The sequence below is a fragment of the Brenneria populi genome, assembly GCF_036016195.1.
GTDB classification, from domain to species: domain Bacteria; phylum Pseudomonadota; class Gammaproteobacteria; order Enterobacterales; family Enterobacteriaceae; genus Brenneria; species Brenneria populi.
Genome location: NZ_JAYWTM010000013.1, coordinates 1 through 46,009, shown reverse-complemented (window position 1 = coordinate 46,009; position 46,009 = coordinate 1). Strand labels below are relative to the sequence as shown.

36 protein-coding genes and 5 tRNA genes are annotated in these 46,009 nt (G+C 57.1%); 11 read left to right on the top strand and 30 right to left on the bottom strand.

Annotation, left to right across the window (positions count from 1 at the left end; all coding sequences use genetic code 11):
• Together VSX58_RS14130 and VSX58_RS14125 are read left to right on the top strand one after the other, a co-directional pair.
• On the top strand, nt 1-584 hold a 584-nt coding region (locus VSX58_RS14130; protein WP_327618653.1), incomplete at its 5' end, for an RHO alpha subunit C-terminal catalytic domain-containing protein.
• An 82-nt stretch (nt 585-666) separates the two neighbouring features.
• Nucleotides 667-2,907, top strand: coding sequence for a TonB-dependent siderophore receptor (locus VSX58_RS14125; RefSeq protein WP_327618652.1), 2,241 nt, complete (start codon nt 667-669; stop codon nt 2,905-2,907).
• A gap of 262 nt (nt 2,908-3,169) precedes the next feature.
• Here VSX58_RS14125 and VSX58_RS14120 read toward each other — a convergent pair.
• From VSX58_RS14120 to trxA, 18 genes are all read right to left on the bottom strand, one after another.
• A tRNA-Pro gene (locus tag VSX58_RS14120) sits at nt 3,170-3,246 on the bottom strand.
• Nucleotides 3,247-3,290: 44 nt separating this feature from the next.
• Nucleotides 3,291-3,377, bottom strand: a tRNA-Leu gene (locus VSX58_RS14115).
• A gap of 22 nt (nt 3,378-3,399) precedes the next feature.
• Nucleotides 3,400-3,475 (bottom strand) — tRNA-His (locus VSX58_RS14110).
• Nucleotides 3,476-3,570: 95 nt separating this feature from the next.
• A tRNA-Arg gene (locus tag VSX58_RS14105) sits at nt 3,571-3,647 on the bottom strand.
• 139 nt (nt 3,648-3,786) lie between these two features.
• Nucleotides 3,787-5,178, bottom strand: a complete 1,392-nt coding sequence (gene thrP / locus VSX58_RS14100; protein ID WP_327618651.1) for a bifunctional threonine/serine APC transporter ThrP — start codon at nt 5,176-5,178, stop codon at nt 3,787-3,789.
• Nucleotides 5,179-5,426: 248 nt separating this feature from the next.
• Complete coding sequence (gene wecG / locus VSX58_RS14095; RefSeq protein ID WP_327618650.1) at nt 5,427-6,167, bottom strand: lipopolysaccharide N-acetylmannosaminouronosyltransferase; 741 nt, start codon at nt 6,165-6,167, stop codon at nt 5,427-5,429.
• A gap of 11 nt (nt 6,168-6,178) precedes the next feature.
• A complete protein-coding gene (wzyE, locus tag VSX58_RS14090) occupies nt 6,179-7,564 on the bottom strand; it encodes an ECA oligosaccharide polymerase (protein WP_327618649.1) in 1,386 nt (461 codons plus the stop codon).
• A complete protein-coding gene (locus tag VSX58_RS14085; RefSeq protein ID WP_327618648.1) occupies nt 7,561-8,646 on the bottom strand; it encodes a TDP-N-acetylfucosamine:lipid II N-acetylfucosaminyltransferase in 1,086 nt (361 codons plus the stop codon). Before VSX58_RS14085 ends, wzyE begins: the two co-directional genes overlap by 4 nt.
• Nucleotides 8,643-9,893, bottom strand: a complete 1,251-nt coding sequence (gene wzxE / locus VSX58_RS14080) for a lipid III flippase WzxE (protein WP_327618647.1) — start codon at nt 9,891-9,893, stop codon at nt 8,643-8,645. Before wzxE ends, VSX58_RS14085 begins: the two co-directional genes overlap by 4 nt.
• A 1-nt stretch (nt 9,894) precedes the next feature.
• Nucleotides 9,895-11,025, bottom strand: coding sequence for a dTDP-4-amino-4,6-dideoxygalactose transaminase (gene rffA, locus VSX58_RS14075; RefSeq protein WP_327618646.1), 1,131 nt, complete (start codon nt 11,023-11,025; stop codon nt 9,895-9,897).
• A 4-nt stretch (nt 11,026-11,029) separates the two neighbouring features.
• Nucleotides 11,030-11,773, bottom strand: a complete 744-nt coding sequence (gene rffC, locus VSX58_RS14070; RefSeq protein WP_327618645.1) for a dTDP-4-amino-4,6-dideoxy-D-galactose acyltransferase — start codon at nt 11,771-11,773, stop codon at nt 11,030-11,032.
• A 29-nt stretch (nt 11,774-11,802) separates the two neighbouring features.
• The gene (gene rffG, locus VSX58_RS14065; protein WP_327618644.1) at nt 11,803-12,876 is read right to left on the bottom strand and encodes a dTDP-glucose 4,6-dehydratase; all 1,074 of its coding nucleotides are present in this window, start codon (nt 12,874-12,876) and stop codon (nt 11,803-11,805) included.
• Nucleotides 12,867-14,129 carry a UDP-N-acetyl-D-mannosamine dehydrogenase gene (gene wecC / locus VSX58_RS14060; RefSeq protein WP_327618643.1) on the bottom strand — a complete coding sequence of 421 codons (1,263 nt, stop codon included), beginning with the start codon at nt 14,127-14,129 and terminating at the stop codon, nt 12,867-12,869. Before wecC ends, rffG begins: the two co-directional genes overlap by 10 nt.
• The gene (gene wecB / locus VSX58_RS14055) at nt 14,126-15,268 is read right to left on the bottom strand and encodes a non-hydrolyzing UDP-N-acetylglucosamine 2-epimerase (RefSeq protein ID WP_327618642.1); all 1,143 of its coding nucleotides are present in this window, start codon (nt 15,266-15,268) and stop codon (nt 14,126-14,128) included. Before wecB ends, wecC begins: the two co-directional genes overlap by 4 nt.
• 32 nt (nt 15,269-15,300) lie before the next feature.
• Complete coding sequence (wzzE, locus tag VSX58_RS14050) at nt 15,301-16,380, bottom strand: ECA polysaccharide chain length modulation protein (protein ID WP_327618641.1); 1,080 nt, start codon at nt 16,378-16,380, stop codon at nt 15,301-15,303.
• A 30-nt stretch (nt 16,381-16,410) separates the two neighbouring features.
• Nucleotides 16,411-17,496, bottom strand: a complete 1,086-nt coding sequence (gene wecA / locus VSX58_RS14045) for a UDP-N-acetylglucosamine--undecaprenyl-phosphate N-acetylglucosaminephosphotransferase (protein ID WP_327618640.1) — start codon at nt 17,494-17,496, stop codon at nt 16,411-16,413.
• 374 nt (nt 17,497-17,870) lie between these two features.
• Entirely contained in the window at nt 17,871-19,130 is a 1,260-nt protein-coding gene (rho, locus tag VSX58_RS14040) for a transcription termination factor Rho (RefSeq protein WP_319606232.1), read from the bottom strand.
• 407 nt (nt 19,131-19,537) lie between these two features.
• The gene (gene trxA / locus VSX58_RS14035; RefSeq protein WP_319606231.1) at nt 19,538-19,864 is read right to left on the bottom strand and encodes a thioredoxin TrxA; all 327 of its coding nucleotides are present in this window, start codon (nt 19,862-19,864) and stop codon (nt 19,538-19,540) included.
• A 236-nt stretch (nt 19,865-20,100) separates the two neighbouring features.
• On the opposite strand from trxA, the gene rhlB reads away from it, so the two are divergent.
• Nucleotides 20,101-21,390, top strand: coding sequence for an ATP-dependent RNA helicase RhlB (gene rhlB, locus VSX58_RS14030; protein ID WP_327618639.1), 1,290 nt, complete (start codon nt 20,101-20,103; stop codon nt 21,388-21,390).
• 6 nt (nt 21,391-21,396) lie between these two features.
• Entirely contained in the window at nt 21,397-22,893 is a 1,497-nt protein-coding gene (gene ppx, locus VSX58_RS14025; protein WP_327618638.1) for an exopolyphosphatase, read from the top strand.
• A 98-nt stretch (nt 22,894-22,991) separates the two neighbouring features.
• Here the strand turns inward: ppx and rep are convergent, their stop codons facing one another.
• A complete protein-coding gene (rep, locus tag VSX58_RS14020) occupies nt 22,992-25,016 on the bottom strand; it encodes a DNA helicase Rep (protein WP_327618637.1) in 2,025 nt (674 codons plus the stop codon).
• Between the two features lie 161 nt (nt 25,017-25,177).
• On the opposite strand from rep, the gene ppiC reads away from it, so the two are divergent.
• On the top strand, nt 25,178-25,459 hold the full coding sequence (gene ppiC, locus VSX58_RS14015; protein WP_327618636.1) for a peptidylprolyl isomerase PpiC: 282 nt from the start codon (nt 25,178-25,180) through the stop codon (nt 25,457-25,459).
• 51 nt (nt 25,460-25,510) lie between these two features.
• On the opposite strand, the gene putA is transcribed toward ppiC, so the two are convergent.
• The gene (gene putA, locus VSX58_RS14010; protein WP_327618635.1) at nt 25,511-29,479 is read right to left on the bottom strand and encodes a trifunctional transcriptional regulator/proline dehydrogenase/L-glutamate gamma-semialdehyde dehydrogenase; all 3,969 of its coding nucleotides are present in this window, start codon (nt 29,477-29,479) and stop codon (nt 25,511-25,513) included.
• Nucleotides 29,480-29,936: 457 nt separating this feature from the next.
• Here putA and putP point away from each other — a divergent pair, with 457 nt between their 5' ends.
• Nucleotides 29,937-31,421, top strand: a complete 1,485-nt coding sequence (gene putP / locus VSX58_RS14005; protein ID WP_327618634.1) for a sodium/proline symporter PutP — start codon at nt 29,937-29,939, stop codon at nt 31,419-31,421.
• Between the two features lie 129 nt (nt 31,422-31,550).
• On the opposite strand, the gene ilvC is transcribed toward putP, so the two are convergent.
• Complete coding sequence (gene ilvC, locus VSX58_RS14000; RefSeq protein WP_327618633.1) at nt 31,551-33,029, bottom strand: ketol-acid reductoisomerase; 1,479 nt, start codon at nt 33,027-33,029, stop codon at nt 31,551-31,553.
• A gap of 168 nt (nt 33,030-33,197) precedes the next feature.
• Here ilvC and ilvY point away from each other — a divergent pair, with 168 nt between their 5' ends.
• Nucleotides 33,198-34,088 (top strand): HTH-type transcriptional activator IlvY, encoded by an 891-nt coding sequence (ilvY, locus tag VSX58_RS13995; protein ID WP_327618632.1) that lies wholly within the window; start codon nt 33,198-33,200, stop codon nt 34,086-34,088.
• 70 nt (nt 34,089-34,158) lie between these two features.
• Nucleotides 34,159-34,617 (top strand): thermonuclease family protein, encoded by a 459-nt coding sequence (locus tag VSX58_RS13990; protein WP_327618631.1) that lies wholly within the window; start codon nt 34,159-34,161, stop codon nt 34,615-34,617.
• A 187-nt stretch (nt 34,618-34,804) separates the two neighbouring features.
• Here VSX58_RS13990 and VSX58_RS13985 read toward each other — a convergent pair whose 3' ends face one another.
• The 7 genes from VSX58_RS13985 to ilvL all read right to left on the bottom strand — a co-directional run bounded on the left by VSX58_RS13985 (nt 34,805) and on the right by ilvL (nt 42,243).
• Entirely contained in the window at nt 34,805-35,551 is a 747-nt protein-coding gene (locus VSX58_RS13985; RefSeq protein ID WP_327618630.1) for a DUF2461 domain-containing protein, read from the bottom strand.
• Between the two features lie 96 nt (nt 35,552-35,647).
• Nucleotides 35,648-37,192, bottom strand: a complete 1,545-nt coding sequence (gene ilvA / locus VSX58_RS13980; RefSeq protein ID WP_327618629.1) for a threonine ammonia-lyase, biosynthetic — start codon at nt 37,190-37,192, stop codon at nt 35,648-35,650.
• A gap of 2 nt (nt 37,193-37,194) precedes the next feature.
• Complete coding sequence (gene ilvD, locus VSX58_RS13975) at nt 37,195-39,045, bottom strand: dihydroxy-acid dehydratase (RefSeq protein ID WP_327618628.1); 1,851 nt, start codon at nt 39,043-39,045, stop codon at nt 37,195-37,197.
• A gap of 80 nt (nt 39,046-39,125) precedes the next feature.
• Complete coding sequence (gene ilvE / locus VSX58_RS13970; RefSeq protein ID WP_327615615.1) at nt 39,126-40,052, bottom strand: branched-chain-amino-acid transaminase; 927 nt, start codon at nt 40,050-40,052, stop codon at nt 39,126-39,128.
• Between the two features lie 25 nt (nt 40,053-40,077).
• The gene (gene ilvM, locus VSX58_RS13965; RefSeq protein WP_327618627.1) at nt 40,078-40,341 is read right to left on the bottom strand and encodes an acetolactate synthase 2 small subunit; all 264 of its coding nucleotides are present in this window, start codon (nt 40,339-40,341) and stop codon (nt 40,078-40,080) included.
• 17 nt (nt 40,342-40,358) lie between these two features.
• Nucleotides 40,359-42,005, bottom strand: coding sequence for an acetolactate synthase 2 catalytic subunit (gene ilvG / locus VSX58_RS13960; RefSeq protein WP_327618626.1), 1,647 nt, complete (start codon nt 42,003-42,005; stop codon nt 40,359-40,361).
• A gap of 139 nt (nt 42,006-42,144) precedes the next feature.
• Nucleotides 42,145-42,243, bottom strand: a complete 99-nt coding sequence (ilvL, locus tag VSX58_RS13955) for an ilv operon leader peptide (protein ID WP_071778504.1) — start codon at nt 42,241-42,243, stop codon at nt 42,145-42,147.
• A 494-nt stretch (nt 42,244-42,737) separates the two neighbouring features.
• On the opposite strand from ilvL, the gene VSX58_RS13950 reads away from it, so the two are divergent.
• On the top strand, nt 42,738-44,264 hold the full coding sequence (locus tag VSX58_RS13950) for a YifB family Mg chelatase-like AAA ATPase (RefSeq protein WP_327618625.1): 1,527 nt from the start codon (nt 42,738-42,740) through the stop codon (nt 44,262-44,264).
• A gap of 126 nt (nt 44,265-44,390) precedes the next feature.
• On the opposite strand, the gene VSX58_RS13945 is transcribed toward VSX58_RS13950, so the two are convergent.
• Nucleotides 44,391-44,729, bottom strand: a complete 339-nt coding sequence (locus tag VSX58_RS13945; RefSeq protein ID WP_319606215.1) for a DUF413 domain-containing protein — start codon at nt 44,727-44,729, stop codon at nt 44,391-44,393.
• A 119-nt stretch (nt 44,730-44,848) separates the two neighbouring features.
• Between VSX58_RS13945 and hdfR the strand changes: the two genes are divergently transcribed.
• Together hdfR and VSX58_RS13935 are read left to right on the top strand one after the other, a co-directional pair.
• Nucleotides 44,849-45,676 carry an HTH-type transcriptional regulator HdfR gene (gene hdfR / locus VSX58_RS13940; protein ID WP_327618624.1) on the top strand — a complete coding sequence of 276 codons (828 nt, stop codon included), beginning with the start codon at nt 44,849-44,851 and terminating at the stop codon, nt 45,674-45,676.
• Nucleotides 45,677-45,691: 15 nt separating this feature from the next.
• Nucleotides 45,692-45,886, top strand: a complete 195-nt coding sequence (locus VSX58_RS13935; protein ID WP_327618623.1) for a hypothetical protein — start codon at nt 45,692-45,694, stop codon at nt 45,884-45,886.
• A gap of 19 nt (nt 45,887-45,905) precedes the next feature.
• Here the strand turns inward: VSX58_RS13935 and VSX58_RS13930 are convergent.
• Nucleotides 45,906-45,981 (bottom strand) — tRNA-Trp (locus tag VSX58_RS13930).
• Nucleotides 45,982-46,009: the final 28 nt, after the last annotated feature.

Sequence of the window (46,009 nt, the reverse complement as noted above, 5' to 3'; positions counted from 1 at the left end):
AGACATTCATCGAGATCTACACCGATGACTATCATATCGCCTCTTTCCATCCAGGCTTGCGCCGATATGTCAATAGCAGAGGATTGACATGGGAATATGGAGACTGGTACAGCTTGCAGCGGATCGGAGTCGCTACCAACCTTGAGCGGGCTGGTACTGATGCTTATCGTGAATGGCACCAGGGGCTAATGCGCCATCATGAGGGAAATCGGCCAGACTTCGGTGCGATCTGGGCGGCTTACTACCCGACGCATATGATCGAGGTTTTCCCGCAGGCGCTAGTACTCTCCACCGTCTATCCGAAAGGCATCCACGAAACCCTCAACATGGTCGAATTCTACTACCCGCGGGAGCTCGTTGAGAATAACCGTGATCTGGTAGAGGCACATCGCGCGGCTTACATGGAAACAGCCATAGAAGATGATGAAATCGCCGAGCGCACCGATGCGGGGCGCCGCGCGTTGTACCAGAAGGGCATTGATGACAGAGGGCCGTACCAGATTCCATTGGAAGAAGGTATGCAGCACTTTCATGACTGGTATCGGAATATGATGGGTGCAGCCCTAAATGGATTTTCCCATTAATTCTGCCGCTGTTCGTCACCTTTGCCGTTCACCTTTGTTGCTAACATTCATAATTTGCCCACAGATAGGAATAAAAAGACAAATGACTATCATTAATATTAATAAAAATGCGCGTGCAGCGGCTGGAGAAGGCGGCAAGAATCGCCCGGACTCCACCAGCCGTTTACCCTCACCTCTGGCGCTTGGCATTACCGTTGCGACACTGTCATTGACAGCATCGGCCGTAGCGCAGACAGGCGCTGCCAACAAAAGCGGGGATTCTGCCAAGGAACAGGATGAGATCGTTGTCACTGCGTCACAAGACTCTCGTTCCGCCATCACTGAAAATACGGAATCTTATACGGTTGGTGAAAGCCGTACTGCAACCAAACTAGATTTGTCTCCGCGTGAAACGCCGCAAACCCTCAGCGTGGTATCCCATCAGCAGCTCGAAGACTTCAAACTCAATAACGTCAACGATGCCTTGCAGGCGGCGGGCGTCAATGTGCAAAGGGTTGAAACTGACCGTACTTATTTCACCGCTCGCGGGCTGGATATCAACAACTTCCAGGTGGATGGCATTGGCGTGCCGTTCTCTTCGGAGGAGCAGATGGGAGATATCGACACCTTCCTGTACGATCACATCGAAGTCCTCAAGGGGGCTAATGGATTAATATCCAATCCGGGCACCCCCTCGGCAACGATCAACTTCGTTCGCAAGCGGCCGACGCGCGATACTCAGGCTGCGGCGACCATCAGCTATGGTTCGTGGGCGACCCGGCGCGCTGAGGCTGATGTTTCCGGTTCACTCAACGACAGCGGCAGCCTGCGTGGCCGTTTTCTGGTCGCAGGGCAGAAAGGCAACAGCTACCTAGACCGCTACTCACAGGAGAAAACCGTATTCTCGGGAATGCTTGAGGCCGACCTGACCGATAGCAGCACGCTTCTCTTTGGTCATTCTGAACAGCGCAACCGTCCCAAAGGTATCATGTGGAGCGCACTGACGCTCAACTATGCCGACGGCTCGCCGATTTCCTATAAACGTTCCTATAACACTGCGCCGGACTGGTCCTACTGGAACACCGATGACAAGCAGAGTTTCGCCGAGTTGAAAACCGACTGGGGTAATGGATGGCGCTCACAGGTTACGGCGAATTACCGGGAAATGACTTCCGATGCCGAAATGATGATGATCGGGTTAAACGGTGAAGCGCCTGACCCGACCACAGGACTGGGTTTGAGCAGTTATGCTTCCAAGTTCGATCGTACCGAGCGGCAATTGCTGGGCGATGCCTCCATTAAAGGGCCATTGACGATGTTTGGCCGCGAGCATGAAGTGGTGCTGGGGGCTAACTGGGCGCGCACCAATGCGCATTGGACTTCCAGAGATGACGCTATCGGTCTAGCGACACCTGCGGTTGGTGAATTCGACGGCAGTTTCGAGCGTCCCGCATTCGCGGACGTAACAAGCTATGCGGACTACGCCATCTATCGACGCGGTATCTACACAGCGGGCCACTTCTCGCTCAGCGACCAACTCAAGCTGATCGCTGGCGCCAACTTGACTAACCTGCGCAGCGACGGCGAACGGACGGGCGATCCCCACTCCTACGACAAAACGAAAGCAACGCCTTATCTGGGCGCAATCTACGACTTGAACAGCAACTATTCGCTGTATGCCAGCTACACGGGCATATTCAATCCCCAGTACTTGCTTGACGAATCGCAGGCGTTGCTCGATCCGATCGAGGGCAACAACGTAGAGGGCGGCATCAAGGGAGAGTGGCTCGACGGGCATCTGAACGCCAGTGCCGCGCTGTTCCGCACCAAGCAGAAAAATACGGCCGAATACGCAGGCTGGGATAATGAAAAAGGTTTTAGCTATTACAAGCCGGTCGATACCATCGTTGAAGGGTACGATCTGACGCTGGCGGGGCAGCTGGCGCCGGGTTGGGAGATCAACGCCGGCTTGACTCATCTGTTCTCAATGCGCGATGGAGAAGGAAAACCCACTCGCACCTTCGCGCCGCAAGATACTTTTTATCTGGCAACTAGCTACCGTATTCCGCAATGGAATAGCCTTAAGGTTGGAACCAGTATTCAGTGGCAAAGCGATATCTATCGCGAGAATGGCACCGCGACCAATGGCAGCACCATCATTAGTCGCCAGGGTTCGTATCCTGTGCTCAATGCCATGGCCAGCTATGACATCAACTCGAACTTCAATGTTTCGCTTAATATCGACAATCTCCTTGATCGCAAATACCTGACTAGCTTGTATTGGAGACAGTCGTATTATGCGGCGGGACGTAATGCCACATTGTCGTTTACTTATCGGTACTGAGTTCGTCTCGTCCTTTATTGCCGGGCGCGGTGGCGGCGCCCGGCAGCATCGGCGACGCATCTGCCCAGGCAAATTATCCGGCGGGTTATAGGCATAGCGACACCTCGTTCAGGCTATGCTAAACGTATGCCTAAAAAGAGTGGCTTTTACTATATCAGGGTGGATTTAAGCAGAAAAAAGAAAACAGCGAATATAACAATTCACTGTTTTAACTATTTTTAGTAGCTCCGCCTGGACATCTTTGGACAAAGCTATTGAGAAATGGTCGGCGAGAGAGGATTCGAACCTCCGACCCACTGGTCCCAAACCAGTTGCGCTACCAAGCTGCGCTACTCGCCGAATATACCGCTATGACGGTAAGCATCGCTGATGCTCTGTTTGCGTGGTGCGAAGAGAGGGACTTGAACCCTCACGTCCGTTAAGACACTAACACCTGAAGCTAGCGCGTCTACCAATTCCGCCACCTTCGCATAACTCACAAACATTTTAATCTGGGGTGGCTAATGGGACTCGAACCCACGACAACTGGAATCACAATCCAGGGCTCTACCAACTGAGCTATAGCCACCATAGACCACGCTTACTACTTATTACTGCACATTGACGCGGTACAACCTTTTTTACGGGGTAAATGTACCACCGCAGCTCTTGCACACAACTTAATGGTGCGCCCGACAGGATTCGAACCTGAGACCTCTGCCTCCGGAGGGCAGCGCTCTATCCAGCTGAGCTACGGGCGCATAGCGCCGTTGCGGGAGGGGATACTACGGATTTAACCTGTGCCTGTCTAGTGCTTTTTTATCGAAATGATGCGTTTGCTTATGCTTTGCTCACTTCAAGTCAAATAACGCGCAAATCCGCTCGCCCCGCCCGTAAACGCTACGACTTAGCCCCGATCATCGCCTGTTTTCGGCCCAGTCCCAGGACGAAATAGCACAGGCTGACGAAGGCCAAAAATACCATACCGACAACCAGCGACATGCGCGTATCGATATTGATATACATCCCCACCAGCACACACAGCAAGAATGCCATCGTCAGGTAGTTTACCCAGGGGAAAAGCACCGATTTGAACGGATGCGCGCTCAGCGCGGCGCGGTGGTGTTCGCGGAAACGAATCTGGCTAATCAGCACCACAAACCACGGCACCATCCCCGGCAGCACGCTAGCGCTATAAACATAGACAAACACCTTCTCCGGATTAGGCAGGATATAGTTCAGCAGCGACCCCGCCATCAGGCAGAAAATCGAGATCGCGACGCCGCTCACCGGCACCCCGCTGGCCGTAACTTTCCCCAGCCATGCGGGCAGCTGGCGGTTATTCGCCAGTGAATAAAGCATACGCCCGCAGCTATACATTCCGCTGTTGCAGCCGGATAGCGCGGCGGTCAGAACGACGAAATTAATAATGCCCGCCGCGGCGGTGATGCCGATTTTCGCGAAGGTCAACACAAACGGGCTGCCGGAGGTGCCGATCTCATTCCACGGGAAAATCGTCACGATAACGAATATCGCCCCCACGTAGAAAATCAGGATGCGCCACAGAATATTATTGATGGCGCGTTTCAACGTCACCCGCGGATTTTTCGCCTCGCCCGCCGTGATCCCGACCAGTTCGACGCCCTGATAAGAGGCCACCACCAGGCACAGCGCAAACAGCAGCCCTTTCCATCCGCCGGCCAGGAAACCGCCGTGCTGCGTCAGATTAGCGAACCCCGTCGCCTGACCGTGGTTGCCGAAGCCGAAGAAAATCACCCCCAGCCCCACGACGATCATGGCGATGATGGTGGTAATCTTGATCATCGCGAACCAGAATTCGATTTCGCCATACAGCCGCACCGCGGCCAGGTTGGCGCTCGCCACTAAAACGACGGCGGCGATAGCCGGTATCCATTGCGGCAAATCGGGGAACCAGAACTGGACGTAGACGCCGATCGCCGTGATCTCCGAAATCCCCACCGCCATCCACATAAACCAGTAGCTCCAGGCGGTGAGATAGCCGAAAAACGGATTCAAATATTTATGGGCGTAAACCGCGAACGAGCCGGCCACCGGTTCCGTGTACAGCATTTCGCCCATCGAGCGCATAATAAAGAAAACGAATATCCCGGCGGTGATATAGGCCAGCAGCACAGACGGTCCGGCCCACTTCAGCGCGCTGGCGGCGCCCATAAATAGCCCGACGCCGATGGTTCCGCCCAGCGCAATCAGCTCGATGTGCCTTGCCTCTAAGCCCCGATGGAGTTTGTCCTGTTTTATCTCTTCTGCCATAAATCCTCTGTCCTTATTCCCTTTATCTTTCAAGCTGCATCCGCGCCGGCTTCATGACGCCCGCGGGGATCGCCGCCCGGATGCGGCTCGAACTCTATCGGGTAGATACGTTGTATTTGTCCCGGCTTTTGCCGGTTATTATTGTTGTAAGCCGCGCAGCATCTGGCGCGCTTACGTTATTTTCGCGCTCGTGACGATACAATAATGCGGGTTAAAATAACACCTCGGCATCCGACGGGTAAGCGCGGCTACAGACGCCCGCTGTAATGATAAACAATATATTTCAATAACTTAAGCTGGCGAGTAATTCGACTGGGCTGATCCAATAAACGGTAAAGCCACTCCAAACCGGCATTTTGCCATACCAGCGGCGCGCGCTTTACATGGCCGGTAAACACATCGTAGGTGCCGCCCACGCCCATGTAGAGCGCGTCCGGGTAGTATCGACGGCAGTCGCTCATCAATATCTCCTGCCGGGGAGATCCCATCGCGACGGTAACGATCCGCGCGCCGCTGGCGCGGATGCGCGCAAACAGCGCATCGCGCTGCGATGGCGCGAAATAACCGTCCTGACTGCCGACGATGTTAACCCGCCACCGGGTACGCAGTTTGGCCTCGGTTTGCGCAAGCACCTCCGACCTGCCGCCGACCAGAAAAACCGGCGTGCCCTTCTCGCCCGCGCGCTGCATGAGCGCTTCCCATAAATCGGCGCCGGCAATGCGATTCACCTGCGCCTGAGGATATTTACGCCGAATGGAGCGGACAATGCTGATGCCGTCCGCGTATTTGTATTCGGCCTGATCCAACAGGGCGCGCAGCGCCGCATCCCGCTCCGCCGTCAATACTTTTTCGGCATTGATGGCGACCAGCGTGCCCGCAGCGACCCGATCGCCGCAAAACAGATAATCGACAAACTGAGCCATATGCTGAAATCCGCAAATGGAGAAACCGCGGATCGAATAGGTGGGAACGGTTTTTTTTGCTTCCATGTTAAATCCTGTTACAGCACGCCGCGCGTGGGCGATGCGGGCGCGGGAGGGGCGGCGCGCGATAAACGCGGTCTGATCAAACCGGCGCTGTCCAGCAGCCAGTACAAAAGTTTGGCGACCAGCAGACACAGCCCAAAAATCAGGCAGAAAAACACCACGCGGGAGACGAAAGCGTCAACGCCTTCGCGCGCCAATACAATGATATTGAAGACCGCCCCGAAACAAAACGCCTGCAGAACGGCAGCCTTGTAGCGATTAGCGTCGCGTTTGCCCAGCTCATAAACCCAGTCGAACCACTTAATAATCAGCCCGACGGCCACCGCGCCGAGGGGAATGAACGGCACGCCGCCCATCACCACCAGCGACCCCAGCAGCGTGGGGGAAATCGCCAGCCCGGAATGGTTATTCAGCACCTCCCAGGTGAAGTAGTTGGCGCTGTTCAGCACCAGACTAGGGCGCTCGGGCCATAGCCAGGAAGGAATAAAGACATAGAAGTCGCGCACGATCGGCGCCAGTCCCTGAAATTCGATCTTCGCGTAGTTTTGCCACAGCAGCGCCAGATTCTCCCAGGGGGAGAAGGTGTCGCGAGTCAGATACAGGAAGGTATAAAACGCCTCGTCGCCGCTGACATCCATGCCGTAGCGCTTCAGCGCCAGCCAGAACATGCCCAGCACGCCGAAGATGCCCGCCGCCGCCAGCATCCATAGGGTGATCCAGCCGCGCACGATGCCGATAAACAGAAACAGGGCGAAGGCGATAATCACGTTGGCCCGGGTGCCGCCGACAATCACATACGTCAGCATGCCGAACGCCGCCGTTGCGATAAGAAACAGCAGCCAGGCGCGCCGGGTTTGCCGCAGGAAATAGACCACCAGCATCGCCGGGATAAAGAAGTAGAAAAAACGCTTCAGCGCGACGCCGGATACCTCGCTGGAAAAAATCTGGCTATAGGAACGCAGCTTAAACAGCAGAAAACCGTTGTTGAGAAAAAATAGGCCGACGGTCGCCGCCGCTATCAGCGCCAGCAGCATCCAGATCAGATTGGCCTCTACCCGGTTAATGGCCAGCAGCGGCGGGCGGGGAGCCGGTGCCGCGCCGCCCGCCCGCGCCTTATTGCTCATCCGGGTCTTATAACTCACATAGTAGATGGCATAAAACGCCGTGGCGGAGAGCAGCGCCTGAAGCAAATAGGGGGCGGGAACCACGTCGACGCCGAAGCGAAACGCCAGCAGGCAGGTAAACGGAAAACCGAAGTAAAAGGTTAATAAATAGAGCAGAGAGAACAAGACGTTGAAGTTGAAACGCACGCGGCGGAACTCCCGCCACGTCAGCGTCAGGATAAAGATCGCGGAAATCAGGTAGACCGCGAACAGGCCGCCAAACTCGCCCAGGGTCATGTCGCCTCTCCCGCCGCCAGCGCCAGCGCCTGCCGCCAGCCTTGCAGATAGTTGGGGTTAAAGAACGCGATCTGATGCTGGTCAACGGTGGACAGCTGACGCTGAGCCTCGCGCACCAGGGCTTCATCCAGACTATCGCCATAAAACAGCACCGGCAGATGTTGTTCCGTCAGATCCTGCCAAAACGGGTTGCGGCGGCTGATCACAAAGGGAACGCCGAACTGGATCAGCAGACACAGCGTGCCGATCCCCTGCTGACGGTCAAAAATAAAGTAGCCTAAATCACAGGTGCGCAGCATGTTCAGATAGTCGTTAAACGCCAGCGGCTCTTTCAGCAGCTGAAAATTTTTGATGCCGAACAGCGCCAGCCCTTCTTTCTCTACCTGGGCGATATACTGCCCGTTGCGCGCCGGATAGCCCATCGGCACGATGACCCGCACCTTGGCGCCGAACTGCTGATGGATGGCGCGCAGCGCTTCCTGATGGCGGTTGGTGCGATCGCCGGAATTTCCGACCAGAATGGTCATCGGCCCCGCCAACGGCTTCCGCACGTCCAGCCCGGTCAACTGCGCATCCATACGCGTCGGAAAGTACAGCAGCGATGTCGGCACGCGGCGATGCCGCCGCTGATAATAGGCCAGGTCGCCGCGCGTGGCGAACACATGCCCGATACGCTTCTGCGCCGCGCGGCGCAGCAGATAGAACAGGCGATATTTCAGGCCGCGCGCCTCTTCATACAGATCCGCGCCCCAGATATGCCAGTACGCCTGCGCGGGTTTGATAGCGCCGCGCAACAGCGCCAGCCACAGCGTGGGGTTAAACTGCCCGTGCAAAAAGAAGCGCGTGCGGCGATCGGCCCTGGCTTTGGCGATCACCGCCTGGGCCAGCGCCCGCTTATGCGGATAGATGTCTATATTCAGCGCGGGGAAATCGGCCTGCGCCAGCGCGCCGCCGGCAACGACCATAAAATTCCGCACCTGCGGCGGCGGCAAAACGGCCGCCAGCGTATCGTTAAAGAAACGCAAAACCGTCTGGTTATGATGTGGGATATCCGATCCCAGGACATGAATCAGTGTCGTCATGTTCGCCTACGGTAAATAATGAATACGCTACAACAAAGCAAAAAATAGACCAGATAGGTCGCCATATAGGCCTGCGCGGCGCCCAGCGCCCCATATTTCGGGATCAGCCAGTGGGAAAAAATCGCCAGCAATAGGAACTGGCTCACCTCCGTGAGCAGATAAAAACGCAGCGCGGCTTTGGCGATCACCAGATAACCAAAAACGTAAGCGCCCACTTTCATTACATCGCCTGTCAGCTGCCAAACAAACAGATCCCTCATGGCGGTAAACTGGCTGGAGAACAGCAGCCAGACGGCGACATCGCGCAGCAGCCAGACGCAAAAACTCACGCCCGCCACGGCGGGCAAGACGAATTTCAGCGCGCGGACGATTTCCCGGGAAAGCGCGGCTTTATCCGTCAGGCGCGACAGCGTCGGCAGCAGATACACGGTGAACGACGCGGTAATAAACTGCAGGTAGGCGTCGGAAATCGTGCTGACGCCCTGCCAGATGCCGACCGCTTCCCAGCCGTAATGCCGCGCCAGCAGATTGCGCATCATGATATAGGCCACGGGCAGCGTTACCGCCGTCATCAGCGCCATCAGAGTGAACTTGCCCAAGCGGCCGGCGACGGCGTTATCCCAGGCCGGCGTTAGCATCCGCCAGGACAAGGGCGTGCGCCGCAGCATCAGCATGCCGGCCGGCAGTGCCGTCAGCGCCGGCACCAGCGCCAGGCCGGCCAGCGCGCCGGCGTATCCCCCCAGCGCGAAACAGAGCCAATAGGCGGCCAGCCCAATCAGGCTGCCGCCGATCGTCGCCAGCGCATTACCCTGCGCATCGCGATACCCCTTCAGGATCGCCAGAAACAGGTTGGCGTAAGCGATCCCCATCTGGATCAGCGCCAGCACGCGGATAACCTGACGATATTCATCATGGCCGAATAGCGCATCGGCTATCGGCGCGGCGGCAAACACAAACACCGCCGCCAGCAGCGAGGAGAAGCCCAGCACCAGCGCAACCGCGGTGCCCAGCAGCGGTTGCAGCCGCTCCGGCCGCTGATGATATTCCGCGACGTATTTAGTGACGCCGTTAAAAATCCCCGCGCCCGACAGCACGCCCAGCACCGTAATCAGCTGACGGAAATTTCCGGCCTGCCCCACGCCGCTGGGGCCGAAAGCCACCGCCAGCAGCTTGACCACAATCAGCCCCGCGCCGATTTTTATCAGCGTGGCGCCGGCCGTCCAGATCGATGCTTTCGCCAGCGACATATCAGGAAAAAAAACTCAGAATGGTGTTGATTACCGTACGCTGATTGACGTCGGACAGATTATAGAACAGCGGCAGGCGCACCAGGCGCTCGCTTTCCCGCGTGGTATGGCGATCTTCGCCGGCAAAGCGGCCGAAGTTGATGCCGGCGGGACAGCGATGCAGCGGAATATAGTGAAATACCGTCAGGATCTCGGCTTCTTTCATATAGTCGATAAACGCCGCCCGGTCCTGCGCGTCGCGCAGCTTGAGATAAAACATATGCGCGTTGTGAAGGCAGTGCTCCGGCAGCGACGGCAGGACGATGCGTCCGGCGTCCGCCAGCGGCTTAAAAGCCGACTGATAGGTTTTCCACAGCTGCAGGCGGCGCTGGTTAATCTGCTTTGCCGCCTCCAGCTGCGCCCATAGATAGGCGGCCTGAATATCCGCCATTAGATAGCTGGAGCCGATATCGCGCCAGGTATATTTGTCCACCTGGCCGCGGAAGAACTGGCTGCGGTTGGTGCCCTTTTCCCGCACGATTTCCGCCCGTTCGATCAGCCGCGGGTCGTTAATCAAAGTCGCGCCGCCCTCGCCGCCGGAGGTATAGTTTTTGGTTTCGTGAAAGCTGTAGCAGCCGATATGGCCGATGGATCCCAGAATCCGCCCCCGATAGCGGGACATCATTCCCTGGGCGGCATCCTCGACCACAAACAGATCATACTTCTGCGCCAGCGCCATAATGGCGTCCATCTCACAGGCCACGCCCGCATAGTGAACCGGCACGATAACGCGGGTTTTATCGGTGATCGCCGCCTCAATCTTGGTTTCATCAATATTCATGGTGTCCGGGCGAATATCGACGAACACGATTTTCGCCCCGCGCAGCACGAAGGCGTTGGCGGTGGAGACGAAGGTATAGCTCGGCATAATGACTTCATCGCCGGGTTTGATATCCAGCAAAATCGCCGCCATTTCCAGCGAGGCGGTGCAGGATGGCGTCAATAATGCTTTGGCGCTGCCGGAATAGTGCTCCAGCCACTGCTGACAGCGGCGGGTAAAGCCGCCGTCTCCGCACAGTTTGCCGCTGCTCATGGCGGCCTGGATATAATCGAGTTCGGTACCCACCACGGGCGGCGCATTAAACGGAATCATATGATCACCTGTATAACCAATAGGCCGTGCTCTCAACTCTGGCACCGCGACGCAGGTAAAGACGAAGAGCCGCCACATTGCCTACCTGTGTCGCGACCCGTAACCGCCGTACGCCTTGCCGCCGGCACCACATCTCCGCCGCCGCCATCAGCTGCGCGCCGATGCCGCGGGCCGCTGCGCCCGGCCAGACGGCCAGCAGACCGATGCGGACTTCCGCCGCGCTCAGCCGGCGCAGCGTTACCCACCCCTGCGGCTGTCCGGCGGCGTTTTCAACCAGCAGGCATTGATGATCGAAGACGCCGCGCACGGCGTTTTCCACCCACTGGGCATAGAAGCGTCCGCTGTCTGCAGGCCGATACCAGGGAGGGCGAAAACGGCTCAGGGTGAAAACCCGGGCCGCGGACGCGCGCAACGCCGGGATATCATCGCCGTCCGCGATCCGCAAATAAGACGGCGCGTCCGCCTGCGGCGCCTCCTCCAACGTCAGGCAGAGATCGACCTCTCCCTCCACCAGACGGAAACCGAAATCCGCCAGCGCGTCGGCCAGCGGCATATTATCCGCGGCGACTTTGGCCTGCGTCAGCGCAAAGCGATTCAGCCGCTCCGGCGTCAACGGCGGCGCGTCCGCCGAAAAATTCAGCTTGCCGCTGGCAAGATTGAAAAAGCGGCTTTCCCAGTCCAAGGGGTCGATGCCGGCGTAAACGCGCGCCGGCGGACGTGTTCCGCTCGAAAGCATCATCTCTGTCATCGTCGCCGTCCCCACCCCTGCGGATAGTGTTAGTCGGCCAGCCCCAGGCGTTCGCCGGTATAAGATCCGTCCTGTACGCTGCGCCACCACTTCTCATTATTCAGATACCAGATCACGGTCTTTTTCATACCGCTCTCAAAGGTTTCTTGCGGACGCCAGCCAAGCTCGCGCTCAATCTTTCCGGCGTCGATGGCGTAACGCATATCATGGCCGGGGCGGTCCTTAACATGGGTGATTAAATCGCGATAGCGCCCCACGCCCGCCGGTTTATTCGGCGCCAGCTCTTCCAGCAGATCGCAGATCGTCTGCACCACTTCGATATTCTTACGTTCATTATGGCCGCCGATATTGTAGGTTTCCCCGACGACGCCTTCCGTCACCACTTTATACAGCGCGCGGGCGTGATCTTCGACGAACAGCCAGTCGCGAATCTGCGCGCCGTCGCCATACACCGGCAAAGGCTTACCGGCAACGGCGTTCAGAATCACCAGCGGGATCAGCTTCTCCGGGAAATGATAGGGGCCGTAGTTATTGGAGCAGTTGGTAATCATCGTCGGCAGCCCATAGGTGCGCAGCCAGGCGCGGACCAGATGGTCGCTCGACGCTTTAGACGCCGAATAGGGGCTGCTGGGGGCGTAGGGCGTAGTTTCGGTGAACAGGTCGTCGGTGCCGTGCAGATCGCCGAACACTTCATCGGTGGAAATATGGTGGAAGCGAAACGCCGCTTTCTCGGCGTCGCCCATGCTTTGCCAGTAATGCCGGGCGGCTTCCAACAGCGTGTAAGTGCCCACTATATTGGTTTCGATAAAGGCGGCCGGGCCGTCGATAGAACGGTCGACGTGGCTTTCCGCCGCCAGATGCATCACCATGGCCGGCCGATACTCGGCGAACACCTTGTCCAACGCCGCGCGATCGCCAATATCAATCTGTTCAAAAGCGAAACGGGCGCTGTCGGCAACCGGAGCCAGAGAGGACAAATTACCGGCATAGGTGAGTTTATCCACCACCACCACGCTGTTCGGCGTCTCGGTAATAATATGTCTGACCAACGCCGAACCAATAAATCCGGCGCCACCGGTGATTAAAATACGTTTCAACGCCATACTCCTTTTGTATCAATAACCCAGTTTTGTTTAATATCCTCGGGATCGACGGCTTTAAACTGACGGTGGTCGACCAGCATCACCAGCACATCGGCATCCTGCAACGCCGTGGTCAGATCGGCCAGCTTCACCTGCCCCATCAGCGCGGCCGGCAACTGCCTGACATTCGGCTCCACCGCCAGCGTCGTGCCGGCATGCCACTGCGCGATCATCTCCGTAATGGCGACGGCCGGGCTTTCACGCAAATCGTCGATGTCCGGCTTAAACGCCAGGCCGAAGCAGGCGACCGTCGCTTCGCTGGGGCGTTTATCCGTTTGCGCCAGATAATCCGCGACGGCCGCCTTCACCCGATCGACCACCCATAGCGGCTTACCGTCGTTCACCAGCCTGGCCGTATGAATCAGCCGCGCCTGCTGCGGATTCTGCGCAACGATGAACCAGGGGTCGACCGCAATACAGTGTCCGCCGACGCCGGGGCCGGGTTGCAGAATATTGACGCGCGGATGGCGGTTTGCCAATCGGACAAGCTCCCATACGTTAATATTTTGTTCCGCGCAGATCAGCGACAGCTCATTGGCGAAGGCGATATTCACATCGCGAAAACTGTTTTCCGTCAGTTTACACATTTCGGCGGTGCGAGAGTTAGTAACCACACACTCACCTTCAAGAAAGAGGTTGTACAGCTCGCTTGCGCGCGCCGAGCACGTCGCGGTCATCCCGCCGATCACCCGGTCGTTTTTAATCAGCTCGACGACCACCTTGCCAGGCAATACGCGCTCCGGACAGTAGGCGATATTGATATCGGCGTCATCGCCCGCCTGCTGCGGAAAGGTTAAATCCGGCCGCGCCTGAGCCAACCACTGCGCCATTTGCTCCGTCGAGCCGACGGGCGAAGTCGACTCCAGAATAATCAGATCGCCCTTTTTCAGCACCGGCGCGATGGACTCCGCCGCCGCCCGGACATAAGCCATATCCGGCTCGTGATCGCCCTTAAAAGGCGTCGGAACCGCAATCAAAAAGGCATCCGCCGGCGCCGGCCGGTTCTGCGCCCGTAAATAGCCGTTTTCGACCGCGGCTTTTACCAGCGCCTCCAGATCCGGCTCCACAATGTGAATCTCGCCGCGGTTAATGGTCTCTACCGTCTGCTTATTCACATCGATGCCGATCACCCTCTTTTTGCGCGAAGCGAAGGCGGCCGCCGTCGGTAAACCGATATACCCCAGTCCGATAACCGAAATCGTGTCAAAACTCATGGTGTCACCTGATGATTCTTTTGATAATTTTTGATTGCCTCGACGATACGCCGGCAGGCTTGGCCGTCGCCGTACGGGTTGTGCGCCCGGCTCATGGTCTGGTAGGCCTCTTCATCCGTCAGGAGTTGAGAGACGCTCTCGACGATTTTCGCCGCATCCGTGCCCACCAGCCTGACCGTGCCCGCCTCCACCGCCTCGGGACGCTCGGTGGTATCGCGCATCACCAGCACCGGTTTGCCCAGCGACGGCGCCTCTTCCTGAATACCGCCCGAATCCGTCAGGATCATATAAGAGCGGTTCATCAGATAAACGAAGGGCAGATAGTCCTGCGGCGCGATAAGCATCACATTATCAATACCGCTCAGAATCCGGTTCACCGGCTCGCTGACGTTCGGATTGAGATGGACCGGATAAACAATCTGCACCTCCGGGTGGCGCCGGGCGATGTCCGCCAGCGCGCCGCATATGCGCTCAAAGCCGCCGCCGAAGCTCTCACGCCGATGCCCGGTAACCAGAATCAGCTTCTTGGCCGCGTCCAGGCAAGCATACTTCTCATCCAGGCGGCGACGCAGCGCTTCATCGTTAACGATGCGATCCCGCACCCAGAACAGCGCATCGATCACCGTGTTCCCGGTGACGAAAATATGCCGATCCGAGAGGCGCTCGCGCAGCAGGTTGCGGCGCGAATTCTCCGTCGGCGCGAAATGGAACAGCGCCAGATGTCCGGTCAACTTGCGGTTGGCCTCTTCCGGCCAGGGGGAATAGAGATTGCCGGTACGCAATCCGGCCTCAACATGCCCGACGGGGATACGTTGATAAAATGCGGCCAGACTCGCCGTCAATGTGGTGGTGGTATCGCCGTGCACCAGCACCAGATCGGGCTTGAACTCCGCCATAACGGGCTCAAGGCCTCTCAGGATCCGGCTGGATATTTCGCCGAGCGACTGGCCCGGCTGCATGATATTCAGGTCATAATCTGGGGTAATATCGAACAAACGCAACACCTGATCGAGCATTTCCCGATGCTGGGCCGTCACGCAAATTCTTGATTCAAAGGCTTCATCATCAGCCATAACACGGACCAGCGGAGCCATCTTGATGGCCTCCGGACGGGTGCCGAAAACAGTCAACACTTTCACAGTGAATCTCTTTAATCGAGTTAGACGCAGACTTACTGCGAACCGGACGCTAATCCGCCGGCGGATCGGCGCGGACGCTGAACCAAAGCCACGCCCGCCCCCGCCAGCGCGCCGATAGCGCCCCACATGATCATCAGAAAAGCCCGGCGCGGGCTATCGCGCCCGATCGGTTCTTCCGGCGTACGCAAATAACGGTAGGTCTGGAAATTGGCGTCGAGCGCGGGCCCCACATTCAGGGTGGCCAGCATGGCGCGGTTCTGATCGTAGTCAATATCATAGCGTGGGCCGCTGGACTGCAATGACTCCAGACGCGCCTGTAGCATCGGCCGGCCCAGCAAAAACATTTCGGACGCCGGCAGCTCATCCGCCGGCGTATCCGTTTGGCTTCGGCCGATGCCCTGGCGCTGCGCGATTTTCAGCGCCAGTTCGACGCTGCGCAGCTCGCGTTCGTAAACGGCCTTCGCCACCGCTTCCTGACGTTTAATCTGCGATTTTATAAAGATGGTTCTGGCGGCCCAGGCGCCGTTGATCTCTTCATTCAGATGGCTGGCGGCGCGCCGGCTGGCGAATTCCACATACTGACGCAACAGCGTATTGGCATCCGCCGGCGTCTCCGCCACCAGCTTCACGCTATCGTTGGTCTTTTTGACATCGTCGTGCGGCGTGAAGCGGATATCGTTCACCAGCTCATCGAGCAGGGCTGCGTCCGCTTTGGCATCCCCCTCCTGGCGCCGTTTATAATAGTCGCTCCGCAGCCAGAACTCGCGCCGGGTATCGTAGGCCGCCAGCTGCATGATAAACTCATCGTAGGCCACCGCCGAGATCGCCGGCAGCTCCGGCTGCGGAACGGAAAAGGCGTTGGCGTCCAGATTACGCAGGAACTGCTGCTGGGAATAGTATCCGCCCAGCATATTGACCGTCGGCCTATCGGTAATCGCCGTAGCGCTCCACTCCTGCTTCAGCAAATAGGAGCAGAGCAGCGCGATCAAAGCAAACAAGCAGGCGATAGACAGGATCCAGACCTTGCCGCGCCACAGCGTACGAAATAAACCGCGGATATCCAGCTCATTGTCGACTGACGCATTACCGGTGGATAGGTTCTCTGATTTCATTACTTCCCCAACGTTATTTGGTCAAGACCGCTACTTTTTTCCATCGGCGCGTATGCGTCGCTTGATGCGTTTGATAAAACGCGCCACCCGCCACGCGCGCTTCAGGCAGTAGCCATACAGCAGGAACACGAGCAAGAATAGTGCCAACATAGCCCATTCCGGCACGAATGAGAGATATTCCCCCAGAACGCCGAACGCGGCCAACAGCGCGGCCGCCAGCGTAATAAGAACAAATGCCTGCCGGGAAGTAAAACCCGCCCGCATCATTAAGTGATGAATATGCTGGCGATCGGGTGAAAACGGACTCAGCCCTTTACGCAGACGACGATACATGATGGCAATCATATCAATCAGGGGAATAGCGATGACCCACAGCGCCGTGACGGGATTGATCGGATGCTGGCGCCCCTGGGTGGTTTGAATCAGGATCCAGATGGCGGTGAAGCCGATCATGGTGCTGCCCGCATCCCCCATAAAAACTTTGTAACGTTTGCCGAAAACGCCAAGGTTAAGCAGGATGTAAGGAATAATAGCGGCGATCATGGCAAAGCACCAAAGCGCCAGATTGGCATGGCCGCTGAGATACAGCAGTATGCCCAGCGCGCCGAAAGAGACGCAGGACAGTCCGCCCAACAACCCGTCAATACCATCCACCATGTTAAATGCGTTGATGGCGGCCCAGACGGCGAACAGCGTCACCAGATAGCTAAACGGCCCCAGCTGCATCTGCCACGGCCCCAGAATATGTCCGAAACTCTGTAAGGTCAGACCGGCGAACGCCATCATGATAACGGCGACGCAGGCCTGCACCACGGCGCGCACCTTCACGCTGATATCGAAGCGGTCATCCAGCGCGCCGACAAAAACCAGCACGCCGGCGCAAAACAGATAAAGCCGGAAATTGGGGATGTACCGATCGGTCAACAGGAAGGTAAAGCAGATTCCGGCGTACACGGAGATGCCGCCGACCAGAGGGATCAGCCCATGATGCCGTTTGCGGTAATTGGGGCGATCGACCAGCCCTATGATCCTCGCAACCTGACGAGCAAAAAACAGGAAGCTCAGAGAAAACAGAAAAATGATTAATAATTCGCTACTCATCGTGAGTAAATTCACCGTTCACAGCTTCTGATTCCGCTGTGGCTGCTTAATATACGCTCGGTTTACGCTTCCAGCCCCGCCCGCCGCATGGGTATGCGCCCGCAAACCTTCAAACCGTCGGCACTGCCCGTCCATCTTAGGCGGGCGTGGATCAAGAAACGCGATTTATACGATTAACGTATCGGCTAATCATTTTATCCCCATCATCGCCCGATTTGCAGCGCGGTGACGCCCGCTTTGAAATCTATCGGCTATCCCCGTCATGCTTCAGGTTGCCCGCGCGTCGGCGTTTTTGTCGCGCAACGCGAATTATTTTGGGTGAGATAAATTACAGGAATAAAAAAACGCCACGACCCAGCGTGGCGTTCCCCGAGTTCTTCGTCCGCAATTTACGAACGCTTCATCATATCGAAGAATTCATCGTTGGTTTTGGTCATCGCCAACTTATTAATCAGGAACTCCATCGCGTCAATCTCGCCCATCGGGTGGATGATTTTACGCAAAATCCACATCTTCTGTAGCTCTTCAGAGGTGGTGAGCAGTTCTTCTTTACGCGTACCGGAACGGTTGTAGTCGATCGCCGGGAACACGCGTTTTTCAGCGATTTTACGCGCGAGATGCAGCTCCATATTGCCGGTGCCTTTGAACTCTTCGTAAATCACTTCGTCCATCTTGGAGCCGGTATCGACCAGCGCCGTGGCAATGATAGTCAAACTGCCGCCTTCTTCAACGTTACGCGCCGCGCCGAAGAAGCGTTTGGGACGATGCAGGGCGTTGGCGTCCACGCCCCCCGTCAGCACTTTACCGGACGACGGAACAACGGTGTTATAGGCGCGAGCCAAACGTGTGATGGAGTCCAGCAGAATGATAACGTCTTTCTTATGCTCAACCAGACGCTTCGCCTTTTCAATCACCATCTCGGCGACCTGAACATGGCGGGAAGCCGGTTCATCAAAGGTGGAGGCGACGACTTCGCCTTTAACCAGACGCTGCATTTCGGTCACTTCTTCCGGACGTTCGTCAATCAGCAGCACCATCAGCACGCAGTCTGGATGATTATAGGCGATGCTCTGCGCGATATTCTGCAGCAGCATGGTTTTCCCCGCTTTCGGCGGCGCCACAATCAGACCGCGCTGGCCACGGCCGATCGGCGACGCCAGATCCAGTACGCGAGCGGTCAAATCTTCCGTCGAACCATTGCCCCGTTCCATACGCAGACGCGAATTCGCATGCAGCGGCGTCAGGTTTTCAAACAGGATTTTACTGCGGGCGTTTTCAGGTTTGTCGTAGTTGACTTCGTTGACTTTCAGCAGGGCGAAATAGCGTTCGCCTTCCTTCGGGGGACGAATTTTCCCTGCGATGGTGTCACCGGTGCGGAGGTTGAAACGGCGGATTTGGCTGGGAGAAACGTAGATGTCATCGGGACCGGCGAGGTAGGAACTGTCTGCTGAACGGAGGAAACCAAATCCATCCTGCAATATTTCCAGCACGCCATCGCCGAAAATGTCTTCGCCGCTTTTAGCATGCTGCTTCAGGATAGCGAAAATAATATCCTGTTTGCGCATGCGGGCCAGGTTTTCCAGCCCCATATTTTCGCCAAGAGTAATCAACTCAGAAACCGGCGTATTCTTTAATTCGGTAAGATTCATAATGGTGGGTTCTTAAACTCGGGGTAAATCTCGAACTATTAACGTGAATGGTATGGCAGGGTCATCCATGCCTCTATAACAACCTCCAATCGCCGAGCGCGCGTTTTTTTCACATTTAAGACGTGCAGGATCTGCACAAAACGATAGCAAGGGATCGAAAGCACATAAAACCAATTATTTTAAAACTATTAGATTGCCCAAACCAGATAACGAACATTTTTATAAATCAATGACTTTCCGATTTTGACGCAGAGTAATGCTTTAGACTCAAACTTTCAGGCTTAAGCGTAAGCGCTTAAACATAGGTAAGTACGGTATGCAGTAGTGAAGAATCTAGCACGCTTCCTGACGGGCGGCAAGCAGTGAATATGAGAATTCCCCATTGCCCGTTTGCCACCCTCAGCGATTTACAGATTGGCGGTCAGGAACTCTTTCAACTGACCTTTGGACAGCGCGCCCACTTTGGTTGCCGCGACTTCGCCATTCTTGAACAATAACAGCGTCGGGATGCCGCGAATGCCGTATTTGGGCGCGGTCGCCGGGTTTTCATCAATATTGAGTTTGGCGACGGTCAGCTTACCGGCGAACTCTTCAGCAATTTCATCCAGAATAGGAGCGATCATTTTACAAGGACCACACCACTCAGCCCAGAAATCAACCAGGGTTACGCCCTCAGCCTGCAATACTTCCGTATCGAAGCTGCCGTCAGTCAGGTGAATAATTTTATCGCTCATATTTTACTCCGCAGGATTATATCTATACCCAATAGATTCCAAGGTTCAGGAAGGCGGCGACCAGGCGCTTACGAAAGTCGGATGACTGGGGTAAGAGAGGGCGGCCAACACACCTGCAACTTGAAAGATGGAGGGCATATCTACCTCGTTGGTGTAGATTAACCAACAACAAGGTTGACTTTATTTCACCGGATACGCTTTCGTAAAGCAATAATTAGCTGATATTCTACCACACTATGAGCAAAACACACTTAACTGAACAGAAGTTTTCCGACTTCGCCCTGCACCCGCAGGTTATTGAAGCCCTTGAAAGCAAAGGGTTTCATAACTGTACGCCTATTCAGGCGTTAGCATTGCCACTGGCTTTGTCAGGACGCGATGTAGCAGGTCAGGCGCAAACCGGTACCGGCAAGACGCTGGCTTTTCTCGCGTCTACTTTCCATTATTTGCTTTCGCACCCTGCCAACGCAGAGCGTCAGACCAATCAGCCGCGCGCGTTAATCATGGCGCCGACCCGTGAATTGGCCGTACAAATTCACTCCGACGCGGAGGCGCTTTCCCGGCTGACCGGCTTAAAGCTGGGTCTCGCCTACGGCGGCGACGGCTACGACAAACAGCTTAAGGTGCTGGAAAGCGGCGTGGACATTCTGGTCGGCACCACGGGCCGCCTGATCGACTACGCCAAGCAAAACCACATTAATCTGGGCGCAATCCAGGTTGTGGTGCTGGATGAAGCCGATCGCATGTACGATCTCGGCTTTATCAAAGATATTCGCTGGCTGTTCCGCCGCATGCCCCCGGCGACGCAGCGCCTGAATATGCTCTTTTCCGCCACCCTATCCTACCGCGTGCGCGAGCTCGCCTTCGAACAGATGAATAATGCGGAGTACGTGGAGGTCGAACCGGAACAAAAGACCGGCCACCGTATCAAGGAAGAGCTGTTTTATCCGTCCAATGAAGAAAAAATGCGCCTGCTGCAAACGCTGCTTGAGGAAGAGTGGCCGGACCGCTGCATTATTTTCGCCAATACCAAACACCGCTGCGAGGATATCTGGGGGCATTTAGCCGCCGACGGTCATCGCGTCGGCCTGTTGACCGGCGACGTGGCGCAGAAGAAACGCCTGCGCATTCTGGATGATTTCACCCACGGCAATCTGGATATTCTGGTCGCGACCGACGTCGCGGCGCGCGGCCTGCACATTCCTTCCGTCACCCACGTATTCAACTACGATCTGCCGGACGATTGCGAAGATTATGTGCACCGCATCGGCCGTACCGGCCGCGCGGGCGAAAGCGGTTTCTCCATCAGCCTCGCCTGCGAAGAATATGCGCTGAATCTGCCGGCGATCGAAAGCTATATCGGCCATCATATTCCGGTCAGTAAATACAACAGCGACGCCCTGCTTAACGATTTACCGGCGCCGAAACGTTTAACGCGCCCGCCGCGTTCCAATAACGGCCCGCGCAGAAACAGCGCGCCGCGCCGCAGCGGAGCGCCTCGGACTCATCGTAAACGGCAGGGTTGATCGCCAATGCTTAGCGCTTCTTCACTTTATGCAGCCATCGATCTCGGCTCCAACAGCTTTCATATGCTGGTGGTCCGGGAAGCCGCCGGGAGCATTCAAACCCTGGCGAAAATCAAGCGTAAAGTCCGCCTCGCCGCCGGACTGGATAAGCAAAACCGTTTATCTCAGGAAGCGATGCAGCGCGGTTGGCAATGTCTGCAGCTCTTTTCAGAACGGCTGCAGGATATCCCGCGCGATCGGGTGCGCGTCGTCGCCACCGCGACCTTACGGCTCGCCGTCAATGCCGACGAGTTTCTGCAGCAGGCCAGCCGGATACTGGGATTACCGGTGCAGGTTATCAGCGGCGAGGAAGAAGCCAGGCTAATCTATCAAGGCGTCGCCCATACCACCGGCGGGCCGGAAAAGCGTCTGGTGGTCGATATCGGCGGAGGCAGCACCGAACTGGCTACCGGCGTCGGCGCGCAGGCGACCCGGCTTTTCAGCTTACCGATGGGGTGCGTAACCTGGCTGGAGCGCTATTTCAGCGATCGTAATCTGGAAGCCGGAAATTTCGCACGCGCCGAACAGGCCGCCCGCGACATGGTGCGCTCGGTGGCGAACGACCTGCATCGGCAAGGATGGCAAATCTGCGTCGGCGCTTCCGGCACCGTACAGGCGCTGCAGGAAATCATGGTCGCCCAGGGGATGGATGAATATATCACCCTGGAGAAACTGCAGCAGTTGAAGCGGCATGCCATCCAGTGCAGTAAACTGGAAGAGCTTGAAATCGAAGGGCTTACCCTGGAGCGCGCCCTGGTTTTCCCCAGCGGGCTCGCTATTCTGCTGGCGATTTTTCAGGAGCTCGGCATTAAAACCATGACGCTGGCCGGCGGCGCGCTGCGCGAAGGGTTAGTGTACGGCATGCTGCATTTGCCGGTTGAGCAGGACATTCGCCACCGCACGCTGCACAATTTACAACGTCGCTACCTGCTGGATATCGAACAGGCGCAGCGGGTAAGCCTACTGGCCGATGATTTTTTCCGGCAGGTTGCCCAAAGCTGGCAGTTGGATGAGCGATGTCGCGAGCTTCTGCACCACGCCTGTCAGGTTCATGAAATCGGTCTGAGTATCGATTTTCGTCAATCACCGCAGCATGCCGCATACCTGATCCGCAATAGCGACCTCCCCGGCTTTACCCCCGCGCAAAAGAAACTGTTGGCGACGCTGCTGCAAAACCAAAGCAACCCTGTCGATCTGCCGCCGTTAAGCCAGCAAAACGCGCTGCCGGCGACGCAGGCGCAGCGCTTATGCCGCCTGCTGCGTCTGGCGATTATTTTCGCCAGCCGCCGCCGCGATGACACGCTGCCCGATGTGCGTTTGCTGGCCGAAGGGGAGACGCTACGCGTTATGCTGCCCGCCGGCTGGATGGCGCAGTATCCGCTGCGGGCGGAGAACCTGGAGCAGGAGAGCCGCTGGCAGAGCTATGTTCATTGGCCGCTGACCCTGGAAGAGGATACGGCGTAATGTTTTTCGGGCGGCGTCCCCAGGCCGTCGCCCCGGCCGACTCTTTTCACACGCGTTGCGCGCGCCCGTTGACGCCGCTTATCAATGGGCCCAGATAGCTATCGGCTCTCTTTAGCCTTGGCCAGCTGAGCGCGGATATTCGCCAGATGCCCCTGTCCCTTCTGCATCCGCTCCTGCGCGCTCACCGGTTTGCGTTCGCTTTCCCAAACCACGTCATCCTGCGGCAGCTCGAGCAAAAAGCGGCTGGGTTCCGGGCGCACCAGTTCGCCGTACTGACGCCGCTCCCGGCACAGGGTAAAGGTAAGCTCGCGCTGCGCGCGGGTAATGCCGACGTAGGCCAGGCGGCGCTCCTCATCGATATTCTCTTCATCGATGCTGCTCTGGTGCGGCAGCAGCCCCTCCTCCATGCCCACCAGGAAGACGTAGGGAAACTCCAGGCCTTTCGACGCATGCAGCGTCATCAGCTGCACCTGATCCAACTCTTCTTCATTTTCCCCCCGCTCCATCATATCCCTCAGGGTAAAACGCGTGACCACCTGAGTCAGGGTCATCGGCTCATCCAGATCCGAGCCCTCCAGCATTTCCGTCATCCAGCTAAACAGCTGATTGACGTTTTTCATGCGCATTTCGGCGGCCTTGGGGCTGGGAGAGGTTTCATACAGCCAGCTTTCATAATCCAAGCCGTGGATCAAATCCCGCACCGCGGCGACCGGCTCGCGCTCGGCCAAACGGGCTACCTCGGCCACCCAATGGGTAAACCGCTGTAAAGACTCCAGGCCGCGCCCGGTCAGAGACTGGCTGAGCCCGAGATCAAAGCTGGCGTTGAACAGGCTTTTATTGCGCTGATTCGCCCACTCGCCCAGTTTTTTGAGCGTGGCGGGACCGATTTCGCGCTTGGGCGTGTTGACGATACGCAAAAAGGCGCTGTCGTCGTCCGGGTTGGTTAATACCCGCAGATAGGCCAGCAGATCCTTGATCTCGGGGCGGGAAAAGAATGAGGTGCCGCCGGAAATCCGGTAAGGAATGCGATTTTGCATCAGCATTTTTTCAAACAGGCGCGACTGATGGTTGCCGCGGTACAGGATGGCGTAGTCGCCATACTGGGTCTTATTGATAAAATGGTGCGCGATCAGTTCGCCGACCACGCGTTCGGCCTCATGATCCTCATTGTTGGCGGTGATGATTTTCAACTCATCGCCATAGCCCAATTCAGAAAAAAGACGCTTCTCGAAAACGTGCGGATTATTGGCAATCAGAATATTGGCGGCCTTCAGAATACGCCCGGAGGAGCGGTAGTTTTGCTCCAGCTTAATCACCCGCAGCGCCGGGAAATCCTGTTGCAGCAGCACCAGGTTTTGCGGCCGCGCGCCGCGCCAGGAGTAAATAGACTGGTCGTCGTCCCCCACCACGGTAAAGCGGGCGCGGCTGCCCACCAGCGATTTAACCAGCTCGTACTGGCTGGTATTGGTATCCTGATACTCATCCACCAGCAGATAGCGCAGGCGATTCTGCCAGCGTTCGCGCACCTCCTGATTATGTTTCAACAGCAGCGTCGGCAGCAGGATAAGATCGTCAAAATCCAGCACATTACAGGCGCGCAGATGATCGTGGTACAGCGCGTAGCAGTGCGCGAACAGCCTGTCGCGCTCGGAACGCGCCGCCGCTTGCGCGCCCGCCGGATCGATAAGATCGTTCTTCCAGTTTGAGATCGTCGACGTTAGCTGCTGCAGCAGCGCCTTGTCATTCTCCAGCCATTGCTCGGTCAACTCCTTCAACAGCGCCATCTGATCCTGATCGTCAAACAGCGAGAAATTGGCCTTCATGCCCAGCGCCGCATATTCGCGCTTGATGATCTCCAGCCCCAGCGTATGGAAAGTGGCGATCGTCAGCCCGCGGGTCTCTTTACGCCCCAGCGTTTGCGACACGCGTTCCTTCATCTCGCGCGCGGCTTTGTTGGTGAAGGTGACGGCGGCGATGTGGCGCGGCTGATAGCCGCATTGGCGGATCAGGTGGGCGATCTTGTTGGTGATGACGCGCGTCTTGCCCGAGCCGGCTCCCGCCAGTACCAGACAGGGACCAGTAACGAATTCGACGGCGTGTTGTTGGCTGGAATTTAGGCGCATAGCGGCAAGACTCGATCATAAAACAGGGGAGCGATTGTAGCAGAAAGAGCCGCTGAACTTGATCGGGGATTTCGCCTGCGGAATTGCACAGCGCGGTCCACATCCCGCGCGGCAAATGTTACATTGCACGCCGACATCTCTTTTGCATAAAAGGTAACGATATGGCGAATACCGCAGCGGCACTTCATATCCTGGTGGATACCGAGCAACAGGCCAAAGATATTCTGGCGCAGTTGGAACAAGGCGCGGATTTTCAGAAAATGGCGCAAAAATACTCGACCTGTCCGTCAAAACGCAACGGCGGTGATTTAGGCGAGTTTCACAAGGGCGATATGGTGCCCGCATTCGATAAGGCGGTATTCTCCTGCGAATTACTGAAGCCGTGCGGCCCGGTGAAAACCCAGTTCGGCTATCACTTGATCAAGGTGCTATATCGCAATTAAACGCCGAAAGCGCGCCGGCGATCGTCGGCGCGCCGTTCCCGGCACGGACGGTCAACCGATGGTCATCAGGCTGGCGTTGCCGCCCGCCGCCGCCGTATTGACGCTCAGCGAGCGCTCATGCAGCAACCGCTCCAACGGAATGCGGCTATCGCCGCGCTCGCGGCCCAATAGCGGGATAATCGCGCCATCCCAGGCGGCAAGCGTCTCGTCGATCCGGCGCAGCCGATCCGCATCGCCGTGATGGATCACCCCGTCGATATGCGCCCCTTCCTGCCGCCAGTCCTGCGTAAACGCGATGCGCGATTGCACCTCCGCGGGAAAACGCGCATACAACGCATTTTCCCGCTCGGCGTGCGGCCACAGAATCCGCCCGCCCGTCGCCAGCACCGCGGCCGCCTGCGTCAGTCTGTCGTCATCGCCGTCGGCCAGACACAAAATTTGACCGCGCGGCGTCAGCGTATAGGTGTTGCGCTCGCCCGTCGGGCCGGGCAACTCGAGGGTGACGCCGACCAGACTTTGCTCGCCGTAACGCTGGCATAGCGTCGCCAGATTGCGGCGTTCCTCGGCGACGGCCCACGTTTCCAGCGCGCGCAACCCCGCCAGCAGCGGTTGTCGGGCGGCGCTCGCCGGCGGCTGTTCGCCGTCCTGATTCGCCAGACCCTCGATAACCTCATCATCCGTTCGCTGAGCCAGAAGGCGATAGAGATACAGCGGCCCGCCCGCTTTCGGTCCGGTTCCCGATAGCCCCTCGCCGCCAAACGGTTGCACGCCGACCACCGCGCCCACCATATTGCGGTTCACATACTGATTGCCCACCTTCGCCCGGCTCGTCACGCGCTGGATGGTTTCATCGATTCGCGTATGCACGCCCAGCGTCAAACCGTATCCCGCGGCGTTAATTTGATCGATCAGCGCGTCCAGGCGCTGGCTTTGATAACGCACCACATGCAGCACCGGTCCGAAGATCTCTTTTTCCAGTCCATCGATACTTTCCAGTTCGATCAACGTCGGCGGCACGAAGTGTCCGTGCCGCAATGGCGGCGCATCCTGCCGCCGCGCCGCCTGGAATACGCGGCGCCCTTTCGCCCGCATCGTCTGAATATGCCGTTCGACGTTGTCTTTCGCCTCAGCATCGATCAGCGGCCCGATATCGGTGGAGAGCCGTTCGGGATTGCCCAATTGGCACTCCGCCATCGCGCCGCGCAGCATCTCCAGCGTATGATCCGCGATCTCTTCTTGCAGACACAAAATGCGCAACGCCGAACAACGTTGGCCTGCGCTGTCGAACGCGGAGGCGATAACGTCGTTGACCACCTGTTCCGTCAGCGCGGAGGAATCGACGATCATGGCGTTCAGCCCGCCGGTTTCGGCGATCAGCGGCGTCGGACGTCCCTGCGGATCGAGCCGCCCGGCGATAGCGCGTTGCAGGATTTTGGCGACGGCCGTCGAACCGGTAAACACCACGCCGCGCACCCGTTCGTCGTTCACCAGCGCCGCGCCGACGGTTTCCCCCTGACCCGGCAACAGTTGCAACACTCCATCCGGCACCCCGGCTTCCCGTAAAATGCGTACCGCCTGCGCGGCGATCAGCGGCGTCTGTTCCGCCGGTTTCGCCAGCACGCTGTTGCCGGCCGCCAGCGCGGCGGATACCTGCCCGGTAAAAATCGCCAGCGGGAAATTCCACGGGCTGATGCAGACCACCGGCCCGAGCGGGCGGTGCGAGTCGTTGGCGAACGTTCCCCGCGCCTGCGCGGCGTAATAGCGTAAAAAGTCCACCGCTTCGCGCACTTCCGCAATCGCATTGCTGAAGGTTTTGCCGGCTTCACGCACCAGCAGCCCCAGCAGACTTTGCAATTGGTTTTCCATCAGCGACGCGGCGGCGTTCAATACCGCCGCGCGTTCTTCGGGCGGCGTCGCGAACCAGATCGCGCCGGTATTCACGGACGCCTCTACCGCTCGCGCGACGTCCGAACCGGATGCGTCGCGGACATAGCCCACAACGTCGCGGGCATCCGCCGGATTCAGCACCGGCTTCTCCTCGCCGGAGTCAATATCGCCGTCGATCGCCGGCGCGGCGCGCCACGGCTGCGCCGCGCCGATCAATAGCGCGCTGGATAACGACGCCAAACGGTGTTCATTGGAAAGATCCAGGCCGCTGGAATTCAGCCGCGTTTTGCCGTAAAGCTGACGCGGCGACGGAATGCGGGGATGAGGCAGCCCCATCCGCCCTTCCGCCGCCGCCAGCGCCGCCACCTCGTCGACCGGGTCGGCCACCAGCGCGTCCAACGCCAGAGACGTATCCGCGATACGGTTGACGAACGAGGTATTCGCGCCGTTCTCCAACAGGCGCCGCACCAGATAAGCCAATAGCGTTTCGTGCGTTCCGACCGGGGCGTAAATACGGCAAGGGCGGTTCAGTTTGCCGTCGGCGACGCGGCCCACCACCTGCTCATACAGCGGTTCTCCCATGCCATGCAAGCACTGAAACTCATACTGACCGGGGTAATAATTGTTGCCCGCCATATGGTAGATCGCGCTTAACGTTTGCGCGTTATGCGTGGCGAACTGCGGATAAATCAGATTCGGCACGGCCAGGAGTTTGCGCGCGCAGGCCAGATAAGACACATCGGTATAGACCTTGCGCGTATAGACCGGGTAGCCCTCCAATCCATCGACCTGGGCGCGTTTTATTTCGCTGTCCCAGTACGCGCCTTTCACCAGACGCACCATCAACCGACGGCGGCTGCGCTGCGCGATATCGATCACCGCGTCAATCACGAACGGACAACGCTTTTGATACGCCTGAATGACGAATCCGATACCGTTCCAGCCCGCCAATTGCGGATCAAGACAGAGTTTTTCCAGCAGATCGAGCGAGATCTCCAACCGATCGGCCTCTTCCGCGTCGATATTGATGCCGATGTCATACTGCCGCGCCAGCAGCGTCAACGATGCTAAACGCGGATACAGCTCGGTCATCACCCGATCATACTGCGCCCGGCTGTAACGCGGGTGCAGCGCCGACAGCTTGATGGAGATGCCCGGCCCTTCGTAAATACCGCGCCCGTTCGACGCCTTACCGATGGCGTGAATCGCCTGCTGGTACGCCGTCAAATAAGCGGCCGCGTCTTTTTCGGTCAACGCCGCCTCGCCCAGCATGTCGTAAGAATAGCGGAAGCCTTGCGTTTCCAAATGGCGCGCGTTCGCCAACGCCTCGCCGATGGTTTCCCCGGTGACGAACTGCTCGCCCATCAGCCGCATCGCCATGTCGACGCCTTTGCGGATCAGCGGCTCTCCGCTTTTGCCGATAATCCGGTTAAGCGAGTTGGATAGGTTTGCTTCGTTGTGCGTCGCCACCAGTTTGCCGGTAAACAGCAATCCCCAAGTCGCCGCATTCACAAACAGCGACGAGCTATGACCGAGATGAGCCTGCCAATTGCCGCGGCTGATTTTGTCGCGAATCAGGGCGTCGCGCGTGGATTTATCCGGAATACGCAACAACGCCTCGGCCAGACACATCAGCGCCACGCCCTCCTGCGAAGAGAGCGAAAACTCCTGCAGCAGCCCTTGTACGATGCCGGCCCGGCCATTTCCCGTTTTCTGCGCGCGCAGTTTTTCCGCCAGATCGTGCGCCATTTTTTGCGTCAATTTCGTCATATCGTCGGGAAGTTTCGCCTGTTCGTATAAAATGGGCACCAATTCAGTTTCGGGACGGCGATAGGCGGACGTGATGGCGGCGCGGATCACGGATTGGGGAAGCACCTGTTCCGCGAAATCAAGAAAGGGTTGATGGGTTTCTTCTTCCTGAGATTGCGGCATAATCTCTTCCGCTTCAATATGGCTCGGCAGAGCCGATTGCGGTATTTCAGGCGTGTCGACGCCGCACTCAAGGCGTTCGAGATAATGAAAAATGGCTTGCTTGATCAGCCAGTGCGGCGTGCGATCAATACGCTGCGCGGCGGCTTTGATACGCTCGCGCGTTGCCTCGTCGAGTTTAACGCCCATCGTGGTAGAACCCATTCGCCTCACTCCTGAAACTGAAGAATATGTATAGTCTTTATCAATATCGATCATGTTGCAACTTTGTGCAACCTTGTTAAATCAGAAAAGCGCAGTGCCGCCTCTCGCGTCGATAGATGTTGAATCCGGAGACGTCAAAAGCGGATGACCGGAAAATAGAAAAAACACTCTATAACAAGTGGTTATTTATAACTTTATGGCGCCGGGACGGCGGAATATTACGGCTTTTTAAAAAATCAGCGCAGGGAATGTGATATAGCAAGAGGAATATGTAATTCATATGTTAAGAATATTGATGGTACAGAAATCCATCAGCTAGGATAACCTAGGGTCATCCGCAAAGGTGGCACCTATCGCAACCAAAGATTTCCATTTCTGCGCCCCGTTCCGGCCAGAATGGCAAAAGACAAATCGCACCGTAAAGGGTGTGCGAATAATAATGAAAGTGGAGAATTGAATGACAATGAGCACGCCTATGCTGGTGACCTTTTTGGTGTATATCTTCGGGATGGTACTGATCGGCCTGTTTGCTTACCGGGCGACCAACAACTTTGGCGACTATATTCTGGGCGGGCGCAAAATGGGGAGCCTGGTCACCGCGCTCTCCGCCGGCGCATCGGATATGAGCGGCTGGCTGCTGATGGGGCTGCCCGGCGCCGTTTTCATCTCCGGCATATCGGAAAGTTGGATCGCCATCGGCCTGACGATCGGCGCTTACCTAAACTGGCTCTGGGTCGCCGGCCGCCTGCGCGTTCACACCGAAATCAACCACAACGCGCTAACGCTGCCCGACTATTTCACGCACCGCTTTGAAGACGCCAGCAAGTTGCTGCGCGTGATTTCCGCGCTGGTTATCCTGATCTTTTTCACCATTTACTGCGCATCCGGTGTCGTTGCCGGCGCGCGTCTGTTCGAAAGCACTTTCGACATGAGCTATGACGCCGCATTATGGGCCGGCGCCGCCGCCACCATCGCCTATACCTTTATCGGCGGCTTTCTGGCGGTAAGCTGGACCGATACCGTCCAGGCCAGCCTGATGATTTTCGCGCTGATCCTGACGCCGGTTATGGTGATTCTGTCGCTGGGCGGGATCGATAGCTCGTTCGTGGTGATTGAAGCGAAAAATCCCGCCAATCTGGATATGTTCAAGGGGCTGAATTTCGTCGCCATCATTTCGCTAATGGGCTGGGGGCTGGGCTATTTCGGCCAGCCGCACATTCTCGCCCGCTTTATGGCGGCCGACTCCCACCGCACCATCCGCAGCGCGCGCCGCATCAGCATGACCTGGATGGTGCTGTGCCTGGCCGGCGCGGTGACGGTGGGGTTCTTCGGCATCGCCTATTTCAATAACAATCCTGAACAGGCGGGCAGCGTTTCGCACAACAGCGAACGGGTGTTTATCGAACTCTCGATGCTGCTATTCAATCCGTGGATCGCCGGCGTGCTGCTGTCCGCGATTCTGGCCGCGGTCATGAGCACCCTGAGCTGCCAGCTGCTGGTGTGCTCCAGCGCCATCACCGAAGATTTATATAAACCCTTCCTGCGTAAAAACGCCAGCCAGAAAGAGCTGGTGTGGGTCGGCAGAGCCATGGTGCTGTTGGTGGCCGCGATCGCCATCGTCCTGTCGGCCAATCCGGAAAACCGGGTGCTGGGTCTGGTGAGCTACGCCTGGGCCGGCTTTGGCGCGGCTTTTGGGCCGGTAATTCTGATTTCGCTGCTCTGGCCGCGCATGACGCGCAACGGCGCGCTGTTCGGGATGATTGTCGGCGCCGCCACCGTGCTTATCTGGAAACACTATGGCTGGCTGGGGCTGTATGAAATTATTCCCGGTTTCCTGTTTAACTGCCTGACCATCCTTATCGTCAGCCTGATGGGCAAAGCGCCGTCAGACGCGATAACCGAGCGCTTCCATAAGGCGGAGGCGGAATTTAAATCGGTGTGAAATCAATCTCCCTCGCCCGCGTAGTCCCGCGGGCCGGCGGGAATGACGCTGCACGCTATATTCCGTGGCGTAACGACATAAAAAAAGCACAGCCGAGCTGTGCTTTTTTGGTTATTGGTCGAGGCAGGATCAACCGGCGACGGCGATACGCTTCATATCCGTCATGTAGCCGCGCAGCTTGCGGCCGACCGCTTCGATAGGATGGTTGCGGATGGCTTCATTGACATCGCGCAGCTGCGCGTTATCAACGGCCGTCGCCGCAACGGATTTACCCAAATCGCCAGGCTGCAGAGAAGACATGAATTTCTCTTTCAGCAGCGGCACCGCCGCGTTGGCGAACAGGTAGTTGCCGTATTCAGCCGTATCGGAGATAACCACGTTCATTTCATACAGGCGTTTACGCGCGATGGTATTGGCGATCAGCGGCAGTTCGTGCAGCGATTCATAGTAAGCGGACTCTGCGATGATGCCGGAGCTCACCATAGTTTCAAACGCCAGTTCAACACCGGCTTTCGCCATCGCGATCATCAGCACGCCGTTATCGAAGTATTCCTGCTCGTCGATTTTACCGTCAAACTGCGGCGCATTCTCAAATGCGGTTTTGCCGGTCTCTTCACGCCAGGTCAGCAATTTAACGTCATCGTTCGCCCAGTCGGCCATCATGCCGCTGGAGAATTCACCGGAAATGATGTCGTCCATATGTTTCTGGAACAGCGGCGCCATGATGGATTTCAGCTGTTCAGACAGCGCATAGGCGCGCAGCTTGGCCGGATTGGACAACCGATCCATCATCAGCGTGATGCCGCCCTGTTTCAGCGCTTCGGTCACGGTTTCCCAACCAAACTGAATCAGTTTTTCCGCATAGGCCGCATCGGCGCCGTCTGCGACCAGCTTGTCGAAGCACAGCAGAGAGCCCGCCTGCAACATGCCGCACAGGATAGTCTGTTCGCCCATCAGGTCGGACTTCACTTCAGCGACGAAAGAGGATTGCAGCACGCCGGCGCGGTGACCGCCGGTTGCCGCGGCCCAGGCTTTGGCGATCGCCATGCCTTCGCCCTGCGGATCGTTTTCCGGGTGAACCGCGATCAGCGTCGGCACGCCGAAGCCGCGTTTGTACTCTTCGCGCACTTCCGTACCCGGGCACTTCGGCGCCACCATCACCACGGTGATATCTTTACGGATCTGTTCGCCCACTTCAACGATGTTGAAACCGTGCGAATAGCCCAGCGCCGCGCCCTGTTTCATCAGCGGCTGAACCGCTTTGACCACGGCGGAGTGCTGTTTGTCCGGCGTCAGGTTAACGACCAGGTCCGCCTGCGGAATCAGCTCTTCATAGGTTCCGACCGTGAAACCGTTTTCGGTCGCTTTACGCCATGACGCGCGTTTCTCGGCAATCGCCTCCTGGCGCAGCGCATAAGCGATATCCAAACCGGAATCACGCATGTTCAGCCCCTGGTTCAGGCCCTGTGCGCCACAGCCGACGATCACCACTTTTTTACCTTTCAGGTAGCCCGCTTCATCGGCGAATTCGTCACGTCCCATAAAACGACACTGACCTAATTGCGCCAGCTGCTGGCGCAGGTTCAATGTGTTGAAATAGTTAGCCATGTGGTACTCCGTATGATGTTTTGTTTGTCTGTTATGCTGAAAAAGCTTCCCCACCGTCGGGAAACTATATATGACGTCAATGATATGACAGGAAATGCATTGCTTAAATTGATATATTAACAACGTCATATTGCAAGATCTGCAAGATAAAAGCGAGGTTCGCATCGCATGGATCTACGTGATCTCAAACTCTTTCTCCATTTAGCCGAAAACCGGCATTTCGGCCGTACGGCCAAAGCGATGCACATCAGCCCCTCCACGCTGTCGCGCCAGATTCAACGGCTGGAGGATGAGATCGGCCAAACGCTGTTCCAGCGCGACAACCGCACGGTGCAGCTAACCGACGCGGGCGAGCGTCTCAAGCTATTCGCCCAGCAAACGCTGCTGCAATACCAGCAATTACGCCACGCCGTCGGCCAGAGCGGGCCGTCGTTAAGCGGCGAACTACGGATTTTTTGCTCCGTTACCGCGGCCTACAGCCACCTACCGCCGATTCTGGATCGTTTCCGCGCGGAACATCCGCTGGTGGAAATCAAACTGACGACCGGCGACGCCGCCGACGCCGTCGATAAAGTCCAATCAAACGAGGCCGATTTGGGCATCGCCGGGCATCCGGAGACCTTGCCCGCCAGCGTCGATTTTATGCCGATCGGCCAAATCCCGCTGGTGCTGATCGTCCCCGCGCTGCCTTGTCCGGTCCGGGCGCAGGTCGGGCAATCCGACCCCGACTGGGCGCAGATCCCGTTTATTCTGCCGGAGCATGGCCCGGTGCGTAAGCGTATCGACCTGTGGTTTCGCCGCCAGCATCTCACTAATCCGCAAATCTACGCCACCGTATCGGGCCACGAGGCGATGGTGTCGATGGTCGCATTGGGCTGCGGCATCGCGCTCATCCCGGACGTAGTGCTGGAAAACAGCCCGGAGCCGGTACGCAATCGCGTCTCCATTTTTGCCGAACAGGGGATGGAGCCGTTTGAACTCGGCGTCTGCGTGCAGAAAAAACGCCTCAATGAGCCGCCGATCGCGGCCTTCTGGGAAACGCTGCAGGATAAATCGTGATATCTTCACACAGCGCGGTTTGTAAACCCGGCCGCATCGCCGATAGCCGCCGTTTTGCGGGAAAGCATTGATGAAATCGAATCTACTGGCTTTGCTACTACTGTTTTCCGGCCCCGCGCTGGCGGCGACGATCGCCGGCAAGGTGGTGCAGGTGGTCGACGGCGACACCATCGTGGTGCGCCAGAACGGCGTCGACCACCGTATCCGCATGCTGGGCATCGACGCGCCGGAATACCGCCAGCCCTACGGTAAGGATGCCCGCCGCGCGCTGGAGAGGCGCATCGGCGGGAAATGGGTCAGGGTGCGATATGATGAAAAAGATCGCTACCATCGCTACCTGGGGACGGTCTATTACCGCAACGCCAATATCAATGTGAGCCTGCTGCGCGACGGCCAGGCGTGGGTATACAAATACCAGCGCGGCGACCGGGAGCTGATGCGCCATGAAAACGCGGCGCGCCGCGAGCGGCTGGGCCTGTGGCGCCACCCCGATCCTCAAGCGCCCTGGATATACCGCCGGACGCGCTGACGGTCCGCCGTTTCCCGCCGTAGCCGCCCTGAAGAAAAGAGCCGCGCTTAACTGTTCTAATGCTGTTCACTTAAGCTCATTTTTAGGGGAAACATAGGGGGAGGTTCCCGTAGGGACGCCTCACCCCTATGGTCGCCCCGTGTATCTCGATACTTAAACGATCGGCGTTACGCTTAACCGTTCGGCCTTACCGTTCAAACCATTGGTGCGCAGAGAACGCTTGCCGCTCCGGGCTCTCCGTCTCCTGCGCCGCCCTCTTCATGGTTTCGATATTCATCAGGTAATGGTAAAGCGGCTCAAGCTGGGCGAAGCCCTGCGCCAACGTCGCCGCCAAATCGCCGGAGAACAGCGGTTCCATATCCTGACTGGTATAAACGGCGGCGAACGATTTACGGTTATACCAGTCAGCCACTTCGGCCGGCAGATCTTTACTCAGCGGACGTTTATAACTTTCGCCCTCCAGGAGGAACCGATCCTGTAAACACCCCGCCACCTCAAGGAAACGCCGCGGATTGCCGCGCACCGTTTGACGAAACAGGTCCATCGTATTACGCGTGGCGCTGTAATAGCCCAGGCCATAACGCCAGACGTCCGGCGCGATCTCAAAAAAATAGGACGGCGCATCCGTCCAGTCTTTACGGGTGCGTTTGAAGGTCAGCCACATCTGGCTGCGATAGCGTGACTTATCGTGGGAAAAGCGGGTGTCGCGGTGAATACGGGAGAGCGTTTTGCCGATCGCCGGACGCGTTTCAAACTGCTCGTCGATAGGCAGCATGGTCAGGCTTAGCGCCTCCACCAGCGCGCGAAACGGCGTTAGCAGCGCCTTTTCATAAACCGGGCGGTGTTCGTCGAACCACGTTTTATCATTCTGTTGACGTACCTGCTGGAGAAACGTCAATCCCTGCTGGGAAAAGCCATTGAAATGCGTCGTCATCGTATCGTATTACATCATCAGCGTTGCCTGTCGAATGACGTAACGATAGCGCTCCCGGCGGCGAAACGCCACCGGGAGCGCGATGAGCCTCAGCGACTAGCCCGCTAGAAAGAAACGAAACGCGGGATTATTGGTTTCATCGTGACATTCGTAGCCCAGATCGTGCAGGTGTCTCTCGAACGCCGGATCGCGATCTTCGCGCTCAAACGCCGCCAGCACCCGGCCAAAATCCATACCGTGGCTGCGATAGTGGAACAAGGAAATATTCCAGTGCGTGCCCAGGGTGTTCAGGAACTTCAGCAGCGCGCCCGGCGACTCGGGAAACTCGAAGCTATACAGCCTTTCCGTCAGCGGTTTCGACGGTCGTCCCCCCACCATATAGCGCACATGCAGCTTGGCCATCTCATCATCGGACAGGTCCATAACCTCATAGCCGCCCGCGGTCAGCTCGCTGATGATCTCTTTACGCTCGGCATGGCCGCGCGCCAGACGCACCCCGACAAAAATGCAGGCCTCTTTTTCATTCGCATAGCGGTAGTTGAACTCGGTAACGAAACGGCCGCCCAGCAGCTGGCAGAACTTGAGAAAGCTGCCCTTCTTCTCCGGGATCGTCACCGCCAGCAAGGCTTCGCGCTGTTCGCCCAGTTCACAGCGTTCGGACACATAGCGCAGACCGTGAAAGTTGACGTTGGCGCCGGACAAGACATGCGCCAGACGCTCACCCTGAATCTGATGCTGCTGGATATATTTCTTCATTCCCGCCAGCGCCAGCGCGCCGGAAGGTTCGGCAATCGCCCGCACGTCCTCGAACAGATCCTTGACCGCCGCGCAGATGGCGTCGCTGTCGACGGTGATCACGTCGTCGAGGTATTCGCGGCACAGGCGGAACGTTTCATCGCCGATGCGTTTCACCGCCACGCCTTCGGCAAACAGCCCCACGCGCGCCAGATCGACCGGATGCCCCGCATCCAGCGCGGCGCGCAGGCAGGCTGAATCTTCCGCCTCCACGCCGATGACTTTGATTTGCGGCATCAACTGTTTGATCAGCACCGCCACGCCTGCCGCCAAACCGCCGCCGCCGACCGGCACGAATACCCGGTCCAGATGCGCGTCCTGCTGCAGCAGCTCCAGCGCCAGCGTGCCCTGCCCGGCAATCACGGCGGGATGATCGAACGGCGGTAGAAAAGTCATCTGCTGTTGCTGCGACAGCTCGATGGCTTTGGCCTTTGCCTCATCAAAATTCGCGCCATGCAGCAGCACTTCGCCGCCAAAACCGCGCACCGCATCGACTTTAATATCCGCCGTCGCAACCGGCATAACAATCAACGAGTTAATGCCAAGCTTGCTGGCGGAGAGCGCGACGCCCTGCGCATGGTTGCCCGCCGACGCCGTCACCACGCCGTGGGATTTTTGTTCGTCGCTCAATCCGGCCATCATCGCGTAGGCGCCGCGCAGCTTAAAGCTATGCACCGCATGCCGGTCTTCGCGCTTGACCAGAATGACATTGCCCAGCCGCGAAGAGAGCTTATCCATTTTTTCCAGCGGCGTGGCCTGGGTAACTTCATAGACCCGCGAGCGCAGAATCGCCCGCAGATACTCCGCGCCGCAGGGGGCGGAGGGAAGTGGTTGAGACACTGCCATGGTTAGCCTCCCAGCTTACTTTTATCGCGGACGGCGCCCTTATCGGCGCTGGTCGCCAGGCTGGCGTATGCGCGTAGCGCGAAAGAGACCTGCCGGTTGCGCTGACGCGGCGTCCAGGCCGCGTCGCCGCGCGCCAGCTCGGCGTCACGCCGCTTCGCCAGCGTGTTTTCCGGCACCTCCAGCGCGATGCTGCGGCCGGGGATATCGATAGCGATCGTATCGCCGTCCTCCACCAGGCCGATAAGTCCGCCGCTGGCGGCTTCCGGTGACGCATGGCCGATAGACAAGCCGGAAGTCCCGCCGGAGAAACGCCCGTCGGTGATCAGCGCGCAGGCTTTGCCCAATCCCATCGATTTCAGGAAACTGGTGGGGTACAGCATCTCCTGCATGCCCGGACCGCCTTTCGGCCCTTCGTAACGGATAACCACGACGTCGCCCGCCACCACTTTGCCGCCCAGGATCGCCTCTACCGCGTCATCCTGACTTTCGTAAACTTTCGCCGGACCGCGGAATACCAGGCTGCCTTTATCCACGCCCGCCGTCTTCACGATACAGCCGTCTTGCGCCAGGTTGCCGTACAGCACGGCCAGACCGCCGTCCTGACTATAGGCGAACTCGCGGGAACGGATACAGCCTTCCTGACGGTCGACGTCCAGCGAATCCCAGCGGCAGCTCTGCGAGAACGCCTGCGTGGTGCGGATACCGGCCGGGCCCGCGGAGTACATGCTTTTCACGCCGTCGTCTTGCGTCACCGTCACATCATATTCCGCGATGGTTTCCTGCAGGCTTTTGCCCATGACATTGCGTACATCGTGATGCAACAGGCCGGCGCGATCCAGTTCGCCCAGAATCCCGATCACCCCGCCGGCGCGGTGGACGTCTTCCATATGATATTTCTGTGTGCTCGGCGCTACCTTGCACAGGTGGGGAACTTTACGCGACAGTCGGTCGATATCTTCCATCGTAAAGTCGACTTCCCCTTCCTGCGCCGAAGCCAGCAGATGCAGAACGGTATTGGTCGACCCGCCCATGGCGATATCCAGCGTCATGGCGTTCTCGAACGCCGACTTGGTGGCGATGCTGCGCGGCAGCACGCTTTCATCATCCTGTTCATAGTAGCGTTTAGCCAACTCGACAATACGCGTACCGGCATTCAGGAACAGATTTTTACGATCGGCATGGGTCGCCAGCAGCGAACCGTTGCCCGGCAGCGACAGACCCAGCGCTTCGGTCAGACAGTTCATGGAGTTGGCGGTAAACATTCCGGAACAGGAGCCGCAAGTCGGGCAGGCGGAACGTTCAATCTGTTCGCTGTCGGCATCGCTGACGTTCGGATTGGCGCCCTGGATCATGGCGTCCACCAGATCCAGCTTGATCAGTTGATTGGAAAGTTTGGTTTTACCCGCCTCCATCGGACCGCCGGAGACGAAAATCGCCGGAATGTTCAGGCGCAGCGCGGCCATCATCATTCCCGGCGTGATCTTGTCGCAGTTGGAAATGCAGACCATGGCGTCGGCGCAGTGCGCGTTCACCATGTATTCAACCGAATCGGCGATCAATTCGCGCGAAGGCAGAGAATAGAGCATGCCGCCATGCCCCATAGCGATACCGTCATCAACCGCAATCGTATTGAACTCTTTCGCCACGCCGCCGGAGGCTTCGATCTGCTCGGCCACCAGTTTGCCCATATCGCGCAAATGCACATGACCGGGTACAAACTGAGTGAATGAGTTAACCACCGCGATAATCGGCTTGCCAAAATCGTTGTCGGTCATTCCGGTGGCACGCCACAAGGCTCGGGCACCGGCCATGTTACGGCCGTGCGTGGTTGTGGCTGAACGGTACTTAGGCATACTCTTGTTACTCCAGTATTAACTTTATGGGTGATGGCGAAGCGCGCCATCACCTGAATCTATCTGTCACTATGGGTCGATTAACGGTTAACCGGATCCAACCAGCCCCATTTGTCTTCCGTTTTGCCGGTAAACAGGCCGAAGAACGCCTGTTGTAGTTTTTTCGTCACCGGCCCGCATTTGCCGATACCGACCTGAATGCCGTCGACGCTGCGAACCGGCGTAATTTCAGCGGCGGTGCCGGACATAAAGACTTCGTCGGCCAGATAGAGCGATTCACGCGACAGCACCTGTTCGCGGATCTCCAGGCCCAGATCTTTCGCCAGCTTGATGATGGCGTCGCGCGTGATGCCCGGCAGCGCGGAAGAGGTGAACGGCGGAGTGAACAGAATGCCGTCTTTTACTTCAAACAGGTTTTCGCCCGCGCCTTCGGAGACGTAGCCGTGCACATCCAGCGCGATCCCTTCCTGATAGCCATGGCGACGCGCCTCGCTGCCCACCAGCAGAGAGGACAAATAGTTTCCGCCCGCTTTCGCCGCGGTGGGAATGGTATTCGCCGCGGCGCGGTTCCAGGACGACACCATGGCGTCAATGCCCTGATCCAGCGCATCCTCGCCCAAATAAGCGCCCCAGGGGAACGCGGCGATGATCACATCCGGCTTGTAGCCCTCCGGCGGATTGACCCCCATGCCGACATCGCCGATAAACACCAGCGGGCGAATATAGGCGCCGGTCAGATTATTCTTGCGCAGCGTCTCGCGGCAGGCTTCCATCAGCTCATCAACGCTCTGCTGCAGCGGCATGCGGTAGATTTTCGCCGAGTCATGCAGACGCTGCATATGTTCACGGTGACGGAACACCGCCGGGCCTTTATTCGTGTCATAGCAACGAATGCCTTCGAATACGGAAGAGCCGTAGTGCAAGGCATGCGACATCACATGAACTTTGGCGTCCGCCCATGGAACCATTTCCCCGTTGAACCAAATGTAGTCGGCTTTCTTGGTCATTTCTTATTTTCCTTTTCTCTGTTTGTTAGGCGCTGAACTGCTGAGATGTCGTTATTGGATGAATTTCAACATAAGCAATATCCAGCAGTTTACTCAACTGCGCCGACAATAAATCTATCGGACGATGACTGGCAACGGTCAGCTCAATATTAATGCGATCGTTGGCATTGGCGGTTTGCGTCATGTTCATGGCGCAAACCTGAAAACCGCGGTGACGGACAATGCGTAATACGCGTTCCATAACCTCTGGGCGAAAACGGGCCTGAATGGATACCTGATGGTGTGTCATTCTCTGTTCTCCGGCTATTATTCTGTTCTATCCAACATCGTTTCATTACCGGCGCCGGGCGGCACCAACGGCCAGACATTCTCGTATTCGTCGATGGAAACGTGCAGTAAGTAAGGCCCTTCGCTGTTGAACAGGGCGTCCAGCGCGTCGTCGATCTGGTCTTTGCGGCTGATACGCTGGCCTGGAATATCAAAGGCGCTTGCCAGCTTGAGGAAATCGGGGTTATCGGAAAGGTTGGTTTCGCTATAGCGTTGATCAAAAAACAGCTGTTGCCACTGTCGAACCATCCCCAATCTTTGGTTATCCAGCAGAACAATCTTCAGCGGTAACCGTTTTCGCTTGATGGTGCCCAGCTCTTGAATATTCATCATAAAAGAGCCGTCACCCGAGATACAGATCACCATATCATCAGGTCTGGCGACCTGGGCTCCCACGGCGGCGGGAACGCCGAATCCCATCGTGCCCAGCCCGCTGGAGGTGATGAAATTCTCCGGACGGGTGAACGCCATATGCTGGGCCGTCCACATCTGATGCTGGCCGACATCCGTCGTCACGATCGTATTCGCCGCTTTGCGATCGGAGATGGCTTTCAGCAGCGCAGGCGCATAAATCGCCTGTCCGGGATGGTCGTAGCGCCACGGATACTCGGCTTTCATCACCATCGCCTGCCGCCGCCACGCCTCGATGTCCAGCGGCTGCTGCAGCGCGGGCAACAACGCTTTCAGATCCCCTCGCAGCGCGACATTGGCCTGGCGCAGCTTACCCATCTCGGCGGGGTCGATATCCATATGGATAACGCCGGCGTGCGGCGCAAAGGTATTCAGCTTACCGGTTACCCGGTCGTCGAAGCGGGCGCCCACCGCAATCAATAGATCGCACTGCTGAACCATCAGGTTCGCCGCTTTCGTGCCGTGCATGCCAATCATACCCAGATAATAGGGGTGATCGGCATCCACGCACCCTAACCCTTTCAACGTCGCAACGGATGGCATCTCGGTCGTGGAGATAAACTCCCGCAGAGCGGGAACCGCCTGCGCCATGCCGACCCCGCCGCCGACATACAATACCGGCTTCTGCGCCCTGGCCAGCATCGCGCGGGCCTTTTCAATCTCTGGCGCCGGCAAATCAAAGAGGGTATCGACCGGCGAAAATTTCGGCGCGAAGTCGCCTTCGGCCAGCTGAATATCCTTGGGAATATCGATCAGTACAGGCCCAGGGCGGCCGCTGCCGGCAATCGCGAAAGCCTCCGCCATCACATCAGGCAGCGACTCCAGCGACTCCACCAGAAAACTGTGTTTGGTACAGGCCAGGGACAGGCCTAATACATCGATCTCCTGAAAAGCGTCCGTACCGATAAAGGCGGATCCGACCTGGCCGGTGATGGCCACAACGGGAACCGAATCCAGCAGCGCATCGGCCAGGCCGGTAATCAGGTTTGTCGCGCCGGGGCCTGACGTCGCAATGCACACGCCGACTTTACCGGTTGCCCGGGCATAGCCAATCGCCGCCATGGCTGCACCCTGCTCGTGACGGCACAGTAGATGTTCTACGCCGCCGTCGTAAAGTGCATCATAGACCGGCATGATAGCGCCGCCGGGATAACCAAAAACGGTTTCCACTCCCTGCGCCCGCAACGTCTGTACCACCCACTGAGCCCCTGTCATCGTTAATTCCCCAACATCTTGCGGGAATAACAGAACCTTATACAACCAACCATCGTCTGTTCCCTTACATTTTCATTTACGCCCAACAAAAAACCCCCGACCTTACGGTGCGGGGGTTTTCTTGAATCGGGCTTGATTTTTAAGCCATTCGTCGTCCAAGTGCTGCCCCGCACGGTGGGATAATAATCACCACCACGCTAATCACGACTAGGCTAATCACTAGGGAGAAGGCTTTCATAAATAGAGTGTTCATTAATCTACTGTCGAACGAGTGCCTACAGAGTTACCATAATCAGGCATGATATGACAACAATTTTTTCAGTTTTTTTCCGTCACGCACAACCAGAACGACCAAAAAGTAGAATATAATCATCAGGTAGCGGATGTTGCGATAAATATCGTTTTCATCGGGAATCTGAACGACTCGGCAATTAATTAACAAGTTAATAGCGACGCGGAAAGCTCGTGCCATGACCCAACCGGGTGGTGTTGGCGATGATTATATCAGTTTGCTTAGCAAGATGTCGGCGTCAATATCGAGCCGCACGGCGGGATTACGGGTAAACACGGCCGATATTACGCATCCTATTTTGCGACAGGATTCGCACCTCAAAAGTAATAAATTGATAAAGCGAACTATTTTCCAAGATCTCCGCGCAAAAGCCTTATCCCTTCCTCCCCTGGGCATGCGTTATTGCGCATCATGAAGCTCTTCGCGCAAGGGGAAATAGTATGTCACTGGCGGTTACCTACACTCGGGCAATGATTGGCGTGCAGGCGCCGGATGTATCCATTGAGGTCCATATCAGCAGCGGATTACCCGCCCTCACGCTGGTTGGCCTGCCGGAAACGACCGTCAAAGAAGCGCGCGACCGTGTACGCAGCGCGCTCATCAACTGCGGTTTCGCATTCCCGGCCAAGCGGATTACGGTCAATCTGGCGCCGGCCGACCTTCCCAAGGAAGGGGGACGTTACGATCTCCCCATCGCCTTAGCCATTCTCGCCGCTTCAGAGCAAATCAAAGGAGAGAGGTTGGCCCGTTATGAGTTTCTCGGCGAATTGGGCCTCTCAGGTACGTTACGCGCCGTTAACGGCGCGATCCCGGCTGCGTTGGAAGCCATAAAATCAGGCCGTCAGTTAATTCTGCCCGAGGACAACAAACACGAAATGACGATGATCCCTCAAGGAGAAGCGCTGCTGGCCGGCCATCTGTTACAGGTTTGCGCATTTCTGCAAGGTGAAGACGCGCTTCTTAGTTGCTGTAGTGAGCCGCAGGAAGAGCGGGCCGGCGGCGATCTACCCGACCTGCAAGAAATTATCGGCCAGGAACAGGCCAAGCGGGCATTGGAGATCGCCGCCGCCGGAGGACATAACCTGCTACTGCTCGGCCCCCCCGGAACCGGAAAAACTATGTTGGCCAGCCGGCTGGGTAATCTGATGCCCCCGCTGAGCGATGAGGAGGCGCTGGAAAGCGCGGCCATCAATAGCCTGATCAATATTGACGCCACGGTAACGCGGTGGCGCACCCGCCCATTCAGGGCGCCGCACCATAGCGCATCTATGACGGCGCTGGTTGGCGGCGGTTCTTTGCCTAAACCGGGGGAGATCTCACTGGCGCATAACGGCATTCTGTTCCTTGACGAGCTACCCGAGTTCGAACGACGCGTTTTAGACTCGCTACGCGAGCCGCTAGAGTCGGGAGAGATTATTATCTCCCGCGCCCGGGCGAAAGTTCGCTATCCGGCCCGATTCCAGTTGGTGGCGGCGATGAACCCCAGCCCCTCCGGCCACTATCAGGGCGTTCACAACCGCCTGCCGGCGCAGCAGATTTTACGCTATCTCAGCAAACTCTCCGGCCCGTTTTTGGATCGTTTTGATATTTCCATTGAAGTTCCACTGCTGCCGCCGGGAATATTACGCCAGCAAACCTGTCAGGGGGAAAGCAGCGCCGTCGTCAGAGAGCGTGTGCTCATCGCCCGGCAGAGACAGCTTAAACGGGCCAATAAAATTAATGCGCGCTTAGGCTCCGGCGAAATAGAAAAATATTGTCGGCTGACGGTAGATGACGCAGCCTATCTGGAAGAAGTGATGAGTAAACTGGGGCTATCCGTACGAGCCTGGCACAGGATACTGAAAGTTGCCCGCACCATCGCCGATCTAAGCGGACAAACGGAGATACTCAGGGAACACCTTGCCGAAGCGCTGAGCTACCGCTGCATGGATCGGTTGCTCATCCGGCTTCACAAAAATCTGGCATAACGGGAGGTCGTATCAATACCGAAGCGATCGCTAAGAGATGGTTTCACGGCGACAACTGAAAAACCTCCTTCTCCTCTGGAAGTGTTTAGGACTGACAATAAAAATGGGGCTTTCGCCCCATTTTTATTAGTCGTCGCTTTCGGTGTATTCTTCCACCGCATCCATCTGCGGCTTACCGCCAGACAGCGTGTGAAAGCGCTTAGGACGACGAATACGATCCATATACTTAGACCATATTTTTTCCATGTCGGTTTCAGCCTTACGCTCGCCGCGGCACATCGCAACAAACTGGACCTCCTCCTCCGTAGCCGGCTGACGCTTACCCAGATCTAGCTCGTTAAAAGCATAACCATGGCGTTCCAGCAGTTGTGCTTCTTTAATGGTAAAGTCGCCGTGCCGGGAAAAACCACGTGGGTAAAACTTATTATCAAAAAAACGGTTATTAGTAGAAAAGCTTTCCGCCATCTTACACGCTCCTGATTCTCTTATGGTCGTGCTGTTTATGGCGCGGAGTATTAGATAGGCTTGACATGGTGTAAAACAAAACATTTAAATCATTACGACAAATTTTTTTGGAGATAGGCGTGGATACCGAATTACTGAAAACCTTTCTGGAAGTCAGCAGGACAAGACACTTTGGTCGAGCCGCGGAATCTCTCTACCTGACGCAATCTGCTGTCAGTTTTCGCATCCGTCAGTTAGAAACTCAACTCGGGGCAAATTTATTTACTCGTCATCGCAATAATATTCGTCTGACGCCGGCGGGTGAGCGGCTTTTACCCTATGCGGAAAACCTGATTGGCATCTGGCAACTCGCCAAAAAAGAGGTGGTTCGTTCGCAGCAGCATAGCCTCCTATCAATTGGCGCGACCGCCTCGCTATGGGAAGTATATCTGACTCCGTGGTTGCAAGCGCTTTATCAGCAGCGCCCCATGCTGCAATTGGAAGCCCGCATCGCCCTGCGCCACTCACTGGTACAGCAACTCCATGAACGCCAGTTGGACCTGCTCATCACGACGGAGCAGCCCAAAATGGATGAGTTGGCCAGCCAGCTGCTCGGCAATTTCTCACTCTCCCTGTTTGCCGCGGAGGAGCATGGAAGCGACCCAAAACTTCCCTATATCAAACTGGAATGGGGCGCCGACTTTCATCAGCAGGAAAGCCGTCTGTTGGTCAGCGATATGGTTCCCGTGCTAACAACAACCTCTGCGCATCTCACTCGGCAGTTGCTTACCACTACCGGCGGCTGTGCCTTTTTACCCAGCCATTGGACGCAACAGTACGCCCAGCTAAAAATTTTAGATGACACCCCGCCCGTTGTACGTCCGTTTTATGCCGTCTGGCTGCAAAATAGCGATCAGCAATCGCTGATCCGACAATTGCTAAAAACACCGATTGCGATCGCAACATGATTGATGCGGATTTCTATGTATATCGATTTAACTGACAAAGCGGAAAATGGAGTTTCGCTCAAAAATGGAATTTATAACCGTAAAAATACTGCAGAAAAATCGCTCACAATATGTAAGAAATCCGGGATAAATATAAATTGGATTATAAAAAAGGCTATGCGAGGAAAAGCGATGAGGGGAAAAATCGGAACGAAAAAAAACCCTTCATAAGATATGAAGGGTTTTTATCTGGCAGGGGCGGAGAGACTCGAACTCCCAACACCCGGTTTTGGAGACCGGTGCTCTACCAATTGAACTACGCCCCTAAATAGGGTGGCGGAACGGACGGGACTC

Excerpts from the sequence above, each read along its gene's own strand:
- putA (WP_327618635.1), bottom strand. The coding sequence starts at position 29,479 with ATGGGTTCTACCACGATGGGCGTTAAACTCGACGAGGCAACGCGCGAG.
- rffA (WP_327618646.1), bottom strand. The coding sequence starts at position 11,025 with ATGATTCCGTTTAATGCGCCGCCCGTGGTGGGTACCGAACTCGATTAT.
- VSX58_RS13985 (WP_327618630.1), bottom strand. The coding sequence starts at position 35,551 with ATGACGACGCATTTCAATGGCTTTTCCCAGCAGGGATTGACGTTTCTC.
- rho (WP_319606232.1), bottom strand. The coding sequence starts at position 19,130 with ATGAATCTTACCGAATTAAAGAATACGCCGGTTTCTGAGTTGATTACT.
- wzyE (WP_327618649.1), bottom strand. The coding sequence starts at position 7,564 with ATGACCCTGGGCGAGTTTGGCGGCCTGTTCGCGGTCTACCTGATTTCC.
- rhlB (WP_327618639.1), top strand. The coding sequence starts at position 20,101 with ATGAGCAAAACACACTTAACTGAACAGAAGTTTTCCGACTTCGCCCTG.
- wzxE (WP_327618647.1), bottom strand. The coding sequence starts at position 9,893 with ATGTCGCTGGCGAAAGCATCGATCTGGACGGCCGGCGCCACGCTGATA.
- wecC (WP_327618643.1), bottom strand. The coding sequence starts at position 14,129 with ATGAGTTTTGACACGATTTCGGTTATCGGACTGGGGTATATCGGTTTA.
- wzzE (WP_327618641.1), bottom strand. The coding sequence starts at position 16,380 with ATGAAATCAGAGAACCTATCCACCGGTAATGCGTCAGTCGACAATGAG.
- thrP (WP_327618651.1), bottom strand. The coding sequence starts at position 5,178 with ATGGCAGAAGAGATAAAACAGGACAAACTCCATCGGGGCTTAGAGGCA.
- trxA (WP_319606231.1), bottom strand. The coding sequence starts at position 19,864 with ATGAGCGATAAAATTATTCACCTGACTGACGGCAGCTTCGATACGGAA.
- putP (WP_327618634.1), top strand. The coding sequence starts at position 29,937 with ATGACAATGAGCACGCCTATGCTGGTGACCTTTTTGGTGTATATCTTC.
- VSX58_RS13935 (WP_327618623.1), top strand. The coding sequence starts at position 45,692 with ATGTATATCGATTTAACTGACAAAGCGGAAAATGGAGTTTCGCTCAAA.
- VSX58_RS13945 (WP_319606215.1), bottom strand. The coding sequence starts at position 44,729 with ATGGCGGAAAGCTTTTCTACTAATAACCGTTTTTTTGATAATAAGTTT.
- VSX58_RS14085 (WP_327618648.1), bottom strand. The coding sequence starts at position 8,646 with ATGACGACACTGATTCATGTCCTGGGATCGGATATCCCACATCATAAC.
- VSX58_RS14125 (WP_327618652.1), top strand. The coding sequence starts at position 667 with ATGACTATCATTAATATTAATAAAAATGCGCGTGCAGCGGCTGGAGAA.
- ilvY (WP_327618632.1), top strand. The coding sequence starts at position 33,198 with ATGGATCTACGTGATCTCAAACTCTTTCTCCATTTAGCCGAAAACCGG.
- rffG (WP_327618644.1), bottom strand. The coding sequence starts at position 12,876 with ATGGCGTTGAAACGTATTTTAATCACCGGTGGCGCCGGATTTATTGGT.
- rep (WP_327618637.1), bottom strand. The coding sequence starts at position 25,016 with ATGCGCCTAAATTCCAGCCAACAACACGCCGTCGAATTCGTTACTGGT.
- VSX58_RS13950 (WP_327618625.1), top strand. The coding sequence starts at position 42,738 with ATGTCACTGGCGGTTACCTACACTCGGGCAATGATTGGCGTGCAGGCG.
- rffC (WP_327618645.1), bottom strand. The coding sequence starts at position 11,773 with ATGACAGAGATGATGCTTTCGAGCGGAACACGTCCGCCGGCGCGCGTT.
- ilvD (WP_327618628.1), bottom strand. The coding sequence starts at position 39,045 with ATGCCTAAGTACCGTTCAGCCACAACCACGCACGGCCGTAACATGGCC.
- ppiC (WP_327618636.1), top strand. The coding sequence starts at position 25,178 with ATGGCGAATACCGCAGCGGCACTTCATATCCTGGTGGATACCGAGCAA.
- VSX58_RS13990 (WP_327618631.1), top strand. The coding sequence starts at position 34,159 with ATGAAATCGAATCTACTGGCTTTGCTACTACTGTTTTCCGGCCCCGCG.
- ilvG (WP_327618626.1), bottom strand. The coding sequence starts at position 42,005 with ATGACAGGGGCTCAGTGGGTGGTACAGACGTTGCGGGCGCAGGGAGTG.
- ilvM (WP_327618627.1), bottom strand. The coding sequence starts at position 40,341 with ATGACACACCATCAGGTATCCATTCAGGCCCGTTTTCGCCCAGAGGTT.
- ilvE (WP_327615615.1), bottom strand. The coding sequence starts at position 40,052 with ATGACCAAGAAAGCCGACTACATTTGGTTCAACGGGGAAATGGTTCCA.
- ppx (WP_327618638.1), top strand. The coding sequence starts at position 21,397 with ATGCTTAGCGCTTCTTCACTTTATGCAGCCATCGATCTCGGCTCCAAC.
- ilvA (WP_327618629.1), bottom strand. The coding sequence starts at position 37,192 with ATGGCAGTGTCTCAACCACTTCCCTCCGCCCCCTGCGGCGCGGAGTAT.
- ilvL (WP_071778504.1), bottom strand. The coding sequence starts at position 42,243 with ATGAAAGCCTTCTCCCTAGTGATTAGCCTAGTCGTGATTAGCGTGGTG.
- wecG (WP_327618650.1), bottom strand. The coding sequence starts at position 6,167 with ATGGAAGCAAAAAAAACCGTTCCCACCTATTCGATCCGCGGTTTCTCC.
- ilvC (WP_327618633.1), bottom strand. The coding sequence starts at position 33,029 with ATGGCTAACTATTTCAACACATTGAACCTGCGCCAGCAGCTGGCGCAA.